The sequence below is a fragment of the Inquilinus sp. Marseille-Q2685 genome (genome assembly GCF_916619195.1).
Taxonomy (GTDB): domain Bacteria; phylum Pseudomonadota; class Alphaproteobacteria; order DSM-16000; family Inquilinaceae; genus Inquilinus.
In genome coordinates this window covers 1627050-1684720 of the sequence record NZ_CAKAKL010000002.1, presented here as the reverse complement: position 1 = coordinate 1684720, position 57671 = coordinate 1627050, and the positions used below count along the sequence as shown (strand labels likewise).

Annotated in this window: 41 protein-coding genes and 1 pseudogene (2 of these 42 cut by a window edge); 15 read left to right on the top strand and 27 right to left on the bottom strand. The window is 69.5% G+C overall.

What is annotated here, in order from left to right; all coding sequences use genetic code 11:
* The 12 genes and pseudogenes from LG391_RS16985 to LG391_RS16930 all read right to left on the bottom strand — a co-directional run.
* Positions 1–818, bottom strand: partial view of a peptidylprolyl isomerase gene (locus LG391_RS16985; RefSeq protein ID WP_225769185.1) — the 5' portion only. Its footprint begins 106 nt before the window's first position; the window shows 818 of its 924 coding nt (coding positions 1–818); it begins with the start codon at positions 816–818; the stop codon falls past the left edge of the window.
* The gene (locus tag LG391_RS16980) at positions 815–1459 is read right to left on the bottom strand and encodes a hypothetical protein (protein ID WP_225769184.1); all 645 of its coding nucleotides are present in this window, start codon (positions 1457–1459) and stop codon (positions 815–817) included. The genes LG391_RS16985 and LG391_RS16980 overlap by 4 nt, the downstream gene beginning before the upstream one ends.
* Before the next feature lie 11 nt (positions 1460–1470).
* Positions 1471–3078, bottom strand: coding sequence for a putative porin (locus LG391_RS16975; protein ID WP_225769183.1), 1608 nt, complete (start codon positions 3076–3078; stop codon positions 1471–1473).
* 8 nt (positions 3079–3086) lie between these two features.
* Complete coding sequence (locus LG391_RS16970) at positions 3087–3824, bottom strand: energy transducer TonB (protein WP_225769182.1); 738 nt, start codon at positions 3822–3824, stop codon at positions 3087–3089.
* A gap of 9 nt (positions 3825–3833) precedes the next feature.
* Entirely contained in the window at positions 3834–4241 is a 408-nt protein-coding gene (locus LG391_RS16965) for a biopolymer transporter ExbD (protein ID WP_225769181.1), read from the bottom strand.
* A gap of 9 nt (positions 4242–4250) precedes the next feature.
* Positions 4251–5081 (bottom strand): MotA/TolQ/ExbB proton channel family protein, encoded by an 831-nt coding sequence (locus tag LG391_RS16960; protein WP_225769180.1) that lies wholly within the window; start codon positions 5079–5081, stop codon positions 4251–4253.
* On the bottom strand, positions 5051–6208 hold the full coding sequence (locus LG391_RS16955; RefSeq protein ID WP_225769179.1) for a DUF2341 domain-containing protein: 1158 nt from the start codon (positions 6206–6208) through the stop codon (positions 5051–5053). Before LG391_RS16955 ends, LG391_RS16960 begins: the two co-directional genes overlap by 31 nt.
* Positions 6209–6226: 18 nt before the next feature.
* Positions 6227–7876, bottom strand: a complete 1650-nt coding sequence (locus LG391_RS16950; protein WP_225769178.1) for a ShlB/FhaC/HecB family hemolysin secretion/activation protein — start codon at positions 7874–7876, stop codon at positions 6227–6229.
* Positions 7877–8219: 343 nt separating this feature from the next.
* Positions 8220–9305, bottom strand: a pseudogene (locus tag LG391_RS16945) (substrate-binding domain-containing protein); the annotation flags it as partial.
* Between the two features lie 21 nt (positions 9306–9326).
* Entirely contained in the window at positions 9327–9710 is a 384-nt protein-coding gene (locus LG391_RS16940) for a hypothetical protein (protein WP_225769177.1), read from the bottom strand.
* A 447-nt stretch (positions 9711–10157) separates the two neighbouring features.
* Positions 10158–20852 carry a filamentous haemagglutinin family protein gene (locus LG391_RS16935; RefSeq protein ID WP_225769176.1) on the bottom strand — a complete coding sequence of 3565 codons (10695 nt, stop codon included), beginning with the start codon at positions 20850–20852 and terminating at the stop codon, positions 10158–10160.
* 147 nt (positions 20853–20999) lie between these two features.
* Positions 21000–22721, bottom strand: a complete 1722-nt coding sequence (locus LG391_RS16930) for a cytochrome c biogenesis protein DipZ (protein WP_225769175.1) — start codon at positions 22719–22721, stop codon at positions 21000–21002.
* 274 nt (positions 22722–22995) lie between these two features.
* Between LG391_RS16930 and LG391_RS16925 the strand changes: the two genes are divergently transcribed.
* Positions 22996–27300: an Ig-like domain-containing protein gene (locus LG391_RS16925; protein ID WP_225769174.1), complete on the top strand. Its 4305-nt coding sequence runs from the start codon at positions 22996–22998 to the stop codon at positions 27298–27300.
* Here LG391_RS16925 and LG391_RS16920 read toward each other — a convergent pair.
* Entirely contained in the window at positions 27191–28249 is a 1059-nt protein-coding gene (locus tag LG391_RS16920) for a LysR family transcriptional regulator (RefSeq protein ID WP_225769173.1), read from the bottom strand. The two genes, LG391_RS16925 and LG391_RS16920, sit on opposite strands and share 110 nt — an antisense overlap.
* A 106-nt stretch (positions 28250–28355) precedes the next feature.
* On the opposite strand from LG391_RS16920, the gene LG391_RS16915 reads away from it, so the two are divergent.
* On the top strand, positions 28356–29855 hold the full coding sequence (locus tag LG391_RS16915; RefSeq protein WP_225769172.1) for a CoA-acylating methylmalonate-semialdehyde dehydrogenase: 1500 nt from the start codon (positions 28356–28358) through the stop codon (positions 29853–29855).
* Positions 29856–30002: 147 nt separating this feature from the next.
* Here the strand turns inward: LG391_RS16915 and LG391_RS16910 are convergent, their stop codons facing one another.
* The 6 genes from LG391_RS16910 to LG391_RS16885 form a co-directional block, all read right to left on the bottom strand.
* Positions 30003–30836, bottom strand: a complete 834-nt coding sequence (locus LG391_RS16910; RefSeq protein ID WP_225769171.1) for a winged helix-turn-helix domain-containing protein — start codon at positions 30834–30836, stop codon at positions 30003–30005.
* A gap of 2 nt (positions 30837–30838) precedes the next feature.
* The gene (locus tag LG391_RS16905) at positions 30839–31612 is read right to left on the bottom strand and encodes a molybdopterin-binding protein (protein ID WP_225769170.1); all 774 of its coding nucleotides are present in this window, start codon (positions 31610–31612) and stop codon (positions 30839–30841) included.
* Complete coding sequence (locus LG391_RS16900; RefSeq protein ID WP_225769169.1) at positions 31609–32466, bottom strand: cytochrome b/b6 domain-containing protein; 858 nt, start codon at positions 32464–32466, stop codon at positions 31609–31611. Before LG391_RS16900 ends, LG391_RS16905 begins: the two co-directional genes overlap by 4 nt.
* Before the next feature lie 91 nt (positions 32467–32557).
* Positions 32558–33193: a hypothetical protein gene (locus LG391_RS16895; protein WP_225769168.1), complete on the bottom strand. Its 636-nt coding sequence runs from the start codon at positions 33191–33193 to the stop codon at positions 32558–32560.
* A 133-nt stretch (positions 33194–33326) separates the two neighbouring features.
* Entirely contained in the window at positions 33327–33923 is a 597-nt protein-coding gene (locus LG391_RS16890) for a TetR/AcrR family transcriptional regulator (RefSeq protein WP_225769167.1), read from the bottom strand.
* 41 nt (positions 33924–33964) lie between these two features.
* A complete protein-coding gene (locus LG391_RS16885; RefSeq protein WP_225769166.1) occupies positions 33965–34792 on the bottom strand; it encodes an oxidoreductase in 828 nt (275 codons plus the stop codon).
* A 104-nt stretch (positions 34793–34896) separates the two neighbouring features.
* Here LG391_RS16885 and LG391_RS16880 point away from each other — a divergent pair, with 104 nt between their 5' ends.
* The 12 genes from LG391_RS16880 to LG391_RS16825 all read left to right on the top strand — a co-directional run bounded on the left by LG391_RS16880 (position 34897) and on the right by LG391_RS16825 (position 48058).
* Positions 34897–35805 carry an AraC family transcriptional regulator gene (locus tag LG391_RS16880; RefSeq protein ID WP_225769165.1) on the top strand — a complete coding sequence of 303 codons (909 nt, stop codon included), beginning with the start codon at positions 34897–34899 and terminating at the stop codon, positions 35803–35805.
* Between the two features lie 249 nt (positions 35806–36054).
* Positions 36055–36453, top strand: coding sequence for a RidA family protein (locus LG391_RS16875; RefSeq protein WP_225769164.1), 399 nt, complete (start codon positions 36055–36057; stop codon positions 36451–36453).
* Positions 36454–36644: 191 nt separating this feature from the next.
* Positions 36645–37670: a substrate-binding domain-containing protein gene (locus LG391_RS16870; protein ID WP_225769163.1), complete on the top strand. Its 1026-nt coding sequence runs from the start codon at positions 36645–36647 to the stop codon at positions 37668–37670.
* Between the two features lie 65 nt (positions 37671–37735).
* On the top strand, positions 37736–39292 hold the full coding sequence (locus LG391_RS16865; RefSeq protein WP_225769162.1) for a sugar ABC transporter ATP-binding protein: 1557 nt from the start codon (positions 37736–37738) through the stop codon (positions 39290–39292).
* Positions 39289–40266 (top strand): ABC transporter permease, encoded by a 978-nt coding sequence (locus LG391_RS16860; RefSeq protein ID WP_225769161.1) that lies wholly within the window; start codon positions 39289–39291, stop codon positions 40264–40266. The genes LG391_RS16865 and LG391_RS16860 overlap by 4 nt, the downstream gene beginning before the upstream one ends.
* Before the next feature lie 7 nt (positions 40267–40273).
* Positions 40274–41254, top strand: a complete 981-nt coding sequence (locus LG391_RS16855) for a sugar-binding transcriptional regulator (protein ID WP_225769160.1) — start codon at positions 40274–40276, stop codon at positions 41252–41254.
* Positions 41238–42230 (top strand): aldo/keto reductase, encoded by a 993-nt coding sequence (locus LG391_RS16850; RefSeq protein WP_225769159.1) that lies wholly within the window; start codon positions 41238–41240, stop codon positions 42228–42230. Before LG391_RS16855 ends, LG391_RS16850 begins: the two co-directional genes overlap by 17 nt.
* A gap of 229 nt (positions 42231–42459) precedes the next feature.
* Complete coding sequence (locus LG391_RS16845) at positions 42460–44148, top strand: glycerol-3-phosphate dehydrogenase/oxidase (protein WP_225769158.1); 1689 nt, start codon at positions 42460–42462, stop codon at positions 44146–44148.
* Between the two features lie 10 nt (positions 44149–44158).
* The gene (locus LG391_RS16840) at positions 44159–45007 is read left to right on the top strand and encodes a class I fructose-bisphosphate aldolase (protein WP_225769157.1); all 849 of its coding nucleotides are present in this window, start codon (positions 44159–44161) and stop codon (positions 45005–45007) included.
* A complete protein-coding gene (locus tag LG391_RS16835; protein WP_225769156.1) occupies positions 45004–46509 on the top strand; it encodes an FGGY-family carbohydrate kinase in 1506 nt (501 codons plus the stop codon). The genes LG391_RS16840 and LG391_RS16835 overlap by 4 nt, the downstream gene beginning before the upstream one ends.
* Positions 46510–46518: 9 nt before the next feature.
* Entirely contained in the window at positions 46519–46854 is a 336-nt protein-coding gene (locus LG391_RS16830) for a helix-turn-helix transcriptional regulator (protein WP_225769155.1), read from the top strand.
* 46 nt (positions 46855–46900) lie between these two features.
* Positions 46901–48058 carry an iron-containing alcohol dehydrogenase gene (locus LG391_RS16825; protein ID WP_225769154.1) on the top strand — a complete coding sequence of 386 codons (1158 nt, stop codon included), beginning with the start codon at positions 46901–46903 and terminating at the stop codon, positions 48056–48058.
* 17 nt (positions 48059–48075) lie between these two features.
* Here the strand turns inward: LG391_RS16825 and LG391_RS16820 are convergent, their stop codons facing one another.
* The 8 genes from LG391_RS16820 to LG391_RS16785 form a co-directional block, all read right to left on the bottom strand.
* Positions 48076–48819, bottom strand: a complete 744-nt coding sequence (locus LG391_RS16820) for a ribonuclease activity regulator RraA (protein WP_225769153.1) — start codon at positions 48817–48819, stop codon at positions 48076–48078.
* Positions 48820–48968: 149 nt separating this feature from the next.
* Positions 48969–50141, bottom strand: a complete 1173-nt coding sequence (locus LG391_RS16815; RefSeq protein WP_225769152.1) for a mandelate racemase/muconate lactonizing enzyme family protein — start codon at positions 50139–50141, stop codon at positions 48969–48971.
* Positions 50142–50189: 48 nt separating this feature from the next.
* Positions 50190–51287: an ABC transporter ATP-binding protein gene (locus LG391_RS16810; protein WP_225769151.1), complete on the bottom strand. Its 1098-nt coding sequence runs from the start codon at positions 51285–51287 to the stop codon at positions 50190–50192.
* 15 nt (positions 51288–51302) lie between these two features.
* A complete protein-coding gene (locus LG391_RS16805) occupies positions 51303–52193 on the bottom strand; it encodes a carbohydrate ABC transporter permease (RefSeq protein ID WP_225769150.1) in 891 nt (296 codons plus the stop codon).
* Positions 52190–53146, bottom strand: coding sequence for a carbohydrate ABC transporter permease (locus LG391_RS16800; protein WP_225769149.1), 957 nt, complete (start codon positions 53144–53146; stop codon positions 52190–52192). Before LG391_RS16800 ends, LG391_RS16805 begins: the two co-directional genes overlap by 4 nt.
* Positions 53147–53217: 71 nt before the next feature.
* Positions 53218–54723 (bottom strand): sugar ABC transporter substrate-binding protein, encoded by a 1506-nt coding sequence (locus LG391_RS16795; protein ID WP_225769148.1) that lies wholly within the window; start codon positions 54721–54723, stop codon positions 53218–53220.
* 143 nt (positions 54724–54866) lie between these two features.
* Entirely contained in the window at positions 54867–56063 is a 1197-nt protein-coding gene (locus tag LG391_RS16790) for a mandelate racemase/muconate lactonizing enzyme family protein (protein ID WP_225769147.1), read from the bottom strand.
* Positions 56064–56272: 209 nt separating this feature from the next.
* Positions 56273–57310: a LacI family DNA-binding transcriptional regulator gene (locus LG391_RS16785; RefSeq protein ID WP_225769146.1), complete on the bottom strand. Its 1038-nt coding sequence runs from the start codon at positions 57308–57310 to the stop codon at positions 56273–56275.
* A 150-nt stretch (positions 57311–57460) separates the two neighbouring features.
* Here LG391_RS16785 and LG391_RS16780 point away from each other — a divergent pair, with 150 nt between their 5' ends.
* On the top strand, positions 57461–57671 hold the 5' portion of the coding sequence (locus LG391_RS16780) for a mandelate racemase/muconate lactonizing enzyme family protein (RefSeq protein ID WP_225769145.1). 1109 nt of this gene lie beyond the right edge of the window; the window shows 211 of its 1320 coding nt (coding positions 1–211); it begins with the start codon at positions 57461–57463; its stop codon lies beyond the right edge, outside the window.

Below are 57671 nucleotides of genomic sequence, written 5' to 3'. Positions count from 1 at the left end.
TACTGGCGCCGCAGATCCGCCGCCTGCTGCCGGCGCAGCGCCTGGACCAGCAGCGGCCGGACCTCGTCGAAGCCCTGCACCCGCGACGCCTTGCGGTCGACCAGCCGGATCAGGTGCCAGCCGGCCTGGCTGCGGATCGGCGTGCTGACGGCGCCCTTCTCCAGCCCGGCCACCGCCTCGCGGATCTCGGGGATCAGGGCGTCCTCCGACAGCCAGCCCATGTCGCCGCCCTTGTCGGCGCTGTCCTTGTGCTGCGAGGCCTGCCGTGCCAGCGCGGCGAAATCGGCGCCCCGGGCCCGGGCGCGACGGCGCAGCTCGCCGATCCGGTCCTCCGCCGCCTTGGCCTCGGCCTCCGAGGCGCCGGGGGGCACCGGCAGGAAGATCTGCGCCAGATGCATCTCCGCCGGCGCGACGAAGCGGGCGGTGTTGTCGTCGTAGATCCTGCGCAGATCGGCGTCCGGCGGGTCGCCGGCCGGCGGCTCGGATCTGGCGGCGAGCCAGGTGTCGACGATCACCTGCTGCCGCGCCTGTTCGATCCGGGCCGCGACCTCCGGCCGGTCGGCCCAGCCGGCCTTGGCCGCCTCGGCGACCACCGCCCGGCGCGTCAGCTCGGCCCGGATCAGCCCGTCCAGCGCCTCGCGGCTGGTCGCCGCCTGGGCCAGCACCTGCGGATCGAGGCCGCGCAGGAAGGCCTCGACCTCGGCCGGCGACAGGCCGATCGCGCCCATGCGGGCCACCGGCTCGGCCGGCGGCTGCTGCGCCGCCGCCGGCGCGGCGCCGAGCGCAAGCAGCGCGAGAAGCACCGGCACGCGCCTCATTTCGCCGGCTTCCGGTAGCGGGCGTCGGTCAGCTTGTCCTGGAGGTCCTGGATGATGTTTTCCATCTCGACGCTCTTGAGCTGTGTGAACGGCTCGTTCTGCGCCAGCACATCGCCGAGATCCTTGCCGTCATAGGCGGCCAGCACCTCGCGGCCGACCTTGTAGAGCTGGTCGTTGGCGGCTTCGCAGGCCTTGAGGAAGCCCGAGGTCTGCTCGAGCCCGGCCTGGGCCGTCGCCCGCCGGCCCTCGGTGTCGCGCAGCTGCCCCTGGGTCCGGCCGAGGCTGCGCCGGGTCTGGTCCAGCTCGCCGCGCGTCGTCTCCAGGGTCGCGGCAGCGGTGTCGAGCTCGGCCTGCAGGCCGTCCGCCTTCTCGGTCGCGGCGTCGAGCCGGCCCTGCAGCTGGCCGATCTGGGTGCGCAGCTGCTTGGCCTCGGCATCGCGGGTTGCGATGGTCTGCTGCGCCTGGCTCAGCTGCGACTGCAGCGCCGTGGCCTGGTTCTGGGCCGTGCGCAGATCGACCGTGGCCCGGCGCAGCGCCTCGCGCAGCCGGCCGACATCGCTCTCCTCCTGCGCCGCCGCCGGGGCGGCGAGCAGGAGGGCGAGGCAGAGAGCCGGGATCGTCCGATGGCGGATCGCGAGCATCGGTCCCTCCGTCAGAAGCGGGCGTTGATGTCGAGCATCAGCGTGTCGACCGAGAACTTCGGGCCGCTGATCGCGTCGCTGCTCAGCCAGCGCAGTCCCAGCCAGACGTCGTCGACGACGCCGTAATTGCCGGCCAGGATGAAGCCCTTGGCGTTGGTGCCGCCATTGTGGAAGTCGCTGTCGGTGAAGGCATCGACCACCGAATCCGACTCCAGGTACTTGTAGGTGAAGCTGGCGTTCCAGTCGTTGCCGTGCCGGATCTCGGGATGGCCGACCAGGATGCGGGCGAGGTAGCCCATGTTGCCGCTCCGGCGGCCCGCCTCGCCGACGCGGGCGTCCACCTTGTCCTTGTCGTAGCCCAGGTTGGCGACAAGGTCGCCGGTCAGCACGACATGGATCGGGTCGAACATCGAGAGGTCGAGCGAGGCAGTGACGTTCAGCTCCTGGAACTTCGAGGCCAGGCCGAAGGCGACGAGGTCGTCGCTGTCGACGGCGGGGTTGCCCTTGTCGCCGACGTCCCACAGGCTGTTGCCCTTCTGCATGAAGGACGGCAGCGAAAGATTGCGCCGATGGTCGTCGGCGTCGATCGCGCGCGGATCGCCGAGCACGTTCTGGAAATCGTAATAGGCGACGCCGAGCTTCAGCGAGGCGTCGTCATAGGGGCGCCAGTCGACGCCGAGCTGGCCGCCGTACAGCACCTGGTCGCGCGAGGAGAAGGCCATCTCCTTCAGCGGGAACAGGCCGACCGCGCCCCAGGCGTCCAGCTGGTCCAGCACCGGCTGGCGGTAGCCGACGGCAAGGCCGTCGAAATTGACGTCCTCGTCCCACACCAGGTCGGTCGAATAGAATGGGTTGCCGAAGCGGCCGGCATCGATCTTGAGGGCGCCGCCGGTGCCCAGCGCATCGCCTTCGTACTGGATATAGGCGCGGTCGAGATTGAAGTTCTTGTTGCCCAGCGCCATCGCCATGTCGGCATTGGTCGAGACCGGGTCGAGGTCGTTGCCGGTGGCGATGCGGACATTGGTGGAGAAGCCGTTGCCCAGATCGGCCTCGACGCCGAGCCGGGCGCGGACCTGGCCGCGATAGCGGTCCTCGCGGTTGTTCAGCAGCGGCGGATAGGGGATCGCGTCGCTCAGGAGCGTCCCATAGCCGTCGTTGTTGAGCTTCTGGAAGTCGAAGAACTCGGCATTGTTCGGGTCGTAATAGTCGGCCCGGCCGCGCACCCGGACGTCGCCGTACAGCTTCACCCGGTCGAGCCAGGCCGGCAGCGTGCCGGGGTCGCCCCAGCGCTCGGTCTTGGCCTGGGCCAGCACCTCCTTCTTGACGTCGTCGCGGATCTGGTTGCGCACCACCTCGGGCACATAGGGCACCCGCACCGTGCCCGGCGGGGTGCCGGGCGGCACCGCCTGGCCGCTGGCCGCGCGGTTCGCCTCCGCTGCCCGCGCCTCCTGTTCGGCCTGGGTCAGCAGCGACTGCGCCTTGTCGCGCGACAGGATGCCCTCCTGCACCAGCAGCCGGATCAGGGCCAGCGTCGTCGACTGCTCGGTCGGGGTCTGGCCGAAGGCTGTGCCGACAGCGAGAACGCTGATCGCGGCGGCGAGGCCGGTACGCTTGAACATCAGATCCCTCATGCCCTGGACTGCTGGATGTTGAGCTGGATGCGCAGCGTCACCGGCGTGCCGCTGGGTGGGGCCTGGCGGAACGAGCCGAGCCTGCGGACCGCCTCCACCACCGCGTTGTCGACCGACGGGTCGCCGCAGGATTGGGCCAGGCGGACCTGGCCGATCCGCCCGTCCGATCCGACCGAGATCGCCAGCACCACCGAGGCGCGGCGGCCGCGCACGGTGTCGCTGCCGTCGACCGCCCGGCGCAGGGTCGCGTCGCGCTGGGCCGCCCGCTGCGATTCCACGAGGGCGTACTGGCCGTAGCCGCCGCCTCCGCCGCCACCCCCGCCGGTGCCGAGGCCGGTGCCGCCCTTGCGCGCGGTCAGGCAGGCGGCGCCGGCGCAGGCCTCGCCCTCGGCGTCCAGCGCGTCGTCGCCCGGCGCCTTGTCCTTCGGCCCCGGATCCGGCTTCGCCTCCTCCTCGGGCTTGGGCTCCTCCGCCTTCGGTTCCGGCACCGGCTCGGGCTCCTTGACTTCGGGGGTCTCGACCGGCTCCGGCGGCTTGATCTCGGGCTCCGGCGGCGGGGGAGGGGGCGGCGGTGGCGGCGGCAGCTCGACCATCTGGATCGGCGGTGGCTGGCGCGGAGCCTGCACCGGCTTGCCGCGCAGGACGGCCGCGCCCAGCACGATCACGGCGGCGACCAGGGCCAGGGCCATGCCCGCCCAGGCGATCCGCCGGATCCAGTTGGGACGCTCCTCCATCGCCCGGGCTCAGCTCGTCGCCGGACGCTGCGAGACGAGGCCGACCTGCTGCACGCCGACGCGGCGCAGCAGGTCGAGCACGTCCATCACGCGGGCGTACTGCACCGCCTGGTCGGCCTTGATCACCACCGGGAAGTCGGGAACGGTCGCCTTGATCTGGGCGATCCGGCTCTCCAGCTCCGGCATCGTCACCGGGATGGTGTCGAGATAGACCTGCCCCCGGTTGTCGATCGAGATCGCCCGCATCTGCGGCTGCGACATGGCCGCGGCGGCGCTGGCCTTCGGCAGGTTCACCTCGATGCCCTGCACCGCCGCCGTGGTCATGATGATGAAGATCAGCAGCAGCACATAGGCGAGGTCGAGCATCGGCGTGACGTTGATGTCGTCATACGGCTTGTTTTCCGACTGGACCTGCATGGCGGATCCTCAGCGCGCATAGAATTCGGCCATCTTCGTCGTGAACTCATCGACGAAGACCTGCATGTCGGCGGTGATGTCGCGGATCCGGCTGGCCAGGTAGTTGTAGCCGAACAGGGCCGGGATCGCGACGGCGAGGCCGGCGACGGTGGCGACCAGCGCGCCGGCGATGCCGGGGGCGATCGAGTTGATGTTGACCTGGCCGGATTCGGCGATCGCGGCGAAGGTGATCATGACGCCCACCACGGTGCCGAGCAGCCCGAGGAACGGCCCGCCGGAGATGGCGATGGTCAGCACCACCATCAGCCGGTTGGCGCGCTGGATCTCGCGCGTCAGGGTGGCGTCGAGCGTGGCGCGGATCGCCGCGATCGATTCCGGCGACAGCACCAGCCGGCCCGGCTTGCCGCGCGCCGCCTTGGCCCGGTGGGTGATCTCCTCGGCCCCGACATGGTACAGCCGGTACAGCGAGGCGTTGCGATAGGTCTTCGCCTCGCTGCCGCCGGCGAGACGGGCGGGCGCGGTCGCGTCGTCCGGGTCGCCCTGGTCGAGCGCGGCGAGGTCGGCCACCAGCCGGCGGAACGGCACCAGGAAGCGCTTGTTGGCCTTGTCCACCCGGTTGACGTAGCCGACCTTGGACAGCATCACCGCCCAGCTCAGCAGCAGCATCACGCCCAGGAGACCGATCACCGCCCAGCCGTCGACCGTGACTGAGGCGAGGATCGCATTGAAGTGGCCGAGGTCGAAGCCCGAGCCCTCCTCGTCGACGCCGAAGGCCAGCAGCCGGCTGTCGGCCGCGGCGCTGCGGGCGGTCAGCAGGATCGCCGGGCCCGGCCGTGCCACATTGGCGATCTCCAGCTCGTCCAGCTCGCCGACATAATGGGCGAAGGCGGGGGGGGCGGGGCGGCAGGGGCCGTGGGTTCGGCCGGCGGCGTGCCGGGGGCGGGCGCGGCGCCCGGCACTGCCTCCGCCGGCGGCGTCGCCACCGGCTCGGGCGCCGGCGGGCGGGCGAAGGGGCCGCCCAGCACCGCGGCGCCGGCCAGCGCCGGCACGGCGACGGCCCCGGTCCCGGCCGGGCGGCCGTCGACATACAGCGTCACCTGGCCGGCGGCGACGGTGACGGCGAGATGGGTCCAGGTCCCGGCCGCCACCGGGGCCGCGGCCGCGATCCGCTGCGGCCCGGCGCCGGCATCGACGCTGACGAAGGGCGTGGCTTGGTCGAGGCCGATGGCCAGGCCGCCGGACTGGATCAGGCCGGCCGCCGCCTCCTTCTCGTAGATCACGGCGTTGGGCTGCAGCGTGCCGGGCTTGATCCAGGCCGACCAGGTGAAGGCGCCGCCCTGCGGCACGGCCAGGCTGGGCGTCGCCGGCAGCATCACCGTGCCGGTGCCGTTGAAGCCGATGCCGCCGGCGATGAAGGAGGCGTCGACCTTCGCCGCGGTCGACTGCGCCGCGTTGTTGGCGTAGCCGGTGGAGTCGAGCGGCAGGGCCCCGGGCTCGGTGAAGTGCCAGACCAGCGCCTGGGCGGCGTCGTAGCCGGCCTTGGCGTTGCCGGTCGCGGTCGCCTTCTCGTTGCCCCAGTACAGCCAGATGGTCTGCGGCTTGTCGGCCGCGGCATTGGGCAGGTCGACCCAGATCAGGCCCATCTCGAACAGGTTGTCGAACTTCTCGATGTGGAAGTTCAGCGGCGTCTTGTCGTCCTCGGCGATGACGCGGATGTCGGATCCGTCATCCTTGGCGGCGAGGAAGTTGAAGTTGGCGGCGGACAGGCGGACCAGCACCTGCGCCCGCCCGGCCATGCCGGGGACGGCGCCGGCATTGGGGCCGAGATCGACGGTGATCGGCTTGCGCAGCGTCCATTCGCTGTTCCACCAGGCCGAGGCGGCCTGGGGCGTCAGCAGCAGCGCCAGCAGGGCGCCGAGCAGCAGCCGGACGGTCGGGAGCGGTCGGGTCGGGAGGAAGCGTCTCATGCTCGCGTCGGTCCGGGGTCAGAGGCTGGCGCCGAGGGTGAACAGGATGCGGATGTCGTTCGCCTTGGTGTCGCTGGCGTCGATCAGCGGCACCGCGAGGTCGACCGACCCGGTGAGGTGGTTCAGCAGCTTGACCCGCGAGCCGAAGCCCAGGCTGGCGAGCTGGAATTCGTCGTCCTGGCCGGGATTGGCGTCCTGCAGCCACAGCTCGGCGAAGTCGCCATAGGCGTAGACCCGCCAGTCCTCGACCACCGACGGGTCGATCCACTGGCCGAGATTGGGCGTCGACAGGCGCAGCGCGGCGATCCAGCCATTGTCGCCGAGCTCCTCGGATTCGAGGTAGCCGGGCACGCTGGAGACGCCGCCGGCGCTGAACTGCTCGTTGCTGATCAGCGGCTGGCTGGCCAGCTGGCCGTCCAGCCGGGCCGTCAGCTCGAACTCGGCGGGCAGGATCTGCTGCCGCTCCAGCCCGGCGCGGAAATAGGCGAAGTCGGCCGAGGCGCCGGCGCGCTTCTGCTCGAACTTGTCGTCCGGGTCGCCCAGGCCGCGCAGCCCGAAGGTGGCGGACAGGCTGGCCGAGGTCGTGCCCTGGGTGTCCGGCCGGGTGGCGTTGTACTCGATCGTCGCCGTGGTGTAGGTGATCGGCGTCTCGGATTCGTCGGCGCCGAACAGCTGGCGCTCGCCAAAATCCTTCCAGTCCAGGCCCAGCATCAGCGTGTGGTAGAAATCCGTCAGGCCGGGCAGGGGCAGCACGCCGCGGCCGCCGACGATGGTGCCGTCGCCGATCACGTTCACCCCGCCCAGCGTCGCCACGTTGGAGGAGGAGGTGATGCCGTACAGCACCAGGCTCTCCTTCCACTCCGGGATGCGGAAGGTGTAGGTCGCGGCGATCGCCGAGGTCTGGTCCGGGTCCTCCGGCGCGGTGGTGTACTGCAGCGACACCGAATGGCCGAGCTGCCAGAGGTTGTCGTAGCCGACCGAGCCGGACAGCCGCAGCGGCTTGGTGTTGGCGCTGTACTGGTTGTTCAACTCGACCGAGGCCTGGAACGGCGATTCGTCCTCGACATTCAGGTCGGCGTCGACCGTCCCCGGCTCCACCCCCGCCTTCAGCTGCGGCGTCACGGTGCGGCCCGGCAGCCGGTTCAGCACCTCCGAATCGCGCTGGATCCCGGCCAGCTGCGGCACCGTGCCCTCGGCCAGCGACGGCGCCGCGCCCTTGATCCGGCCCAGCGAGTAGTAGCGCGAGTTGCGCACGCGGAGGCGGCCGACCCGCGCCTCCACCACCTCGAGCCGGACGACGCCCTCGCGCACCGTCTGCTCCGGGATGTTGACGGCGACGGTGATGTAGCCGGCATCGGCGTAGCGCTTCTCCAGCGCGGCGCGGGCGCCCTCGACGTCGTCGATCGTCCTGTCCGGCCCCAGGAACGGGTAGATCGCCTCCTCGATCTGGACCACCGGCAGCACGGTGTTGCCCTGGACCTGATACTCCAGGATGTCGAAGCGGTTGGCGGCGGCAGGGGGGGCGGCGGAGGGCGCGGACGCCGGCTCACCCGGCGCTTCGGCGGCGGCCGGCGCCTCGGGCGCCGCCGCCTGGGCGGCCGCGGCCAGCAGCGGCGCACACGCCGCCCAGCCGGCCACGACCAGCCTCGACCCCCTCCTCGGCCACATGAATTCCCCCTCCGCCGGCCTCGGCCCGATCCGGGCGAAAATGCAATAAAAACGCCACACATGCGCCGTTCTGAAAATCCAGAAAGGCGAATGTTTCGATCATTTGTCTAGAAATCTGACTAGCACATACATACAGACACGTTCAATCGTGCTTTGAGGTGGTAGGAAGCATTTCGTGTGGACAAGTATGCGGCTATTCACAGAAATGTAATAGCATATTATATGCATTTATATTGATAGAATTCCGCGTAGATCTGTCATTGTATTGTCATGATTCCGGAGGGGGCGCGATGCCCGGCGGGGTCGGCCCGCCGGGCATGCTTCGGGGCGGGCCTGCCGCCGGTCAGGTGCCGGAGCTGACGGTGCAGGTGCCGGAGATCGGGCCGGTCTTCAGGCCGAGGGTGGCGTCGTTGGCCCAGGCCCAGACTGCGTCCTTGAACGTCTGGTTCAGCGACACGAAGCCGTGCTTGCGCGCGATCTGGTCCGGCACGGCGGTGGACACCCGCGGATGGTGGCCGGTGTACCAGGAGATCAGGCCCTTCAGCGTGCTGGTCTCCGCCGCCGGGAAATAGCAGGAGTAGAGGTCGAGCATGGTGAAACCGACGATCGGATAGGCGGTGGCAAGTGCCGGGTTCGGATAGGCCGGTGGCCTGTATGTCGGGTTGCGCAGCGCCGCAGTGTCGAGTGCGGCGCTCCAGGCGGCGGCTATCTTGACGCTGGGCAACCTGAGGCCTGTGAGCACGGCCTCAGGGTTGGCGACCGACGGCGCGGTCGGCATGTGCTCCGCGGTTGTCGGCGTGGTGTCGCCGACGAGAGCGGCCCAGTTGGTGTGGTTCTGCAGGTTGGCAGCGACAGGGGCAGGAGAGATCTCCGGACGGGCGACCTGCCGGGTGTAATCCGGACTCACATAACCGATGGCGCCCGGCGTGCTGACGATCGTGCTGGCGATGCCGGCGTCGCCGCTGGCCGACAGGAAGCTGGCCGGCCAGGCCACGGTGGTGCCGGCGCCGAGGTTCCAGTCAGCGAGGTTGCCCGGCCGGTAAGGGTGATTGTTGCCGTCGGCCTGGACGTAATACCAATTGCTGCAGACCTGATTCAAATGGCGCGTGAACAGGAAGGTGGTGCCACTGGAATCGGAGCGGCGGACGACCCGGATCGGCAGGCTCGCGTGCAGCTGCGTGTTGTGGTTGTCGTAGGTGAGGATCGGGTCGTTCCAGTTGGTGATGATGCCGGTGAAAATGCCGCACAGGGCTCGGCGCGACAAGTATAGGCCGCTGGTGCCGCCGACCGGCGTCGCCCTCCAGATGTTGAGGCCGGTGGTGTTGACTGCGATCACGATCGGGAGGACGGCGGTCGGGACCTGGATCACCGGGCCGCGCGCGGCGCCGGCCGCGCTGTTATAGGCGCTGATCTGGGTGCCGGTCAGCGTCGCCTCGCTACCCGAGGCGTCCTAGAAGTTGGGGCCGGTGCCGTAGCCGTTGGTGCCTTCGTTGTAGACGATCCCGGCGGTCTCATACGGCGTGTCGCGCGGCTGCGCGTTCGGCGACTGCTGGCTGGTCAGCGCGGTGATGCCGCCGCCGCTGCCCACCGGGGCATAGGCGAACAGGGCGTTGCCGTCGACCGGATAGCCGGCCGCGGCGGTGCACAGTGCGTCGCGTGGATGCTGCGCCGAATCCAGCACGCGGCCGTAGCAGTCGAACCAGCTGCGGTAGAGGCCGAAGGCGGCGCTCGACCCGCCGCCGTAGATGGTTTCGGCCTGGGCTGGTGCCGCGGCGGAAATCAGGCCGCCGGCGGCCAGGGCGGCCAAGCACAAACGGTGTGACAATCGCTTCATCGAAATATCCCCTTCTCGGTGCAAAGGCTGATTTAGAACGGGATGAGTTTTGGTCAGATCGTCATTCCATTGAACGAAGGCGCTGATTATTTGCCTCTCCCGCTTGCGGGAGAGGTCGGAGACGCGGAGCGGCTCCGGGTGAGGGGATTTCGTCGAGGCCTGGGCCGGCCCTCACCCGGTCTCGCTGCGCGAGCCCGACCTCTCCCGCCACGCGGGAGAGGCAACGCGAGATAACGCTCGACGTCCTGCCAGCCCTGCTCGGATACCCTGAGATGATCCGACCTCAATTCATCCTGCTCTAGCTATCCAAGGAGGGAGGGCCGTGCCGCTCCGCCTCTTCGTTGTCATCCCCGCGAAAGCGGGATCCTCTCGCCGACGACAGCGTGACGAGATCCCGCTTTCGCGGGGATGACGGGTGTGGAGCGGGGGCGCCTTCCCCCGGCCCCGCTAACCCCCCTCGTAGCCGAGGAAGGCGCCGGTGATCAGCAGCGGCGGCGGCTCGTCGTTCGGCTTGGCGCTCTTCTCCGCCTGGTCGCGCACCGACTGCTCGATCGCCCGCGTGGCCTGGGCGGCGACGTCGCTGACGCCGGTGATCGAGGCCGGGTTCACCGGCGCGCTCGGCAGGCCCACCGTCTGGCCGCCGACCTGGATGTTGTCGGCGTTCAGCACCTGCAGCGCGAAGACGTTGAAGTTGCCGGCGACGCGGATGCCGCCTTCGCCGGCATCGACCACGCCGTTCGGGGCGTAGAGGTCGACATCGCCCGGCGGCTGCAGCGCGCCGATGCCGCTGCCGCTGATCACGCCGCCCGGTTCGACCCGCAGCGTGCCGTTCAGGCTGAGCCGCACGATCGCGGGGGCGGTGGCCACCGCGCTGCGCGATCCGACGCCGGCGTCGATGTCGCCGAAGGAGGACCACATCAGGATGTCGCCGCCGCTGGCGGTGAGGGCGCGGGAGGCGCGGATCAGGATGTCGTCCTGCGCGAACACCCGGATGTCGCCGCCCAGAACCGTCCACAGGCCGGAGTCGCTGGGTTCCTTGGGATGCAGGCCAGGCGTGCCCGGGGGGATGTTCGTCCCCAGCTGGATGCCGCCGCCCGGGACCAGGATCGAGATGTCGCCGCCGCGCGCGGTCTTGATCTGGCTGTCCTGCATGACGATGCCGCCGGCATAGCCGTCGCCCGGGAACATCAGATCGGCGGCGGCATAGCCGCGGTCGGTGGCGCCGAAGCGCGGGCTGGACGGGTCGTTGGCCTCGCGGCCGGAGGCGCGCAGCTCGGCGTAGAAGATGTCCCGGATCAGCGGATCCTGCTGCCGCGGCGCCAGCCCCTTGAACAGGGCGAAGGCGGCGGCGGCGTCCAGGCCGGTGCGGCCGGTCAGCGCCTCGACAGTGGCGATCATCTGCGCGGTGTAGATCGACCCACCGTCGCCCAGCAGATAGGGCTCCAGCGCGGCGTAGTGCGCCGGGTCCAGGTAACGGGTCAGGAAGCCGGCGCGGTCCGGCTGCTGGTTGCCGCCCAGCCCGGCGAGGACGGTGATGTCCGCGCCCCGGTCCGGCAGGGCCTGGCTGCGCAGATTGCCGTCGGTGACGATGCCGCGGCCGGTGCCGAGATAGATACTGCCGCCGGCCGAGACGACCAGGCTGCCGGGGCCGCCGAGTGTGATACCCGCACCTGTGCTACCCGTTTCCAAGCCACCGCCATTGGGGCTCGCGAAGTCGATGTCGCCGCCGGCCTGGATCAGGGTGACGTCATCCACGTTGGTGTTGGTCAGCGCGAGCGCGAGATCCCGGATGTCGCCGCCGGCCCGCATCTCCAGGCTCTTCGGCAGCGTGATGCTGGCCGTTCCTGGCGAGCCCCCGGCAAACGTCGGTTCGGTGCGGACGTCGCCCTCCGCCGCATAGATCCGCACCGGATCGCGGTCGCCGATATGACGGCCGAAACGCCGTTCGGTCTGTCCAGCGATAGTGTCGAAGAAGTACTGGTGCTTGAAGGCATCGTTGCTGCCATACCAGAGGGTGAGATCGATCGGATGTGTCGGCGTCGGCTCCACGCCGGACTCGGCGTCGGCCATGGTCAATCCACCCGCCATCAGAATGTCCTGACCGGCTAGCAGTTCCAGGACCCCGCGATCGGTGGCCGCCAGGGTCGTGCCGCCGATCTGGATATCTCCGCTGAACGTTGTGGCGCGAAGCGTTCCGGGATACACGGTCAGCAGCACCGTTGGGGGCGGGGGACCTGCATAAGGAGTGTAGCCTATCTCCGCGTGATCCAGGAGAAAGGCCAGCGTCTCTTCGCTGGAGGAGAGCGACAGATCTCCGCCAACGGAATCGAGGCGGACCGAGCTTTCAGCTTTATAGGACATAAACCCTATAGACGATGCGCTGAAACAATCATACGGCATTGAGCAAATCTGCTCGGGTCCCAGAAGGACCAGCATCGGGTCGAGCGTGGTCTCGATCGCCAGATCGCCCCGGCTGCGCACGTTGAATTGTGCGTCGCCGGCTGCAAGAATTGTGTGCAGCGGGAATGTTGAAAATGGATTGTAGACATCGAAGGTGCTGGTCCCGCTCGCGATCGCCCCGCCCGCCTCGATCACCGCGTCACCGCGGCCCACGTAATAGACGCCGCTGAGGATGTCGCCGAGCGCCTCGACCCTCAGGCTGCCGCCGTTGCGGATTTCGGTCTGGCCGGAGGAGACCCAGCCGACCGTCGGGATCACCGCCGAGAGGTTGGAGATGTCGCCGCCGGCCCGCAGCGTGACGTTCCCGCCGCCCAGCGCTCCGACGCCCTGCTGGAAGCTGTTGACATCGATCCACCAGCTCATCGGCTGCGCGGGATCGGTTTGCCGCCAGACATACTCAGTGACGATCTGACGCGCCGGCACGCCGTAGAGGCTGCCGCGGGCCGTGAGGGTGATATCGCCGCCGCCGGTCGGAAAGGCGGCGGCCGCGTTCGGCGGGGTGAAGCCGCCAGGGCTGAATGCGATCGGATGGCCGGCGGTGTAGACCGCTGATTGCGGCACGGGCGTCCAAAAGTCGGAGCCGCGCGGCGAAGACCATTTCGGGCCGAGCACGAAATCCTCGGCCGCCGCGATGTCGATATCCCCGGTGCCGGTGCGGAGATGGACCTGGATCGCGGACTCGGGCAGATCGCCGGGATTCAGGGTGCCCCCGATGGTCAGCGTGCCGCCGGCCAGGAGATCCGCATCCGTCTGCAGTGCCAGCGGGTCGGCCCCGGTCGCATCGGCTCCGGCGACCAGGCGATAGGACCAGCTCTCACCGCGCTGCGGCGTGTATTTCGTTTCGCCGGTCAGGTGGTCCACGATCGGATTGCCGAATTCATCCGTGGCGATGGCAAACCCGTCGCTGAGGTTGGACAGCAGCTTCAGGTCGCCGCCGGCGCGCAGCGTCAGCACGCCCACCAGCCCGTCCTGGCTCAGGCCCCGCAGGTCCCAGCCCGTCGCCGGGTCCGCATCGTTGATATCGGTGTCCGCGGGCAGCAGCATGTCGCCGCCGCTGCGCAGCTCCACCCCCGCCTGGACGGTCGCGCCGCCGCCGAGGCGGCCGGCAATGGCGCCGGCGTGGGCGGCGAAGGCCCTGACATCCGCCTCCACCTGGTCGATCACATGCGGATCGTCCGGCGTGCCGCGGTCGATCACGGCGACGCCGTTGTTCTCCGGAACCTCGAACACCTTGTACGCCTCGACCGTCACCTGCCGCGCGCCGTCGATCCGGCTGCCGATCCCGGTGATCGCGACATCGGTATCGCCGTCGGTCCGCGGCGCGCGCAGATGCACCGCGCCGGTGGCGCCGCCGGCGCCGACCGCGATCACCGACCCGGACTGCAGGTCGATCCGGCCGCCATCCCCGGCCGCCAGCAGCACAGAGCCGCCCTTGCCGGCGGCGTCGGCCGCGGCGCCGGAGGCGTCCAGCACCGCCCCGCCCTGCAGGGTCAGGGTGCCGCCCGCCGCCAGGCGGATGTCGCCGCCGGTGGCGCCGCCGGCGTCGATGCGGCCGCCGATGGTGAGGTTGCCGCCGTCGACCGCCAGCGCGAATTCGCGGGCGCGGATCGCGGTGCCGATGGTGACGTCGCCGCTGCGGATGCGCAGCCGCTGCGCCTCGGCAAAGCCCGCCGCGGCCAGCTTGCCGGCCAGCGCGTCGAAGCTGCGGTCGAGCGCCCGGACGTCGAGGCCGACAGTACCCTGGCGGCTGCCGTCCACCGCGGCGGCCTCGATCGCGCCATTGGCCAGGAACCGCCCCTTGGCCGCGTCGACGATCAGGCGCCCGGCGTCGCCGCCCTGCTCCTGCCCGCCGATCGTGGCCCGGGCGCCGCCCAGGGCGATGCGCGACCCGGCCCGCAGGTCGACATCGCCGGTCGTGGAGGACAGCTTGACCACGCCGCCGGGGGCGAAGCGGGTCTGGTCGAAGAAGCTGCGCGCCACGCCGGAGGCGTCGATCACGGTGCCGCCGGCGATGACCAGGTCGCCGCCCGTGGCCGCCGCCTCCAGGATGCCGGCGCGGGCCTCGATCTGCCCGGCCAGGGTGACGGTCCCGCCCGACAGGCGCAGGCGGCCGCCGATCTCGTCGAAGCCCGGCAGGCCAGGCGCGGCCCGGCCCTGGAAGGACAGGGCCTTGCCCGCCTCGACCGCGTTGTCCGATCCGGCGCCGGCTGACAGCGCGGCGGCGGTCAAGGTCAGCGCGCCGTCCACCCGCAGCCGGTTCGGCCGGTCCTCGGTGCCGCCGCCATTAGCGAGATCGGTCGCGGTGCCGAGGCCGCTGGTGCCGACGATCCGCTCCTGCGCCGCCAGGGTCACCGCGTTGAAGCCGGCGATCCGCACCGGCCCGTCGGCCAGGTCGATGCGGCCGGTGCCGGCGACCGGCTTGCCGTCGGCGCCGAGGCGGGTGGCGGCGTTGATCGTCAGGCTGCCGCCGGCCAGGGCGGCATCGCCCTCGTAGGCGCTGCCGGTGTTGCGCAGCCGCACCGCGCCGGCGTTGATCGTGACGTCGGCGCCGTCATGGCCGATCAGGGCCGGGCTGTCGAGCGACAGCGTCCTCAGCGCCGCGCCCTGGCCGCCGCCGATGGCGACGTCGCCGTGGAAATCGATGCTGCCATAGCCGCGCAGGGTCAGGGCCTCGGTCTGCGCCAGCACGCCCAGCGTGCCGTCGCGGAACACCAGGCCGGGCGTGCCTTTCGGCGCATCGCCGAAGCTGATCTGCCGGGCGGCCGCGTCGATCGCCCGGCCGCCGGAGATCCGGTCGGTGGCCAGGATGGTGTCGCCGCTGGAATCCAGCGCCAGGCTGCCCGAGGCCAGCAGGGCCGCGCCCTCCTGGACCGTCAGCGTGCCGCCGGTGTTGATGAGGTTCTCGCGCACCACGTCCACCCGGTCGCCGGTCGACAGGCGCAGCAGCGCGCCGTCACCCGGCACGAAGGTGCCGTCCGGCAGCGGCAGGCCGAGGCGCAGCGTGTCGCCCTGGCCTGCGTCGGCGCCGGTGGTGCGGATCACGCTGCCGGATTCGACCGTCACCGAATTCTTGGCGGCCAGCACGATCTCCGCCCCCTGCAGCGGCGTGCCGTCGTTGCGCACCACCACGTCGCTGGCCGAGACCGTGACCTGGGTGCCGCCGCGCGGATCGGCCGTGGTGACCGCGGCGGGGCTGCGCTCGCCGCCGATCAGCAGGCTGCCGACGCCGAAGCCGTTGATCTGGCCGGCCTGCAGCAGCAGGTAGCCCTGGTCCGCCAGGTCCTGCGTGTCCACGCCGGCGGACACCACCGCGACCTTGGCCGCGGCGACGTCGAACCGGCCCAGCCGTCCGCCCTCGGCCGGGGCGAACAGGCCGGTGCCGTCCAGCCGCAGCGTTTCGGTGGCGTTGGCGACCAGCGTGCCGCCATCGATCGGCAGGGTCGGCGGCACGATCGTCCCGCCGTCGTTCTGCTGGCGCTGCCGGAAGGCGTCGGAGACGAAGAAGCTGTTGGCCCGGTATTCGTCGTATTGCGCCCGCTGGCGCAGCACCTCGCCCGATTCGATGTGAAAGCCCGCCCAGCGTGCGTCGCGGATGCCGGTGTTGAGGACGGAGCGGCGGCCGGCGACATAGGCGCTGCCGTCCGGCGCCCGGCCGTTCATCGCCGGCAGCATGTCGAGGATGCCGTCGAAGGCGCGCACGCGATAGGCGCCGGGCATCAGCGCATAGCGCGCCGGCAGCAGCACATAGGTGCCGGCCGGCAGGCCGCCGCCGCCCGAGAGATAGATCCGGTCGCCGACCCGCAGCCCGGTCTTGGATCCCTGCTGCAGATACTGGCCGGCCGTCGTGGCGGTGTCGGTCACCACCGGCACGTCCGACCGGAAGTCGGGGGTCGTGACGCCGCCGGGCCGGGTCCCGCTCAGATACTGGTCCCAGGGCGCATAGCCGTCATAGCCCGGGATCACGGCGAAGCTGTTCGGGTCGTTCAGCACGTCGGCCGGCCCGCCCGAGCCGGGGACGAATTCGCTGGCCAGCATCTCGCCGCCGCCGCGCACGTCGATCGTGGCTCCGTCCGCCACCGCCACGTCGTCGCCGCGCAGCCGCACCTCCTTGACCGGCGGGGTGGAGATAGACTCGCCGTTCGGATCGAGCCAGTTCGAGCCGTCCTGGACATAGCCATAGGGCACCGTCAGCCCGTCGGCCGACACCGAGGTCACGCTGCCGCGGCCGAGCGCGACGCGGGTGTCGAGGTCGGGGTCGTCATATCCCAGGATGATCCTGCCCAGGGGCGCCCGGATCGTGCCGTTCTGCACGATCTCCGGCGCCTCGATCGTCAGCTGGCCGCCGACCGACCAGGGCGCGTCGGCCTTGCCGTTCGGCAGCACCGTGACCCGGCCCAGCGCGCCGATCGTGAAGGTCTGGCCACTGGCCGGATACAGCTGCGCCGCCTTGAACACCAGGTCGCCGGCGCTGCGCAGGGTGCCCGTCAGGTTGGCGTCGGAACCCGTGAAGCGGATGTCGCCGCGGCTTTCGAACCGGGCCGTGGTGAAGCCGCCGAAGCGACGGTCCTTGTAGATCGGCTGGAAGTCGGGACCGAGCTTGCCCGTGTCGAACCGGTACAGGCCGCCGAGCCGGAAATCGCCGCCGCGGATGTCGATCAGGTCGGCGAGGATGGAGAGCTGGGTCGCCGGGCTGAGCATCCGATCGCCCAGCGCCGAGATCGGGTTCAAGGATCCGAGCCGGTCCTGCTCGTTCCCGAGATTGGTGAACGCCACCCGCGGTGCCTGCAGCACCACGTTGGAGCCGGGCGTCGCGCTGATCGTATAGGCCGAGATCTGGATCTCGCGACCCAGCTTCACGGTGACGTCGCCGTCGAAATTGACGACATTGGCGGAGCCCATCACCCAGCTGCCGAAGCCGCCGCCCATCACCGTGTCGGCGGCGACGAAGCCCTGGCCGGCCAAGCGGTCCAGCGTGCCGGCGCTGTAGCCGTCGGCCGCCCCCGCCGACAGGCCCGACTGCCGGATGTTGAGCACCCGCAGGAACTCCAGCGGCAGCCCGGGACGCTTGCTGCTTTCGCGGCCCGGCTTGGCGAGCACTTCGGTGATCAGCGTGCCGCCCTCGGCGCCCGGGCCGCCGCCGCGGCCCAGCAGGGTGCCGTCGACGAACAGCCCTTCGCTGCCCGCCAGCCGGATCGTGCCGCCGTTGCCGGCGATGGTCTGCGACCGCAGCTTCAGCCCGTACATGGTCATGCTGCGCAAGTCGATCTCGGTCGAGACGCCGGAGACGTCCAGCAGGGCGCCGCGTTCGACGATCACGGCGCCATTGTAGGAGGCGAGGGTGATGGTGCCGCCGTCCAGCACCGTGCCGCGCCGCGTCCCGTCCGTCGTCGGGTCCAGCCTGACCGCGCCGCGCGCCAGCAGCCGGCCGGTCGCGCCGATCCTGACTCCGGCCTCGGGATCGTACTCCGCCATGGTGTCGTCCAGGGTCACGCCGCCGGTCAGCGTGATCTGCCCGGCCGGGGTCTCGATCGTGCCGTCGACGCGCACCATGCGCGCCGCCACGGCGGTGACCGAGCCGCCCATGCCCATCCGCACCACCGAGCCCCGGCCGAAGACGACGCTGCCGCCGTCCCCGGCGTGATCCGACCCCGGTCCGGTATCTGCCGGATCGCTGGCGCGGGCGATCAGGGTCAGCGACCCGGCCGGGCGCAGCGCCTCGGGCAGCAGCTCCAGGCCGGCGAAGCCGAACACGTCGCCGCCGCCGGCGCGCCAGAGATAGTCCGGGTTCAGCCGCAGCGTCTGGGCCGCCGGGGTCACCACCGCGCCCGGCGCCACGGTGACGCCGCGATAGCCCTGCAGCGTCACGTCGCTGAAGCCGCCGCGGCTCAGGAAATCGGGGGCCAGCACCAGCGCCCCCTTCGGCGCCATCCCGCCGCCGATCCAGATCCGGTCGGTGCGGATGGTCAGCGATCCGCCGCGGTCCAGCCCGTAGCCCCGGATGTCGCCGGCGAGGATCAACTTGCCGCCGCTCTTGCCGTCACGGTAGGCCGGGTCGACATAGCGGCCGGAGGTCAGCAGCACGTCACCGCCATTGCCCTTGGTCAGCGATCCGTCGGTCGCGACCCAGCCGCCGGCGGAGACGTCGATCAGGCTGCCGTGCCGGATCGTCGGGTTCTCGATCGCGCCCAGGCTGATCGAGCCGCCACCCGGCAGCGCCGCGCCGGCCGGGCCGGACCCGCCGGAATAGGGGGCGCCCTGCGCGTCGATCCGGTCGTTCACCCATTGCCCGCGGGCCGCCAGCCGCGCTCCGGATGCCAGGGTGATGTCTCGGCCGCCCAGGGTGATGGTGCCCGACGGCGTCTCGATCGCGCCGGCGACCGTGATGTCGCCGTAGTCAGCGGCATCCCCGAGGGTAGGGCTGAGACGATGCGACTGAAGATCGACCGACCCGCCCGGCGCGGTGCGCAGGACGACGCCGCGCGGCACCTCGATGTCGCCGCCCCTGGTCACGACCGAGATGCTGTCCACCCCCGTCGCCCCGACCAGCGATGGGGCAAGCCGCAGCCGGTCGCGCAGATTCTCCGGCAGCGCGTCGCCTGCTCCGAACCCGTTCGGCAGCCGCGTGCCGCCGGCGCCGAAGGTGACATCGATCGGGCCGGTCAGGTTGAGGGAAAGCCGGCCCAGCGCCGGCAGCTGGTCGCGCGCCCGCTGCCTCGCCCCGGCCGTGGTCCGGCCGGCGATGCTGCCGTCGATCACGGCGGCGCCGGTGGTGATGCTGACCGATCCGGCATCCATGCCGTCGACATAGCCGGCCTCCCAGCGCGGGCCGTAGATCTTCTGCTGGCCGAAGCGCTGCTCGGCGAAGGCGACATACTGGATGTCCGGCGTCGCCTCGCCGATGTCGTAGACCCGCCCGTCGGCGCCCACCAGCTGGGTGGTGTCGAGCCAGCCGCCGCGATAGCGCACCTGGCCGCCGGAGACGTCGATGACGGCGCCGTCGCGGATCACCACCTCGCCGGTTCGGGTCACGGCGGTGGACCCGATCGACACGGTGCCGCCGGCCGCGCTGCGCTCCGCCGCCGTGCGGCCCACGCTCTTGAGATAGCCGTCGATGCTGCCGATCGGCGATCCGTCGCGGATATCGACATTGACCGTCTTGCCGAACAGGAAGCCGTTGCGCTGCAGCGGCGAGTTCAGCTCGTTGTTGCGCAGCGTGATCGAGACCTGGTTGCGCTCCATCGCCACCTCGGTCGAGGTGGTGCCGGACACGTCGATCCGGCTGCCCCGCTCCATGGTGAAGCGGTTCGGCGAGCCGTCGAAGGTGGATTCCGTGATCTCGACCCCGACATCGCCCGCCGGCGCCCGGATCTCCGCCCCCCGCTCCATGGTCGCGGCGCCCGCGATCACCTGGACCTTGGAATGCTCGAACGTTTCGGCGTCGGTGATGGTGTCGGCGCTGTCCTCCGGCAGGATCGTCGTCTCGCTGCCGCGGCCGAAGGTGATCTTGCCGGAAGCCCTCCGCCGCACCTGCGTCGGCGGCGTATTTTCATAGCCCGGGTCGGTGGCGGCCTTGAGCTGGATCGAGCCGCCGGCCCGCACCGTGGTGGTCGCGGACAGCCGGCCGTTCTGGTCGATTAGCAGGCTGGCGATCGAGATGTTGCCGCCGCGGGGCGTGTCGATCGTTCCGGTGTTCACCACCCGGTTGGCCGTTCCGGAGTCGCGGCCGGGCAGGGAATCGACTTCGATCGTGACGCCGCGCGGATACCGCTCATCCGGCTGCGTGATGTTCGATCCCGCGGGATAGAGGTAGATATTGCGGCCGGCGCCGATCACGACCTGCCCGGCGGGGGCGCGGATCGTGCCTTCATTGACCACCGACCCGCCCAGCAGCATGACGCTGCCGTTGTCCGGCCCCTCGATGAGCGCGCCGCGCTCGACCCGGATCATGCCGGGCTCGCCGTCACCCTCATGTGTGAACACGGGTCGTACCGTGGTGTCAGTCGAGTTGTCCGCCAGGATGCCGCGCGTGAACTGGTCGGTGCTGATGTTCAGCGACGACGCCACCAGGTTGCGGACATTGACCCTCGAGCCCTTGCCGAAGATCACGCCGTTCTGGTTGATCAGGTAGACGTGGCCGTCGGCCTTCAGCGCGCCGTCGATGCGCGACGGGTCGGCCTGGCCGATCCGGTTCAGCACCGCCCAGTCCCGGTTGCCCTTCTGGTCGAACTTCACCGTCTCGCCGCCGGCGATGTTGAACCTGTCCCAGTTGATGATGGCCTTCGGCTTCAGCTGCTCGATGGTCATCAGCTTGTTGGTGGCGTCGATCACCGGGTTCCTGGCGCCGGCATCCTCGATCCGGTTCAGCCGCATGCCGTTGAACAGCGCGCGCGGCTGGCCGGCCGAGGCTGCCCGCGCCAGCGCGCCGGCCACGATGCTGTTGCCGCCGCCGCCGTTGCCGCCCCCGCCGCCGGTCGCGGCGGTGCCGGAGCCGTCGCCGCGGACCAGCCGCATGCCGACGATCTTGGCGCCGTCGGCCCGGGCAGGGGGCGCCGCCACCGCCAGCGCCGCCAGCCCGGCGAGAAGGGCCAGGGCGCTGCAGCCAAGGCGCAGCCGCCCCGGCAGGATGCCGGATACGGCGGACCCGAATCGGGTGGCGGGAATCGGGGCGCCAATGCCGGCCATATGGGCAGCTCCAGGCTCGAAAAAGGACTATCCGCGCTCTCTTCCCAGCGCGCCTATCCTTGCTGTCCTATCGAACCGGCCGGCTTCGCCACCACCATGCGGCTGTGAAATTTTCGTGACGCGGCGTCGGAGCCGCCGCGCGCCGGCTCATCCGAAGGTGAAGGCATAGGCCTGGACGTCGGGATCCAGGAACCGGATCTCGAAGCTGCGGTCGGCGACCGGGCCATCCTGCCGCACCAGCTGGTACAGGCGGTGCTCCGTCACCGTGCCCCGGCCGTCGGCATCGGCGTCGCTGCCGTGGCTGCCGCCCGGCGCCGCGCCGTCGATGGTGACGCGGAACCGCACCGGCCTGCCGTCCGGCCCCGGCCCCAGCACCAGGTGCAGGTCGCGGGCGTGAAAGCGGTAGACGATGCCGCCGCCCGCCTGGTTCAGCGAGGCCCGCTCGCCGCCGACCGTCCAGTCGCCCGCCAGGCCCCACTGGTTCAGCCGCGGCGTGCCCGGCTCGTAGGCGTGGCCGGCGTTCGGCACCGCGCCGCCGGGCGAGGCGAAGCCGCGCGCCTGCCGGAAGCCGACATAGGTCTCGGGCGACCCGACGTCGGTCGGGTCCGAGGCCGCCTCGACGCCGGCGGGGCTGACCGCCACCAACCCGGCGCCGGGATCGGCGTGGCCGGCCTCGGCCAGCAGCTGCTGGATCACCCGTTCCGACTCGTCGTAGCCCTCCTCGCCGAAATGCTCGTGCCGGATCCGGCCCTTGGCGTCGATGATGTATTGCGCCGGCCAGTACTGGTTGTCGAAGGCCTGCCAGACGGCATAGCTGTTGTCGATCGCCACCGGGTAGCCGATGTCGAGGTCGGCCACGGCCTTGCGGACGTTGTCGACATTGCGCTCGAAGGCGAATTCGGGCGAATGCACGCCGATCACGACCAGCCCCTGGTCCTTGTATTTCTCGGCCCAGGCGCGGAGATAGGGGAGGGTGCGCAGGCAGTTGATGCAGGAATAGGTCCAGAACTGCACCAGCACGACCTTGCCTTGCAGCCCCTCCCGGGTCAGCGGCGGCGAGTTCAGCCAGTCGGTCGCGCCGGTCAGGGGCGGGAAGAAGCCCACGACCGGCAGCGGGGCCGGCTGGGCGGCGGTCTTGGTCATGGGGCGCAGGCGGTCGATCAGCCCGTGCTCGATCGACGTGGTGCCCGCCAGCGACACCCGCGTCAGCAGGCCGGTGTCGAGCCCCAGGACGATCGCCGCGACGGCGGCCAGGACCGCCGCCCCCAGGCCGCGGCGGATCCATTCGCCGGCGCCGAGCGACCGCTTCAGCGCCGCGAAGGCCCGGCCGAAGGCGCGCAGCGCCAGGGCCAGCGAGGTGGCCGCCCCCAGCGCATAGGCCAGCAGCAGCAGCGAGGTCTGGGCATTGGCGCCGTTCAGGGCGGCGCCGGTCAGGATCAGCCCCAGCACCGGCCCGGCGCAGGGCGCCCACAGCAGCCCGGTGGCGATGCCGAGCAGCAGGGAGGCCGGCACCGCAGAGCGCCGCGTGCCGACATCCCCGGCGGCGTCCGTCAGCCGGCCGCCGAGCGCGACCAGGGGCCGCGTCAGCCGGCCGGCCAGGCGGGGCACCAGCAGCGCCGCCCCGAACAGCGCCAGCAGCGCGATCGCGGCGAAGCGGCCCCATTCATTGGCGGCGACGGCCCAGCCGCCGGCCACCGCGGCCAGGGTGGCGACGGCGGCGAAGGTCGCGGCCATGCCGGCCAGCATCGGCAGGCCGTTGGTCAGGAACGGCCGGTCCGCCCGGGCGAAGACGAAAGGCAGGACGGGCAGGATGCAGGGGCTGACGATGGTCAGCACACCGCCGAGATAGGCCAGCAGGAACAGCAGCATCTTGGTCTCCGCGGCTCGCGCCGCAAGGCGTGGAAGGTCCTGACGGGGCATGTGGGCCGCGGCGCGGACATCCGCCCGTTAGCCGTTGTTAGACGCTGTTGGCTCTTTGCCCGGGGCTGTGGAAGCGAAAAATTTGAAAGATATTTCAATACTTGAGATTTATTGACACAGCATTCGGGACGCTTCATCGTCGCCGGGACTGGACGCGTATACCGCTCGCCAGAGAGGCCGCTGCTTCGACGGTAGAGCCGGAATAAGGAAGAAGGGGGAGAAAATGAACGCCTGTCGACTGGCCCTCCTGGCCGGCCTGGTCTCCGTGTCTCTGGCCCCTGGCCTGCCGGCCTCCGCCCAGGATCCTCTTCCCCTCGAAGGGCCGGGCCTGGGGAATCTCACCTACACCGATGCCGAGCTGTTCCGCGAGGTCTCGACGATCAAGTGGAACACCGCCACCAACACCAACGGCATCCCGGTGATCCAGTACACGATCCCCGGCAACACCAGCCCGCAGAAGCCCTACGGCACCAATGTCGGGGTCATGCACAACGGCTATTTCCTGACCATGTTCGCGCCGGACAGCGGCGAGGCGACGGGCGGGTTCCTGCTCTACGACGTCAGCAACCCGCGCGACATCAAGCTGGTCAAGACCATCTACGAGCCGGACGGCCGCACCAAGGAATTCCGCGAGCCGCACGCCTTCGGCCAGGCCACGATCGGCGGCCGGGACTACATCGCCGTCCCCAGCATTTACGGCGTCGAGTTCTGGGACTTCACCGACATCAACGACATCCGGCAGGTCAAGAAGCTGGTCCTGCCGGGCGTCAATGCCGGCGACTACGAGAACGTGAACTGGCAGATGTGGTGGCAAGCGCCCTACCTCTATGTGGCGTCGGCCAGCCGCGGCATGTTCATCGTCGACGCGCGCGACCCGGCCAACGCCAGGCTCGCCGACCGCGGCAACGGCCGGCCCAATCCGGTGCCTTTGGGCGAGCTCGGCGGCTTCCGGGTCGGCCCGGTCTTTGCCATGGGCAACGAGATGGTGCTGACCTCGATGGAGACCACGGCGGGCTTCGCCAGCCTGGACATCTCCGACCCGCTCAACCCGACTCTGATCGGCGGCAAGACCACCCTGCCGAACTACTACGCCACCTGCTTCAACGGCCGGAAGCTCTACACCTCGGGGCGGAACGGCGACGGCAAGATGGCCGGCTACGACCTCTCCAACCTGCGGGAGGTCAAGATCGAGAACGAGACCACCGCGATCGAGGAGGGGCTCTACTGTGCCGCCCAGGACGACCATCTGATCGTCGGGGCACAGCGCTACATCTTCAAGCTGGACGTCACCAACCCCGCGACCTACCCGGAGATCGGGCGGTCCGAGCGGGTGCCGGACAACGCCACCGTCCCGCCGCGCGGCAACCGCGATCCCGATCTCGGCCAGGTCGCGATGTTCGGCAACCTGGTCTTCGTCGGCAGCGACCACGGCACCAACACCGCGTTCCGGCCGCATCAGAAGGCGCCGGACACGACGCCGCCCGCGGTGCTGACGGTCTCGCCCGGCAACGGCCTGCTGCGCCAGGCCACCACGTCGCGCATCGGCCTGGCTCTGTCCGACAGCATCCTGCCGGAGACGGTCAACGCCGGCACCTTCATCGTCCGGCCCAAGGGCGGGACGGCGCTGGCCGGTACCTACAGCGTGCAACTGGGCATCATCAACTTCTCCCCGGCCCAGCCGCTGCAGCTCAACACCGAATACGAGGTCGTGCTGACCGCCGGCGGGGTGAAGGACTATGCCGGCAACGGCCTGGCCACAGAGTTCACCTCGAGCTTCACCACCGGCAGCCAGGCGGTCCCGACCTCCTATGTCAACCGCTGGCCGCTGGCCAGCACCCTGACCGACGTGGCCGGCGGCAACGACGGCAAGGCCAGCAGCCAGGACAGCTACGCCGAGGGCGGGCTGGACTTCACCCCGCGCACCACCGGCGTCGAGCTGGAGAGCAACAGCATCGCCGAGGTGCTGGGCGGCACGGCGACCGTCAGCTTCCGGATCAAAACCAGCCAGATCGGCAACAGCAATCCGTGGCAGGCGCCGGGCATCTTCGGGCGCGACCAGGTCGGCGGTGCCAACGACGTGTTCTGGGGCTGGATCGACAATGCCGGCCATCTGAACCTGTCGGTGGGCGACAGGAGCACGACCAATCCCGTCACCCGGTCCAGCGCGCCGATCAATGACGGGCAGTGGCACCAGGTCGCCATGACCCGCGACGCCGTGACCGGCGCGCAGGCGATGTATGTCGACGGCGCCAAGGTCACCTCGACCGGTATCGCCGGGGTGCTGGGTCTGTTCGACAAGCTGCAGATGCTGGGGCAGATCCAGGGCAACCCAGTCGCCTTCAAGGGCATCCTGTCGGATGTCCGTGTCTACAAGCGGGTGCTGACCGACGCCGAGGTCGACGGCATCTTCAACCCCCGCCCGGCGGTGCTGCCGCAGCAGCAGGTGGCCAAGGCGGTCGCGCTCGACCCGGCCGCGCTGGGCCTCAGCGGGGCGAAGTACATCTGGAACTTCGGCGACGGCAGCGCGCCGCTCACCACCACCGCGGCCAGCCCGATCGCGCGCTACACCTACAGCACGCCGGGCAACTACACCGTCTCGGTGATGGTGGTGACCGAGGACGGGACGGAGACCTCCTTCTCCTTCCTGCAGAGCGTGATCCATCCGGTCACGGCCTCCGCCCCCACGCACACCAGCAACATCGTCGGCAACGGAACGGCGGTCTACGCCCTCGACCCGGATGCCGGGACGATTGCTGCGATCGACGCCGCGGCCCTGACCAAGAGCTGGCAGATGTCGGTCGGCAAGGAGCCGAAGACCCTGGCCCTCGGGCCCGGCGGCAAGCTCTGGGTCGCGGTGCAGGGCGACGACAAGCTGCTGCGCATCGATCCGCTGACCAAGGCCGTCAGCACCTTCACCCTGGATTACGGCAGCGCGCCCTACGGCGTGGTGTTCACGCCGGACGGCACCAAGGGCCTGCTGACCCTGGCCGGCAAGTCGGCGCTGGCGGTGTTCAACCCGTCCACCGGCGCGATCACCGGCCGGGTGGCGCTGCCGGGCGGCGGCGACGTCCGCGGCATCGCCGTCAGCGCGGATTCGAAGACAGCCTATGTCACCCGCTTCCGCTCGAAGATGACGCAGGGCGAGGTCTACAAGGTCAATCTTACGACCCTGGCCGCCCCAGCCGTGATCGCGCTGCCGGTCGACACCACGACGCCGGCCACCGAGGCCGCGGCGCCCGGCGTCGCCAACTACGTCAACCAGGTTGTGATCTCCCCGGACGGGCGGCGCGCCGTCCTGCCGTCGAAGAAGGACAACATCGTCCAGGGGCGGTACCGCAAGCAGATCGACCTGAAGGCCGACACCACCGTCCGCTCGATCCTGTCCCAGATCGACCTGGCACAGGGGAGGGAGGTCTTCGCCGAGCAGATCGACTTCAACAACCGGGCGCCGGCGCGCGCCGCGCTGTTCGCGCCTTCCGGCAACTACCTGTTCGTCGCCGAAATGGAATCGAACAGCGTCGAGATCGTCGATCCCTACCGCCGCGCCGTGGTCGGCTCGGTCGCCGGCATCGGCCGCACGCCGCACGGCCTCTATCTCGACGCCACCCGGAAGCGCCTGTTCGTCAACGCCTTCCTCGATCGTCGCGTCACCGTGCATGACGTGAGCAAGGTGCTGACCGGCGAGGACTTCATCACGCCGGCCCCGACGGTGATCGCCACCGTGGCGACCGAGCCGCTGCCGGCCGCGGTCCTGGCCGGCAAGCGGATCTTCTACAATGCCGCCGATCCGCGGATGAGCAGCGAGAGCTATATCTCCTGCGCCAGCTGCCATGTCGACGGCGACAGCGACGCCATGGTCTGGGACTTCACCCAGCGCGGCGAAGGTCTGCGCCGCACCATCTCGTTGCAGGGGCGGCAGGGCGTCGGGCCGGCCATGGGCAAGCTGCACTGGACCGCCAATTTCGACGAGCTGCAGGACTTCGAGAAGGACATCCGAGACGAGTTCGAGGGCGCCGGCTTCATGAGCGACGCCGACTACGCGGCCACCATCAACCCACTGGGCCCGAAGAAGGCCGGCAGGAGCGCCGATCTCGACAACCTCGCCGCCTATGTCACATCGCTCAGCACCTTCCAGCGCAGCCCGTACCGGACCGCGCAGGGGTGCCTGACCGCCGACGCCAAGCGGGGCGAGCAGGTGTTCCAGACGGCGAGCTGCACGACCTGCCACGGCACCGCGGTCAGCCAGGACAATCAGCGGCACGACGTGGGGACGGTCCAGCCGTCCTCCGGCACCGGGTCGGGCCAGCCGCTGGCCGGGGTCGGCTTCGACACCCCGACGCTCACCGGCATCTGGCAGTCCTCCTCGTACTTCCACAACGGTCAGGCGGCGACGCTGGAGGACGTGTTCCGCCCCAACCTCAGCGCGGTGCATGGCGGCAAGATCGGTGCCGGCAATATCGCGGCCGTGACCGCCTATCTGCGGTCGCTGGACGGGCAGAACGTCTGCACCGGGGTGGCCAGCCGCTAGACGGCCCCTCCCGGTCCTCCGGACAGGCTGCGGTGGGGCAGCCTGTCCGGATCCCTTTCGATCCCGCCGGCAGGAAGCGCCGGCGCCCCTCCTCGAGGCGGCGGGCGATGAACTGCCGGCACAGCCCCCCCCGCCGCAGCCCGGTGCTGTCCGGATGCGACAGCATGAAGTAGCTGCGGCGGAAGGCGACCTCCGGCAGGATCCGCACCAGCCCGGGCACGCCTGCGGCGGCGAAGTCGTGCAGCACGCCGATGCCGACCCCGGCCCGCACCGCCTCCATCTGGCCGGTGACGCTGGCGCAGCGGAAGCGCCGGGCCGACCGGTCCTCCAGCGCCCAGGCATAGTCCAGCGCCGGGGCGTAGGCGTAGTCCTCGACCCCCGTCACCACGACATGGTCGGCCAGCGCCTCGGCATCCCGCGGCGTGCCGGCCGCGGCGAGATAGTCGGCCGCCGCGTAGACCCCGAGGCTGTAGTCGGTCAGGCGCGACACGATCAGCCGCCCCTCCACCGGCCGGTCCAGCCCGATCGCCAGGTCGGCCTCGCGCCGGGACAGGGAGAAGCTGCGGGGCAGGGGCACCAGCTCGACCGTCAGGCTGGGGTACTGCCGGGCGAACCGGCCCAGCTCCCGCGCCAGGAAGTGGTTGCCCAGGCCGTCCGGCGCGCCGATGCGCACCGTCCCCGCCACTTCCGCCTCGTCGCTGCGCAGCCCTTCCGCCGCGCCCAGCAGCGCCGACTCGATGCCCTCGGCCACCGGCAGCAGCCGCTCGCCGGCCTGGGTCAGCACCGACCCGGCCGGCCGCCGGTCGAACAGCACCGTGCCCAGATCGGCCTCCAGCGCGTCCAGCCGGCGCGCGACGGTGGCGTGGTTCAGACCCAGCTTGCGCGACGCGGCCAGCAGCTGGCCATACCGGGCGACTGCCAGGAAGACGCGCAGATGATCCCAGTCCATCGATCCTTGCCCGCGGCTCGATTTCCCGCACAACGGTTGCTCGATCCTGTGCGTTGATGCGCGTCGGGTAAAGCGGGAAGGTGCGGCAGCAGAGGAGGAGACGATCATGCCCACCGAGATCCAGCATTTCATCGGCGGCCGCCGGGTTCCGGGCGCCAGCGGGCGCAGCGCCCCGGTCTTCAACCCGGCCACCGGCCAGCAGAGCGGCAGCGTCGCCATGGCCTCGGTCGACGATGTCCGCGCCGCCGTCGCTTCGGCGAAGCAGGCATTCCCGGACTGGGCCGGCACCACGCCGCTGCGCCGCGCCCGCATCCTCAACCGCTTCCTGCGCATCGTCGAGGAGCGGACGGACGAGCTGGCCGCCGCCATCACCGCCGAGCATGGCAAGGTGCTGAGCGACGCCCGCGGCGAGGTCCAGCGCGGCATTGAGGTGGTCGAGTTCGCGACCGCGGCGCCTCAGCTCTTGAAGGGCGAGGTGACGGAGAATGTCGGCACCCGCGTCGACAGCCATTCGCTGCGCCAGCCGCTCGGCATCGTCGCCGGCATCACCCCGTTCAACTTCCCGGCCATGGTGCCGATGCGGATGTTCCCGGTGGCGCTGGCCTGCGGCAACTGCTTCATCCTGAAGCCGTCGGAGCGCGACCCCTCGGCCTCGCTGCTGCTGGCCGAATGGCTGAAGGAGGCCGGGCTGCCCGACGGCGTGTTCAACGTCGTGCACGGCGACAAGCAGGCGGTGGACGCGCTGCTGTTCGACCCCGACATCTCGGCCATCAGCTTCGTCGGCTCCACCCCGATCGCGCGCTACATCTACGAGACCGCGGCGCGCACCGGGAAGCGCTGCCAGGCGCTGGGCGGCGCCAAGAACCACATGATCGTGATGCCGGACGCCGATCTCGACCAGGCGGTCGACGCGCTGATGGGCGCCGCCTACGGCTCGGCGGGCGAGCGCTGCATGGCGATCTCGGTCGCGGTGCCGGTCGGCGAGAAGACCGCCGAGGCGCTGATGGCGCGGCTGGAGCCGCGGGTCCGCGCCCTGGCGATCGGCCCGGGCACCGACCCGGAGGCCGAGATGGGGCCGCTGGTCACCCGCCAGCACCTCGACAAGGTGCGCGGCTACATCGATTCCGGCGTGGCCGAGGGCGCCAAGCTGGTGGTCGACGGGCGCGACTTCCGCCGCCAGGGCTACGAGGACGGCTATTTCATCGGCGGCTCGCTGTTCGATCATGTCACCACCGACATGAAGATCTACCGCGAGGAGATCTTCGGGCCGGTGTTGTCGGTCGTCCGCGCGCCGGACTACGAGACCGCGGCCGGCTGGATCAACCGGCACGAATTCGCCAACGGCACGGCGATCTTCACCCGCGACGGCGACGCCGCGCGCGAATTCGCGCACCAGATCCAGGTCGGCATGATCGGCATCAACGTGCCGATCCCGGTGCCGATGGCCTTCCATTCCTTCGGCGGGTGGAAGTCGTCGCTGTTCGGCGACCACCACATGCACGGGCCGGAGGGGGTGCGCTTCTACACCCGGCTAAAGACCATCACCACGCGCTGGCCCACCGGCATCCGCGCCGGCGCCGAATTCGTGATGCCGACGATGAAGTAGGCGCAATTCCTGCCTGAATTCCGCGGCTGAGCGAATCGAGGGGCGTGCCATCAGTGCGCCCCTCGTTCCTGTCCGGGCCTCGGCAAGCCGCCTGATGGGCCGGGCTGGTGGCTGGGTTCAGTCGGTCGATCGCAGCGGTCCGGGCGGTCACAGCACCTCGACCGCCGCGGTGAAGACGTAGCCGACACCGCGCTCGGTCCGTAGGAGCTTCGGGTTGCCGGGATCGATCTCGAGCTTTCGGCGCAGCCGCAGCACCTGCACGTCGATGCTTCGATCGAACACGTCCTCATGGACGCGTGTCGCCTGCAGCAGCTGCTCGCGCGAGAGCACCCGTTGCGGAGCCTCGACGAAGGCGACCAGCAGCGCGTATTCGCACTTCGACAGCGCCACGACGGCCCCCAGGGGATTGGTCAGCCGCCGCAGGCGGCGATCCAGCCGCCAGCCGGCAAAGCGATAGCTGCCTCGCCCGGTCCCGCGCGGTTGCGATGCCCGCCGGCCATATCGCCCGCGCAGGATCGCCCGGATCCGCGCCAGCAGCTCCCGCAGACCGAACGGCTTGGCCAGATAGTCGTCGGCCCCCAGTTCCAGCCCGAGGACACGATCGATCTCATCCTTGCCGCGCCCCGTGCCGATGATCGCCAGGCCCTCGTATTTCGACCGGATCTCGGGCAGCAGCGTGAGGTCGTTCTTCTTCCCGAATTGCAGATCCAGGATCACCAGGTCATGGCTGCACTCGGCCAGGCGGCGGGTCAGGTCCTGCCGACCTGCGACCGTGATCGCCCGCACGCCATGGCGCGCCAGGAAATCGACGATCGTCGCCCGCATCTCGGGGTCGTCGTCGGCGACAAGGACGCGGATCAACCGGTTGTTCACGGAGCCCATGTCCGTCCCTGCCGACGGCATGTCGAACTCCGCCTGCGCCCACGAGGCTGCGGCGAGGCGAGCGGCCGGACTTAAAACCGCGGGACTGCTGTCGATCATGCTCAGATTCCGGCGTACCATTCGTATCCCCGGTCTTCCCAATAGCCGCCGTTGCCGCCCCATAAGCCGGCGAAACTGTCGACAATTTCGATGCGCATGACGTATTTGGCGTGCTTGTAGCCAAGCTGCCGTTCCACCCTGAGACGCAGCGGCGCGCCATGACCCATCGAGAGGTCCTGACCGTTCATGGCGTAAGCCAGGATCGTCTGCGGGTGGAAGGCGTCGATGAGATCGATGCTTTCATAGTATCGGCCACTTCCGTCGAACGTCCTCTCCAGCTCGTCGGCACAGTGGAAGACCGCAAATCGCGCCGAGGGCTTGAGCCCGACGGAGGTCAGCAGCATCCCCAGCGGAACGCCCGTCCACTTGCCGATGGCGCTCCACCCCTCGACGCAGTCATGGCGGGTGATCTGGGTGCGGGCCGGGAGCGCTTTGAGGTCAGCCAGCGAGAGCTCCCGCGGCCGGTCGACGAGGCCGTCGATCTTCAACCGCCAGCTTGCGAACTTGCCATCGAGGAGTTGCGCATACTCGTCGCCCTCCGGCGCGCTCGTCCCGTTCACGCGAAACGATGGCGAGATGTCCGTCTCGGCAAATTCACGCGCGAGTGCGTCGCGCCCCTGAAGCAGCCTTTGGGCTCTCATCGTCAGCGCCTCGGCTGAGCGGATGACCGCTCCCAATCCGGCGTTCTGCTCCAGCGCGTCGCAGCCGGTCAGCGTGAGCGCGCTCGCGCCAGAAATCGTGCCGGTCAGGAAGCGACGGCGTGTCAGGCCGATCATGCTTCGGGCCCTTCTCGCCGGATGGCATAGCGGCCCGTGACCATCGAGCGCATGTTGTTCCAGGGACCCGAGAGGATGACCATGGCGACGTGGACGGCGACGAACGCGACGAGCAGCGTTGCGGTGATGAAGTGGAGCGTCCGGGCGGACTGACGCCCGCCGAAGATGTCGAGAAGCACCGGGAACGCCGCGTCGACGCCCGGCGACATGGTCAGGCCGGTCAGCACCATCAGAGGCAGCAGGGCCGCGATGACGACGATATAGGCGAGCTTCTGAAGAGCATTGTAACGCCGGGCCTGCTCCCCCGAAGGGAAGCGCAGGCGGGCATGATCGATGATTTCCCGCCAGAGGTGGCGTGGCGCGAGTTCGTGGCGGTCCGGAACCAGATCACGCCGGAAATGGCGGCTCAGGAGCCCGTAGCCGAAATACACGAGGCCGTTGACGACGAAGACCCAGGCAAAGAAGAAGTGCCAGCGCCGGCCGGCGGCAAGGTCCTGATAGGAAGGGAGCGTCAGCCAGGCCGGAAACGCCCGCGGCGTCCACTCGCCTTCCGTCTTCGACAGGCCCAGGACACCCGTCGTGGGAACGGTGACGCTGCCGATTTTCATGAAGCCGTGCGGCTGGCCGTTGCCTTCGCTTGCACCGATCTCGAGGAAGGCAGGATCGGCATCGGCGCCGTACTGGCCCCAGTGGAGCTGCGGATAGGCATTGAAGATCTGGAGCCCGCTCAAGAGCAGGAAGCTGAGGCACAGCACGTTCAGCCAGTGCGTCAGGCGGGTAACGGCGGAGTGGCGCCGGATAAGGATGGTCCTTCGGCGAGGTGCTGGCTGCGGGTCTCGCAACGTCTTGGTCATGGACCGTCCTGATGGGTGGCTGAATTGATCGGAGTTGCCAGGGAATACCACCGGCCGGGCGGGGGAGGTGCCCGGCCGGTGGTGCCGCGGCTCACATGGGCGGGACGACGCCGTTGGTGCCGACGACAACTCGATGCGCCGTGATCGCGCCGCTCGCGTCCTTCTCGGCCGGGATGAAGACTGCGGCCCCTGGCTTCAGATCGGCCTGGCTCGCCGGAGCGAAGGTGACGACGGGCGTCCCCTCTGGGATGGCGATCGTCTTCTCCTGCCCGTGATAGGTGACCGTCACCGTACGCCCCTCCACGCTCTTCACGGCATCGGCCACCGTCGCGTTGGTCATGGTGCTATTGGGCTTGAGGTCCCAGCCGAAGCTTCCTTCTCCGGCCCCTTTGAGGGCAGGCGGGAAGATCAGCACCTCGAGGGCGCCATCGCCGCCGCCCACCTTGGGCAGCGAAGCGATGCCGACATAGTCGCCGGGCTTGATGTCGGTCACCGAGGCGTTGGTCACGCCGGAGACATCGAAGCCTTGTGCGAGCGTGACATCGACGGTCTGCCCTTCACGGGTCTTGACCTTGAGCATCGCGGTGCTGGATTCGACGATACTGCCCCGCACTCGAACCTGTGGGGCATTCTGGTTCTGAGCGGATGCCGGAGACGCCACACCTGTCATCAGCAATGTGCCGAGTGACGCGGCGATGATGGCGGATCGAAAGGTTTCGAGACGCATTCTATCCTCACTTACCTACTAGTTGGTAGCCATAAAGCGCAAGTTTCGCGGCCAATCGCCTGTCCGCGCCAGGACTGCTCGGCGCCGCCGAAGCTGGCCTGGTGATGCTAAGCAGCCGGCCGGCTGCCGGCGTTCAGACGGGCTTTCCCCCCCGGCTGCAAAGCCGATCGATCAGTCGAGCGGCGACAGCGCCGAAGATCTCGGGATCGTCATAGGCACGCGCCGACAGCATTGCCCCGTGAACGGTCGCCATAAAGGCTTCTGCTTCGATGCGAGGCGCATCCGTCAGCGCCAGCCTTCCCTCTCGCTGGCCACGTTCCAGGATTGAGGCCAGCCAGGCAGAGATCATGCGGAAATGGGCTCTCACCTCAAGGGCTACTTCCGCGGGGAGCGCCGGCAGCTCGCTCGCCAGGAGAGCGCACATACAGATTGGCTGGCTGGCGTCCTTGATGCAGGCCGCCCAATAGCCCGTATAGCTCTGAAGCTGTTCGAGCGGGTCGGAAGTCTGTTCTTCCAGGTGTGCGATACTGGCCCCTGCTTCCTCGCGATGCCGGACGACCAGCGTGCGCACCAGATCCGCTTTGGTCGGGAAATGGTGATGGATGCTTGGCTTGCGGATACCGACAACCTCCGCGATGTCGGCATAGCTGAAGCCGTTATAGCCACCGGCTATGATCAGGGTGCGCGCGCAGGCCAGGATGTCGTCTGCGGTGGTCGATAGGTTGCTCATGATCCATGTCTACCTTCCAGTCGGTAGGTAGTCAATCGCCGTCAGCCGTCGGTCGAGAGGGTAACGGATTTCCATGCTTCGATCTCCCGCGCCAGACGTTCGATCCTGTCAGACACAAGTCGGAGGGCATCGCTGCCGAGCAGGAGCTGTGGCGGAGGGTTGCCGGACTCGATCAGGCCCAGAACGGCTGCCGCGAGCTTGTCGGGATCGCCGAGCTGCTTGCCGCTTTTGGCCAGCCTCGCCTGACGGATGGGGTCGAACTGCGCATCGTAGTCCGCGATCGAGCGCTCGGTCCTGATCATCGAGCGTCCGGCCCAATCCGTCCGGAAAGAGCCGGGGCAAAGGGCCGTGACATGGACGCCGAATGGCGCCATCTCCGCGCGCATGACCTCCGAGATGCCCTGGAGGGCGAACTTGCTTCCGCAGTAATAGGCGATGCCGGGCATGGTGATCATGCCGCCCATCGAGGTCACGTTGACGATGAATCCGCTGCGCCTCTCGCGGAACCGCGGCAGGAAGGCTTTGGCCACTGCAACAGCACCGAAGACATTCACGTCGAACTGGCGTCGCATCTCCTCGAGAGGCGACTCCTCGAGGATCCCCTCGTGACCGTAGCCGGCATTGTTGATCAACACGTCGACCGGTCCATGGTCTTCCTCAGCCTGCCGGACGACATCGGCGATCCGGTCGAACTCCGTCACATCGCACAGGACGGATCGCACCGCCGGCAAGCGTTCCGCCACAGCCGCCCGCGACTGTTCCGAGCGGACGGTGCCGATGACTTTATGGCCCTGGCGGCTCGCGGCCGCGGCGATCGCGAAGCCGAAGCCGGAGTTCGCGCCGGTGATGAAGAAGGTCTTCTGCGACATGGTTGGCGCTCTCGTCTCGATTGGTCAGTGCCCTTGACTGATAGTCTCGGAAGCTGCGACGATCGATCGCGAAACCTATGATAGTCTTGCCAAATCCTATGAATATGGAGAGCGAGAGGCCGAGGCGCCGCGACCTGGCGGAGCTGGCGGGGCTTCTTGCCCCCCGCCACGGCTATAATCCGACAGGGCTCGACGGTGTCCGCATTCTCAGGACCGAGGCGGTCCTTCACGACGTCCCGGTGCTCTACAAGCCGGGCGCGGTGTTCGTGTTGCAAGGCCGCAAGCAGGGCATGCTTGATGGCGAGGTCTTCCTCTACGACGAGGAGCACTATCTGGCCGTGTCGGTGCCCGTTCCATTCCGGATGGAATCCGTGGCCAGCGCGGAACGCCCCCTGCTTGCGGTCTATGTCGAGTTCGACATGCGTCTGGCTGCCGAGATCGCCTCGAAGGTCGGGGGAAGGCGGTCCGAACCGACCGCCGGCAAAACGAGAAGTCTGGTATCGAGCAGGATGGAGCCGAGTATCGAAGATGTCGTGCTGCGTCTGCTGCGAGCGTTGCGCGATCCCGTCGAGCTTGCGGTTCTGGGGGCAGGCATCCTGCGCGAGCTGCACTATCGGGTGCTCGTCGGCCCGCAAGGCGGCGCGATGATCTCGGCGCTGCAGCAACGGGGCAGTTCCGGGAGGATCGTGCAAAGCCTCAACCGGTTGCGCGAAACCTACAGATCCGAGATCTCGGTTGCCGCGCTGGCAAGCGAAGCGGGCATGAGCGTTCCTTCCTACCACGTCCATTTCAAGGCCCTCACGGGCAGCACCCCGATGCAGTACGTGAAGGCGATGCGGCTCCACGAGGCGCGGCTGATGATCGCGCGCCAGGACAAGACGATCGCGGAGGTCGCGGCATCGGTCGGCTACGCCAGCCCCGCTCAGTTCAGTCGGGACTTCAAGCGACATTTCCGGCGTACGGCATCGGAAGAGGCCAAATGGGTCCGCCGGCATCTCGGCGAGCTTGCCTGAACGTCTTGATCGGAAATGGCCGCTTGTCGCCCTCCCAGCCGGAGGATGCCAAAGGCGGCCGTCTCGCTGACCCGACCTTGATTCACTCCACTCTGCAGGGACATACGTCGCGTATGCGTATTGACATACGCGGCGTATGTTCCGATATGGCGGCATACGGGACGTATGTGAATGCTCGTCCCGGTCAGCGAACCGAACCCTGAAGCCGGGCGAACGTCGCGACGGCAGGGTGATGCACAGGAGTGAACGATGGCCAGACGCGATGCGGTTTTCCCTGCCGGGCGGCAGGCTCTGTACGAGATCAACCGCTATTCAGCGGCGATCCGCTCGGGCGATCTGCTGTTCGTCTCGGGCCAGGTCGGCAGCCGCGAGGACGGGTCGCCCGAGCCGGACTTCGCCAAGCAGGTCCAACTCGCCTTCGACAATCTCGCGGCGGTGCTGAAGGCCGCCGGCTGCAGCTTCGAGGACGTCGTCGACGTCACCACCTTCCACACCGACCCGGCCGCGCAGTGGGACACGATCGGGCCGATCCGGCTGAAGGCGATCGGCGAGCCGCCGTATCCGAACTGGACCGCGGTGGGCGTGAACTGGCTGGCGGGCTTCGATTTCGAGATCAAGGTCATCGCGCGCATTCCCCAGCCTGCCTGATCGCCCGTTCTCCATCGACCTCGAGGGCGCGCCGGTTCCTGCCGGCGTGCCCTTTTTTGTTTCTGCCTTCCGACAAAGCGCTTGACGCCGCCGGCAAACCCCGGTTTCTTGAATGGAATAAATTTCAGTCATTGAAAGATACATCAACAACCGGCCGCGGATGCCGCCGCCGGAGCTAGGGAGGACGAGAGATGAAGACCTTGCGTACCCGGATTCTGGCGAGCGCCGCCCTCGCGGCCGTCCTGTCCGCCGCCCCGGCCGGCGCGGCCGAGCCGTTCCGCTGCGCGCCGGGCGAGCTCTACGCCATGAACGTGATGGTCTCGGGCGTCGAGTACTGGTTCCCGGTCTACGAGATGTTCAAGCAGGCCGGCAAACAGATGGGCTGCGAGACCATCTACACCGGCACGCCCGACTACGACGTGACCAAGCAGATCGCCAGCTTCGATCAGATCCTGGCCCGCCAGCCCAAGGGCATCCTGGTGCATCCGATGAACTCCGACCCGTTCATCGAGCCGATCAACCGCGCGATCGAGCAGGGCACGGCGATCGTCACCTTCGCGGCGGACTCGCCGAACTCGAACCGCACCGCCTTCATCACCTCGAACAACGACCTTGAGGGCAAGGGCGCGGCCGACGCGGTGGCCGAGGCGATAAGCGGCAAGGGCGAATACGCCGTGCTGGAGAATCCCGGCCAGGACAACCACGACCGCCGCGTCGCCGCCTTCATCAAGAGGATGGAGGAGAAGTGGCCGGACATGAAGCTGGTGGCCCGCGCCGCTTCGAACCAGGACCCGAACAAGGCCTACCAGGCCGTGCTGTCGATGGCTCAGGCCAACCCGAACCTCGGCGCGATCTTCATGCCGGAGGCGAACTCCGCCCTCGGCGCCGCCCAGGCCAGCGTCGAGCTCGGCGGCAAGATCAAGGTCATGACCGCCGACGTGAACGCCAAGATCCTCGACATGATCAAGGCCGGCCAGGTCTTCGGCTCGGTCAACCCGAACCAGGGCATGCAGGGCTATATGGGCTTCATGGCGCTCTACATGGCCGCGCATCCCGAGCTGATCGATCCGATGAACGACGCCAAGCGCAACGGCAAGAACCCGATGACCATCCCCTATATCGACAACGGCTACGCCGTGGTCACGGCCGCCAATGCCGACGACTTCTATTGGGACAAGTACCTGAAGCGCCGCGGCACCAAGGGAATCGAGGAGTAACCGCCGATCCGCCCGCCGGCCGGGACCGCCCCGGCCGGCCTTCGCGATCCAGGAAGGCCGTCGAATTGTCCGCACCGCTTCTCGCCGTCCATGACATCGCCAAGAGCTTCGGTCCGGTCCGCGCGCTGGCCGGCGTGCGGTTCGAGCTGCGCGCCGGCGAGGTGCACGCCCTGATGGGCGAGAACGGCGCCGGCAAGTCGACGCTGATGAACATCCTGGGCGGCGTGCACCAGCCGGACCGCGGTACGGTCAGCCTGGACGGCAAGCCGGTGCGGATCCCCAGCCCCGCGGCCGCCCAGGCGCTGGGCATCGGGCTGGTGCATCAGGAGATCGCGCTCTGCCCCGACGCCACGGTGGCCGAGAACATCTTCATGGCCGAGACCAACCGCCGCCGCGGCCTCAGGCGCGGCCTGTGGATGGACACGCGGGACCTGAAGCGGCGGGCCGAGGCGGGGCTGGCCAGCCTGCCCCCTGTGCCGGCCGACATGCGGGCCGGCGAGCTGCCGATCGCCAGCCAGCAGATCGTCGAGATCGCCAAGGCCCTGACCCTGAACTGCCGGATGCTGATCCTCGACGAGCCGACGGCGGCGCTGACCGAGGCGGAGGCCGATGCGCTGTTCGCCATCATCCGCGGCCTGCAGGCGCGCGGCATCGGCATCATCTATATCAGCCACCGCATGGCCGAGATCTTCGCCATCGCGGACCGCATCACCGTGTTCCGCGATGGCGCCTATGTCGACACGCTGCCGCCCGCGGCGACGACGCCGGAGCAGGTGGCGGCGAAGATGGTCGGCCGGCCGCTGCTCGACCTGTACCCGCCGCGCCGCGGCCCAGCCGCCGGATCCCCGCTGCTCAGGGTCGAGGGCCTGTCCGACGGCGGCATCGTCCGCGACATCGGCTTCGAGGTCCGGCCGGGCGAGATCGTCGGCCTCGGCGGGCTGATCGGCTCCGGCCGCACCGAGACGGTGCAGGCGATCTGCGGCTTGGCCCGCCGCGCCGCCGGACGGGTCGTCTGCGACGGGGCCGAGGTGCCGCCGGACGACTATCCCGCCGCGGTCCGGCGGGGGCTGGCCTATCTCAGCGAGGACCGCAAGGGCAACGGCGTCTTCCTCGACCTGCCGATCGCCCAGACCATCTCGTCGCTGGACCTGCGGCTGGTGTCGGGCCGGGTCATGGTCAGCCGCCGGCGCGAGGCGGCGCTGGCCGAGGCGATGCGCCAGCGCCTGGGCATCCGCTGCGCCAGCGTCCAGCAGCCGGTGGCGACACTGAGCGGGGGCAACCAGCAGAAGGTGGCGCTGGCCCGGCTGCTGGCGGTCAACCCCCGCGTGCTGTTCGTCGACGAGCCGACGCGCGGCGTCGACATCGGCGCCAAGGCGCAGATCTACGCCATCCTCCGCGAGCTCGCCGACCAGGGCGCCGGCATCGTCGCCATCTCCTCCGAGCTGCCGGAGCTGATCGGCATCAGCGACCGCATCCTGGTCCTGCACGAGGGCCGCCTGGCCGGCGAGCTCGGGCCCGGCGAGATGTCGGAGGAGGCGATCATGCACCTGGCCTCGGGCCTCGGATACCAGCGGTCCGGCGAAGGCGCGATGCGCCGCACCGGCACGGGAGACATCAGATGAGCATGAGCATGGCCGCCGCGACGCCGATGATGCGCGTCGTCCGGGTCCGCGAATTCGGCCTCCTGGCCATCATCGCCCTGCTGTTCGTGGCGATGAGCTTCGCCTCGCCCTATTTCCTGACCTGGTCGAACATGCGGGCGATCCTCTTGTCCTTCTCGATCGAGGGGATCGTGGTCATCGGCATGACCATCCTCCTGATCGTCGGCGGCATCGACCTCTCTGTCGGGTCGGTGGTGTGCCTGTCGATGGTGATCGGCGGCACGCTGTTCCTGGCCGGGCTGGACCCCTGGTCCGCCAGCCTGATCGCGATCGCGGCCTGCGGCGCCATCGGCTTCCTGATGGGGCTGTGCGTCACCCGCATCGGGCTGCACTTCTTCATCGTGTCGCTGGCCTTCATGGTGGTCACCCGGGGCCTTAGCCTGCTGCTGACCCAGGGCACGCCGCAGTCGCTGTTCTCGCTGCCGAAGGCGTTCAAGTTCGTCGGCCAGGGCAGCCTGGGCGGACTGCCCTTCGTGATCCTGATCTTCCTGGCGCTGATCGCCCTGTTCGACGTGCTGCTGCGCAAATCGGTGCTGTTCCGGCGGGTCTACTACACCGGCAGCAACGAAAAGGCGGCCCGCTTCTCCGGCATCGACACCAGGCGCACCAAGATCATCTGCGCCACGCTGTGCAGCACGTTGGCCGGGATCGCGGGCGTCATCTACATGGCCCGGTTCGGCGCGGCCACCCCGCAATTCGGCGTGGGCATGGAGCTCAGCGTCATCGCCGCCGCGGTGATCGGCGGGGCCAGCCTGAACGGCGGGTCCGGCACCATCGCCGGCGCGGTGCTGGGGGCGGCCCTGCTGTCGCTGGTCACCTCCTCGCTGATCCTGCTGAACGTGCCTGTGTACTGGCAGGACATCATCCGCGGCGCGATCCTGCTGGTGGCGGTGACGATCGATCACCTCCTCAACACGCACAAGGCCAGAGGCTGAGACACCGATGCCGCGCCCGCTCTACAGCGAATCCGAAAGACTGCGAAACATCCATCGCGTCCTGGTCATGTTCTACCTGGAGCAGCGTTCCCAGGCGGACATCGCGACGGAGATCGGCATCTCGCCCGCCAGCGTCAACCGCATGATCCGCGAAGGGCACGAGCGCGGCCTGGTCGACATCCGCATCCGCTCGCCCTTCGATGCGGAGGAGGGGCTGTCGGCGGCGTTGAAGCGCCTCGGCGGCCTCGACTCGGCCGTGGCTGTGCCCGCGGCCTCGACCGACCCGGCGATCGTGCTGAGGGCGGCGGCCGAGGCGGCGGCGACCACGCTGCTGGAAGGCCTGGCCGACGGCATGACCATCGCCGTTTCCGGCGGCGTCGCCCTCTGCGCCACGATCGAGGCGCTGGCCCCGCCGCGGGCCTACGACGTGCGCGTGGTGCCGGCCACCGGCGGCGTCCAGGGCAAGTTCCGCACCGACGTCAACCACGTCGCCGTCGCCCTGGCTGAGAAGCTGGGCGGCAAGGCCTACCAGCTGCACGCGCCGATCTTTGCGGCAAACGAGGCGGAGCGGGCGGCGCTGCTATCGGTGTCGACCATCCGCGACGTGCTCGACATGGCGCGCTCGGCCGATGTCGCCCTGTTCGGCATCGGCTCGGTGCGCGACGAGAGCGCCACCTACCTGACCCTGTCGGACACGGCCGACCGCGGCGCGATCGAGCGCGTCGGGGCCGAGGCGGAGCTGCTGGCCCATCTGCTCGACCGCGGCGGCCGGCCCTGCGACCACCCGTCGAACCGTCGGCTGGTGGCGCTGACGCTGGACGAGCTGGCGGGGATCCCGCGGCGGATCGCGGTCGCTTCGGGCGCGCGCAAGGTCGAGGCCATCGCCGCGGTGCTGCGCGGCGGCGCGCTGGGCCATTTGATCACGGACGACCGCACCGCGCGTGCGGTCGTCGAGAAGCTGGAGGGCAAGGATGCAGATGCAGCGTGAGATCGGGGCCAGCGGGATCCCCGCCAGCGCGGTGGGGCTCGGCACCTGGGCCATGGGCGGCTGGATGTGGGGCGGCGGCGATGACGACGCCTCGGTCGCGGCGATCCGCGCGGCGCTCGACGCCGGCGTCACCCTGATCGACACCGCCCCGGCCTACGGCCTCGGCCGGGCCGAGGAACTGGTCGGCCGGGCGATCGAGGGGCGGCGCGACGAGGTCGTGCTGGTCACCAAATGCGGCCTGGTCTGGGATACCGACAAGGGCCGTCCCTTCGTCGGCCAGGACGACAAGACCATCCACCGCTATCTCGGCGCGGAGTCGGTGCGGCAGGAGCTGGAGGCCAGCCTGCGCCGCCTGCGCACCGACCATGTCGACGTGCTGATCACCCATTGGCAGGACCCGACCACGCCGATCGCCGAGACCATGGAGGCCCTCCTGGCGCTGAAGGCCGAGGGCAAGACGCGCGCGATCGGCATCAGCAACGCCAGCGTCGAGGACCTCGTCGCCTACCAGGCGGCCGGTCCGGTCGACTGCGTGCAGGAGGCGTACAACATGCTCGACCGCGGGCTCGAGCAGACGCTGATTCCGCCCTGCCACCAAGCCGGCATCGCCGTGATCAGCTACTCCAGCCTGGCGCTCGGGCTGCTCACCGGCCGGATCGGGCCGGAGCGGGCCTTCGACGGCGACGACCTGCGCCGCACCAATCCGCGCTTCTCGGTGGAGAACCGCCGCCTGGTGGCCGCCTTCGCCGCCGACATCTCCGGCATCGCCCGCGACCATGGGGTTGCGGTCGCCGATGTGGTGATCGCCTGGACCCTGGCGCAGCCCGGCATCACCTTCGCCCTGTGCGGCGCGCGCAACGCCGAGCAGGCCCGGGCGAATGCGCGGGCGGGAGAGCTGCGCCTGACGTCGGACGAGCTCGCGGCCATCGACCGCGCCATTGCCGCCCATCTCGGCCCGGTCGCGGCGGCGGCGTAGGTCCGGCTCCAGTAATGTCTGACGCACAGATCCTCGACGATGCTCCGATTGCCTCTCCCGCTTGCGGGAGAGGTCGGAGGCGCGAAGCGGCTCCGGGTGAGGGGGTTTTGTCGAGGCCGGGACCAGCCCTCACCCGGACATCCTGGCGGATGTCCGACCTCTCCCGCGTCCGGCGGGAGAGGCAAAACAAAACCGGCCGCGTCGGCCATGCGTCGCAGGGCACGAGACAATGACCGGCAATGGCTCGTCCATCCCCGAGCGGGCCGATGTCCTGGTGATCGGCGGCGGCATCAACGGCATCAGCACCTTCCGCGAGCTGGCGCTGCAGGGCATCGACGTGGTGCTGGTCGAGCGCGACGATTTCTGTTCCGGCGCCAGTGCCGCCCTGTCCCGGATGGTGCATGGCGGGCTGCGCTATCTGGAGAACGGGGAGTTCCGGCTGGTCCGCCAGTCGCTGCAGGAGCGCGACCGGCTGCTGCGCAACGCCCCGCACTACGTCTCGCCGCTGCCGACCCTGGTGCCGGTGACGGCCCGGCTGCGCGGCACTCTGGCGACGATCGGCGCCTTCCTCGGCATCGCCGAACGGCCGCAGGCACGGCCTGGCCTGATGATCCGCACCGGCCTCGCCCTCTACGACCTCCTGTCCTGGCGCAGCCGCACCATGCCGCGGCACCGCGGCATCGGACGGGCGAAGCTGCAGCGTCTGGCCAAGGGCATCACCCGGCGGGCGGTGGCCGGGGTTCTGTACTACGACGCCCGCGTCACCCATCCGGAGCGGCTGGGCATCGAGCTGGTGCTGGACACCGAGGCCGAGACCGGCGCCCGCGCCTTCTCCTACACCGAGATCACCGGCCGCGACGGCGACGGCCTGGCCTGGCGCGACCGGATCACCGGCGCCAGCGGGCGGATCGCGCCGCGCGTCGTCGTCAACGCCACCGGCGCCTGGGTGGACCTCGTCGGCGGGACGATCGGACCGGCCACCAACCGGCGCCGCGTCCAGGGCACCAAGGGGTCGCATCTGATGATCCGCAACCGGGCGCTGCAGGAAGCGCTGGACGGCCGGATGATCTATTTCGAGAACGACGACGGCCGCATCTGCATCGCCTTTAACCATGCCGGCGCTGCCCTGGTCGGGTCCACCGACATCCGGATCGACGACCCCGACGACGCGGTGTGCCTGGACGACGAGAAGCGCTACATGCTCGCCGCGCTGGCCGGGATCTTTCCGGATCTCGAGGTCCGGGACGACGAGATCGTTCATGTCTTCACCGGCGTCCGGCCGCTGCCGGTCAGCGAGGACGAGGCGACCGGGCGGATCAGCCGCGACCATGCCGTCGAGGTCGACCCGCCAGGCGCGCTGCCCTTCGCCGTCCTGACCCTGATCGGCGGCAAATGGACCACCTTCCGCGCTTTCGGCGAGGAGGTCGCCGACTTGGCCCTGGCCCAGCTCGGCCGGTCGCGCAAGGTCGACACCCGCGACCTGGCGATCGGGGGCGGCCGCGGCTTTCCGCGCGACGCCGAGGCCCGGCAGCGCTGGCTGCAGGAGCAGGCGCAGGCCACGGGAATGCCGCTACAGCACTTCCGGGTCCTGGCCGAGCGCTACGGCAGCCGCGCCGTTGCCGTCGCCCGCTTCCTGGGCGAGGGGCCGGACGCGCCAGTCGCCGCCGCGCCCGACTATTCGCGGCGCGAGCTGCAGTATCTGATCGAGACCGAACGGGTGCGCGACATCGGCGACCTGCTGCTGCGCCGCACCCTGCTGGGCATGGAAGGGCGGATCTCGCCGGCCCTGGTGGCGGAGGCCGGCGACCTGGTTGCCGCCGCCCTGGGCTGGAGCAAGGCCGAGACCGCGGCCGCCGCCGCCCGCTTCGACGACATCATGGCCCGCCGCCACCGCGTGCTGCAGGCCGGGCAACACTGAGGGGTTTCCGATGTATCTGACCAAGAAGGTCCGCCTGAACCGGCTGATGCGCAACGGCCGCTGCCTGGACGTCGCCATCGACCACGGCGTCTGCAACGAGCCGTCCTTCATGGCCGGGCTGGAGGACATGGCGGGCGTGGTCCGCATGCTGGCCGCGGCCGGGCCGGACGCGATCCAGATGAATTACGGCCAGGCCGACCTGCTGCCGTCGATGCCGGGGCAGAACCGGCCGGCGCTGGGGATGCGGGGCGACATGGGCAATCCCTACAACCGCCAGCGCCATCGCGAGATGTGGGCGGGGCTGCAGAACGAGGCCGACCCGATCCTGCCGGCCCTGCGGCTTGACGCGGCCTGCGTCGTCGTGAACCTGTTCATGCTGCCGGACGAGCCGGGACTGTTCCGGCAATGTGTGCAGAACATCAGCCGGCTCGGCAACGACTGCGAGAAATACGGCATGCCGCTGATGATCGAGCCGCTGGTGATGCAGCCGAGCGAGCGCGGCGGCTACCTGGTCGACGGCGATACCGAGAAGATCGTCACCCTGGTGCGGCTGGCGCGCGAGCTCGGCGCCGACATCGTCAAGGCCGACCCGACCGACGACCCGGCGGATTTCCGCCATGTGGTCCAGGCGGCGCGCTGCCCGGTGCTGGTGCGCGGCGGCGGCAAGGCCGACCTGCGGCGGGTCTTCGACACCTCCGCCGCGCTGATGGCCCAGGGCGCGCACGGCATGGTCTATGGCCGCAACATCTACCAGCACGACAATCCGGGCGCCGTGGTGGCGGCGCTGATGGCGATGATCCATGACGGCGCCGATGCCGACGCCGCCTGGGCGATCTACCGTAACGGTGGCGGCCGATGAGCGCCTGGCTGGGCATCGATGCCGGCAACACCGGGGTCAAGGCGCTGCTGTTCGACGATGCGGGGCGGGAGCTGGCCTGCGCCCATCGCGACACCGGCGGCCACAGCCCGGAGCCGGGCATGGTCGAGCGCGACATCGGCCGGCTGCGCGTCGACCTCGCCGATCTCGTCCGCGAGCTCCTGGACAAGAGCGGCCTGCACGGCCGCGACATCGCCGGCATCGGCACCTCGGGGCACGGCAACGGCCTCTACCTGCTCGATGCCGAAGGCGGGCCGCTGGCGGCGATCCAGTCGCTCGATTCCCGCACTGCCGGGCTGGTCGAGGAGTGGACGGCCAACGGGGTGGGGGAGGCCGCGGCGGTGATCTGCCTGCAGCGGCCCTGGCCGTCGCAGACACCGGCGCTCTTGGCCTGGATGGCGCGGCACCGGCCGCAGGTGCTGGTCCGCGCCGCCCATGTGCTGATGTGCAAGGACCTGGTGGTCCATGCCCTGACCGGGCGGGTGGCGACCGATGTCACCGACATGGGCGGGGCCGGGCTGCTGCGCCTGCCCGAGAACCGCTACGACGACGGGCTGCTCGACATCTACGGCCTCGGCGGCGTCGCCACGAGGCTGCCGCCGCTGCACTGGCCCACCGACCGGGTCGGCACGGTGTCGGCGGAGGCCGCGGCCCGCACCGGGCTGGCCGAGGGCACGCCGGTGGTGGCCGGCTTCTTCGACGTGGTGGCCAGCGCCGTCGGCGCCGGCGTCACCCGGCCGGGCCAGGCCTCGATCATCCTCGGCACCTGGAGCATCAACCAGGTGGTGGTCGACGCGCCGCTGGACGGGGTGTTCATGTCGACCGGCATGGCGCCCGGCCGCTTCCTGTCGATGGAGAACTCGGCGACCTCCGCGACCAATCTCGAATGGCTCGCCCATCACCTCTTGGCGCAGGACGCCCGGCGGACGGGTGGCAGTGTCTTCGCTTTGGCCGATTCCCTGGCCGCCGCCGCGCCGCCCAAGGCCGACGGCCCGATGTACCATCCCTATCTCTACGGCGCGGCGGGCGATCCCGCTGCGCGGGCCGGCTTCTTCGGCCTGGCCGGCTGGCACGACGGTGGCGACATGGTGCGGGCGGTGTTCGAGGGCGTGGCCTTCGCCCATCTCGCCCATGTCGACAAGCTGCTGGCCGCCGGGGCCAAGCTGCGCGGTATCACCATCTCCGGCGGCGGCGCCCGCAGCCCGGTCTGGCCGCAGATGATCGCCGACGTGCTGCGCATGCCGGTCAGGGTCGCGGCCCAGGCGGAGACGGGGGCGCTGGGCGCCGCCATGGCCGCCGCGGTGGGCGCCGGCCGCTTTGCCGACCTGGACGAGGCCGCGGCTGCGATGGTGGCGCCGCCGCGCGAGGTGGTGCCGGATCCCTGCCTGGCCGGCTTCTACCGCCGCCGCTTCGCCCTGTGGCAGGCGGTCGGCCGCAGCCTGGCGCCGCACTGGGCGGCGCTGCGGGAGATCGGTCATGCGTGAGGTGAGGGCATGATCGCACCTGAGGAAATCCGCACCGCGCGGCGGATGCTGAACTGGACCCAGGCGGAGCTGGCGCGCCGGGCCCGGCTGTCGGTCACCGGCCTGCACAACATCGAGGCCGGCGTCGCCAACCCGCGGGCCTCGACCCTGGCCCGGATCAGCCACGCGCTGGAGAACGGCCAGGCGCCGGACGCCGACGGAGACGAGGAAGCCGGGGACGGCGCCGAGAGGCTGCTGCGCTCCCTGCGCTCGGACGTGGCCCTGCTCTACACCGTGCTCAACGCCCGGCTCGACCAGATCGAGCGGCGCCTCCGCGACACGCGGGCGGACTTCCACGACGCCTGACCGGCCCCTCCGGCCGACCTTTGCAACCCGCTGACAGGAGACTCCCATGTCCGCGATCGCCTTGCCGCGCCTGATGCGGATCGGCGCCGGCGCCCTCGACGATCTCCCCTCGGCCCTGGCCCAGCTCGGGCTGAGGCGGCCGGCGATCGTCACCGATCGTTTCCTGGCCGGCAACGGCGCCCTCGATCGCCTCCAGGCCGTGCTGGCCGAAGCCGGCATCCCGGCGCGCGCCTTCACCGGCACCATCCCCGACCCCACCTCGGCCGTGGTCGACGCCGCCGTGGCCTTTATCCGCGAGGACGACCACGACTGCGTCATCGGCTTCGGCGGCGGCAGCCCGATCGACACCGCCAAGGCGGCGGCGGTGCTCAGCGTCCGGGGCGGCACCATGCGGGCGCTGAAGGCCCCGCACCAGGAGGATTCGCCGGGCCTGCCGGTCGTCGCCATCCCGACCACCGCCGGCACGGGGTCGGAGGCGACGCGCTTCACCATCGTCACCGACGAGGCGACGGAGGAGAAGATGCTCTGCGCCGGCCTCGCCTACCTGCCCAGCATCGCCATCGTCGATTACGAGCTGACCCTCGGCAAGCCGCGCCGCCTGACAGCCGACACCGGCATCGACGCCCTGACCCATGCGATCGAAGCCTATGTCTCGCGCCGCGCCTCGCCCTTCACCGACGCGATGGCGCTGGCCGCCATGAAGTCGATCTGGGCGCATCTGCGCACCGCCTGCGACGATCCCGGCAACCGCGCCGCGCGCGAAGGGATGATGCTGGGCTCGCTGCAGGCCGGCATCGCCTTCTCCAACGCCTCGGTGGCGCTGGTGCACGGCATGAGCCGGCCGATCGGGGCGCATTTCCATGTCGCCCACGGCCTGTCCAACGCCATGCTGCTGCCGGCGGTGACGGAATGGTCGGCCCCGGCGGCCCTGCCGCGCTACGCCGCCTGCGCCGTCGCGATGGGGCTGGCGGAGGCGGGGGAGGGCGACGAGGCCGCGGTCGGGCGTCTGGTCGAGGCGCTGCACCGGATCAATGCCGAGCTCGACGTGCCGACGCCGCGGGCCTACGGCCTGGATGCGCGGCGATGGGACGATCTGCTGCCGCTGATGGCCGAACAGGCCCTGGCCTCGGGCTCGCCTGCGAACAACCCGCGGGTCCCCGACGCTGCCACGATCCAGGACCTGTATCGCCGGGCCTGGGGGTGATCTCCGGGCCGGCCCGCCTATGGCGCCCGGCCCTTGCTCCGCAGCCACTCCTCGTATTCCGGCCGCGCCGCGTCGCTCAGCGGGTAGTAGCGCCGCAGGTCGCCGCCCTGGGACAGGCGCTCGCGCGAGAACTCCTCCCATTCGTGATGCTGCGTGGCCTTCTCGATCACCTGCGGCGCCAGGGCGACCGGCACCACCACGGCGCCGTCGTCGTCGGCGACGATGATGTCGCCCGGCATCACCAGCACGCCGCCGCAGGCGATCGGGATGTTGACGCCGAAGGGCATCAGGTCGGTCTGGGTGTGGAAGTTCGGGGTCACGCCGCGCAGCCAGAAGCCGAGGTCCAGCCGCCCGGTGTTCGGATAGTCGCGGATGCAGCCGTCGATCACCACCCCCAGCCCGCCGCGGCCCTTGAAATAGGTCAGCATCATGTCGCCGAAGACGCCGCTCTTCATGTCGCCGCGGGCGTCGACCACGACGATGTCGCCCTTCTGGGCGTGGTACAGCACATGCCGGTGCAGCTGCTTTTCCGGCTCGGCGTATTCGTCCTCGCCGTACAGATCCTCGCGCTTCGGCATGAACTGCAGCGTCAGCGCCGGGCCGGCGATCGCCTTGCCCTTGGTCCAGGCCACCGGGCCGCAGATATGGGTGTTGCGGATGCCCATATGCGCCAGGGTGCTGCTGGCCGTGGCGGCGCCGATCGCCTGCAGCGCCGCCGACCAATCCGCCGGCGGCCGCTTGATGTCGCTGGTTTCGATCATCGTGGGTTCGCTTTCGTCTTGAAGATCAAAGGCTTCTGTCTTGATTTCCTCCCTTTTGTCATGCCCGGGCTTGACCCGGGCATCCAGAGAGCGTCGACACCCTCTGGATTGCCGGGTCAAGCCCGGCAATGACGGGGAGGGGATGGCGGCTAAGGCTCGTCGCCGAAATACTTGGTGCCCGGCTGCAGATGCGCCCGCGCCACGTCCTCGTTCAGCGTCAGGCCGTGGCCCGGCCGGTCGTTCAGGTGGATGTAGCCGTCGACGATCGGCGGGCCGCCATCGACCATGTCGCTCCACCACTCCACGTCATGGGCGTGGAACTCCATCACCAGGAAGTTGTTCATGGCGGCGCAGACATGGGCGCCGGCCACGGTGCCGATCGGGCTGGCCACGTTGTGCGGCGCGATCGGGATGTAATAGAGGTCGGCATGGTCGGCGACCTTCTTGGCCTCGGCCAGCCCGCCCATCTTCGGGATGTCCGGGGCGATGATCCGGGCCGCCTGCTTCTCGATCAGCTCGCGATAGCCGTGCTTGCGGTACAGGTTCTCGCCGGTGCAGATCGGCGTCTTGGTGGAGTGGGTGACGTGGCGCTGCGCCTCGATGTTCTCGGGCGGCACCGGGTCCTCCAGCCACAGCAGGTCGAAGGGCTCCAGCGCCTGGGCCAGCTTGATGGCGTCGTTCACCCCGAACTTCCAGTGCGCGTCCATCGCCACCATGATCTCGGGTCCCACCGCCTCGCGCACGGCGCGGACGACGTCGACCATCCAGGCCATCTCGCGCGACCCGATGGTCCGGTTGAACGGCTCGAACCACTGCCGCCGCGGATTCGGATCGTCGGAGATGTCGATGGTGTAGGGGTTGCGGGTGTCGAGGTCGAACTTGATGGCGCTGAAGCCGTCCGCCACCACCTCGCGCGCCTTGGCGGCGTAGGAGGCGGGCTCCGGCGTGTCGCCGGCATGGCAGTCGGCATAGATCCGGATCCTGTCGCGGAAGCGGCCGCCGAAGAAGGTCGAGATCGGGGTCTGCAGGGCCTTGCCCATCAGGTCCCACAGCGCGATCTCGATGCCGCTGATCGCGGTCACGGTGGCGCCGGCCTGCGACCCCTCGCCGGACAGGCAGCGGATCAGGATCTCGACGATCTTGCCGATGTTGACCGGGTCCTCGCCGATGATGACCGGCTTGGCCTTGTGCACCAGCTCGGCCACCCCGGCGCCCCAATAGGCCTCGCCCAGGCCGGTGATGCCGGCATCGGTCTCCACCTTCACCAGCACCCAGGGGAAATTCCCCGCGATGACGGCGGTGCGCAGATTGGTGATCTTCACGTGCTTCCCTCCGAGAGCCGGCCCGCTTGATCGGGGCCGGTGATGGGTTCAGGCGGCCGGCAGCGCCTGGCCGGTCCTGCCGTCGAACAGGTGCAGCTTCTGCTGGTCGAATTCGAGCCAGACCGGCTGGTCGATCCCCAGCTTGACGTCGGGGGTGACGCTGACCACCAGCGTCGCCGAGCCCAGATGCACATGGGCGTAGGTGATGTCGCCGGTCGGCTCGACCGTGTAGACCCGGCCGGCCACGGCGCCCGGCGTTTCCTCGCGGTGCAGCCGGATGGTGCTGTGCCGGGCGCCCAGCACGATCTCGCCGTCGGGCGCGGCCCGGGCCTTGCGGGCGTTGGCATCGGACAGGGCGCAGCGCCAGCCGTCCGGGCTCTCGATCGCAACACCGGTGCCGTTCTCGGCCACCCGGGCGCGCACCAGGTTCATCGCCGGGCTGCCGACGAAGCCGGCGACGAAGGTGTTGACCGGGTTCTCGAACACCCGCTCCGGCGTGTCGTATTGCTGCAGCACGCCGCCGCTCATCACCGCCATCTTGTCGGCCATGGTGACGGCTTCCATCTGGTCGTGGGTGACGTAGATCACCGTCGCGTTCAGGTCCTGGTGGAAGCGCTTCAGCTCCGACCGCATCTGGGTGCGCAGCTTGGCGTCCAGGTTCGACAGCGGCTCGTCCATCAGGAACACGCGCGGGTCGCGCACCAGGGCCCGACCCAGCGCCACGCGCTGCTGCTGCCCGCCCGACAGCTCGCGCGGCCGCCGCTCCAGCAGATGCTCGATATCCAAGAGCTTCGCCGCTGCCCGGACCTTGGTCTCGATCTCGGCGGCCGGCAGCTTCCGCATCTTCAGCGGGAAGGCCAGGTTCTTGTAGATCGTCTTGTTCGGGTACAGGGCGTAGTTCTGGAACACCATGGCGATGTCCCGGTCCTTGGGGTCCAGGTCGTTGACCAGCCGGTCGCCGATCTGGATGTCGCCGTCGCTCAGCTCGATCAGCCCGGCCACCAGGTTCAGCGTCGTCGTCTTGCCGCAGCCGGACGGGCCGACCAGGGCCACGAACTCGCCGTCCTCGACCGTCAGCGACACGTGGTCGACGGCGTAGATGTCGCCGTACCGCTTGACCACGTCCCGCAGCACCACCTGCGCCATGGGCTCCCCTTCTCGTCAGGACTTGACCGCGCCCTCGGTCAGGGCGCGGACGAAGTATTTCTGCAGGACCAGGAACAGCACGACGACCGGCACGCTCATGATGAACGACGCCGCCATCAGCCCGGGCCAGTTGGTCGCGTATTCGGTGAAGAAGCGTTCCAGCCCGACCGGCAGGGTCAGCTTGCTCTTGTCGTTGATGAAGGTCAGGGCATAGACGTATTCGTTCCACGCCAGGACGAAGGAATAGATCGCGGTGGCGATGATGCCGGGCGAGGACAGCGGCATGACCACGAGCAGGAAGGCCTGGAACCGCGTGGCGCCGTCGATCCGCGCCGCCTGCTCGAGCTGCGGCGGGATGTTGTCGTAGAAGCCCTTCAGCAGCCAGATCGACAGCGGCAGGCCGAAGGTCAGGTAGGTCAGGATCAGCGACCAGGCCGTGTTCACCAGTCCCATCCACTTCATCATGATGAACAGCGGCATCAGGAAGACCACGGCCGGGAACATGTTCCGGACCAGCACGGCGTAGAACAGCAGCTTGCGGCCGGGGAAGCGGAAGCGCGAGAAGGCGTAGGCCGCCGGCACCGCGATGGCGACGCCGAGGATCGTGGTCGCGGTCGAGACCAGGATGCTGTTCAGCAGGTAGTGCAGGAACTCCTGCCCGACCTCGTTGGCGGGAGAGAGGAGGCGCGTGTACTGCTCCAGCGTCGGCTCCGACGGAATCCATTCCGGCGGGTACTGCAGCGCCGCGAACTGGGTCTTCACCGAGGTCAGCAGCATCCAGGCCATCGGCAGCACCGTGAAGATGCCGAGCAGGACCAGATAGACGATGCGGGCCAGGCCCCAGGGGCCGAGGCCGCCGCGGCGGCGCTTGGCGGCGGGTCGCTGTTCCAGCGTCACGGCGCTCATTGCCTTTCGCCCTGGGTCAGCGCCCGGACGTAGAACCAGCCCAGCGCCATCATCACCACGAACAGGATCACGGAGTAGGCCGAGGCGATGCCGAAGCGGATGCGGCCGAAGGCCAACTGGTAGATCTGGGTGATCCAGATGTCGGACGACCCGGCCGGGCCGCCGCCGGTCATGATCCAGGGGATAGTGAAGCCGTTCAGGTTGGTGACCAGCAGCAGCAGCACGGTCACCAGCGTCACCCCCTTCAGATGCGGCATGGTGATGTGCCAGAAGCGCTGCCAGGTGCCGGCGCCGTCGACCTTGGCGGCGCGGTGCAGCTCGTCCGGCACGGTCTGCAGCCCGGCCAGCAGCATGATCATGGCGAAGGGAAACTCCTTCCAGATGTTGACCACGATCAGCGACGGCAGCGAGGTGTGGACGTTGTCCAGGAAGTTGATCGGCGTCTCGGTGATGCCGAAAGCCACCGACAGCGCGCCGATCACGCCGAAATCGCTGTGGTACAGCCAGCGCCAGACATAGGAGGCGGCGACCGCGCTGATCACATAGGGGATCAGGAACAGCCCGCGCAGCATGCCGCGGCCGGTGAAATAGGTGTTCAAGGACAGCGCCGCGCCAAGGCCCAGGACGAAGGCGAAGAAAGTCGAGAACACCGTCCAGATCAGGGTGTTGACCGTGACTTCGCGGAAGCTGTCGCTGCCCAGGATGCGGCTGTAGTTGTCGAGGCCGACATAGGTCTTGTCGGCCATCGCCAGGCTGGGCGGGGTGTTGAAGAAGGACAGGTAGACCGTGTCGTAGATCGGATAGCCGATCACCAGCAGCATCACCGCGAAGGCCGGCAGGATGTAGAGATAGTCGGCCCAGTGGCGGGCGATGCGCCGGGCGAGGCCCTGGCGGCGCCGGCGGGGCACCGCCCGGGCCCTGGGCACATCGTCCTGCGCGGCAGCCGTGGTCACGCCCGAACCTCCTTCGTGGGGGGAGAGGGGCCGGCCGGCGCCTCAGGCACCGGCCGGGTGCGGGACGGGGCCTAGAGGCCCGACAGCAGGTCCTTGATCTTGCTGGCGGCGTCGTCGGCCGCCTCGGCCACGGTCATCTTCCCGGTCAGCGCGTTCTGCATCATGTTCGGGACGATGATGTTCATGATCTCCGCCGATTCCGGGATCACCGGGAACGGGATCCCGCTCGGCAGCATCGAGGTGGTGACGTTCAGGAACTTGATCTCGTCCAGCCGCTGCTTCATCCATTTGGTGCGGAAGCCGCGGGTGTTGCCGGGGTTGGAGCCGACCCAGGACACCTTGGTCGACCATTCCGGCCCGGTGGCGAAGGCGACGAAGGCGCGGGCGGCGTCCATGTCCAGCCCGCCATCGACCACGTCGGGATTGAAGATGTGGGCGTTGGAGCCGCCGAACACCACGGCGCGCCGCGCCGGCCCCTTCGGGATCAGCCCGTAGCGCATGTTCGCCACCACCGCCTCGGCCACCGCCTTGTCGGCGCCGGTCGCCTTCTTGGCCCGGTCCAGCATGGTGGCGTATTCCAGCGGATGGCTGATCATCATCGCCAGCTGGCCGGAGATGAACGGGTCCTGGTTCTCGGTCTGGGTGTTGGTCAGGGCCGAGGTCGGCACCGACTTGTCCCGGACATACATGTCGTAGGAGGCCTGCAGCGCGGCCTTGGAGCCGTCGTTGTTGATGTAGACCTCCTGGTAGGTCGGGCTCGCCTCCGCCTCGTCCAGCGCGCCGCCGCCATAGGCCCAGCATTGCGGCATGAAGCGGAACGGCGTGTTGCCGGCGTTCGGCCGGGCCACCAGCCCGTAGCCGTTCTTGCCGGTCTTGTCCTTGATCTGCTTGGAATAGGCGACCAGGTCGTCCCAGGTCGCCGGCGGGCTTTCGGGGTCGAGGCCGGCCTCCTTGAAGATCCCGGCATTCCAGATCAGTGCCATGGTCTCGTTGTTGGTCGGCACCCCGTAGGTCTTGCCCTTCCAGGTCACCGACTTCATCGCGCCGGGCCAGTAGTCGGCGGTGCGGTAGCCGACCGCCTCCGGCGACAGCTCGCTCAGCTGGCCCTTGGCCGCGAACTCCACGCCCCACAGGATCGGCAGCTTCGCCGCCATCGGCGCGGCGTTGCCGAGCGCGGCGGCGCGCAGCTTGTTCAGCATCTGGTTGTAGTCGAGGTTCTGCTTCTCGACGGTGATGTTCGGGTAGGTCTTGGCGAAGGCGGCCCAGAACTGGGCGTCGATCTCATGGTCGATCCGGGGCGACGCCTCGTTCGGCCCGACATACCAGTAGGTCAGCCGGCCCTTGTGGTCGAGCGGCACCACCTTGGCGCATTCCGCCGCGGTATCGACCTCGAGCGTGCCGGCGATGCTGTTGATGTAGTCGGGCGTCCAGTTGGCGACGTCGATGCCCGTGTCCTGCGCCAGGGCGTCGAGCGGGCCGAGGCCTGCGGCCAGCGCCCCGGCCCCGGCGGCATAGCCGAGAAAACGACGGCGATCGACGGCATGGGGAAAGAGGTCACCTGCATGAGGCTTGGTCATGAGCGGTCCTCCCAATGGCCTCGCTTGTCGTCTGCGAGTTCCGGTCAGCCTAGGCTTCGAGGGTAAAACGCGTCAAGGATCGGTGCGCAACAACTTGCGGTTTTTGTTATGTTGTTAGCTGAAAGCATTTCTCGACCGGGCGTTCAATCAAAAAACGCCCTGTCCTCCTCGGTCAGATACTGGCGGGCCCGTTCGGGATCGATGTCGACGCCCATGCCGGGCCGGTCCCAGACCTCGATCAGCCCGTTGCGGACGATCGGGTTCGGCAGGCCGTCGACGATGTCGTACCACCAGGCCGGGTTGCCGCTGGGATATTCGAAAGCGATGAAGTTGTTCGGCAGCGTCGCCGAGACCTGGACCAGCGCGGCCAGGCCCAGCAGGCCGTTGCCGGTGCCGTGCGGCGCCATCAGGATGCCGTGCAGGTTGGCGTATTCGGCGATCCATTTCAGCTCGGCGATGCCGCCGACGTCGCAGGGGTCGGGGCCGACCACGTTCACCGCATGGCCTTCGATCAGCGCCTTGAAGTTCTGGCGCAGATAGATCTGCTCGCCGGTGTGGATCGGCGTCGAGGTGGCACGGGTCACCTCGCGATACACGTCGGCGTTGACGTAAGGCACGTAGTCGCCGGTGATCAGGTCCTCGAGCCACAGCAGGTTGTACGGCTCGACCGCGCGGGCGAAGCGGATCGCGTCCGGCACGGTCCAGCCCGGCCCGCAGTCCAGCGCCAGCGCGACCCTGTCGCCCAGCACCTCCTTCATCGCCGCGACGCAGTCGACCATGTGCTTCAGGCCGCGCTCGGTGATCAGCCCGGAATCCATCGCGCCGTGGAACACGCTCTGCCCTGGGCTGCCGTAATAGAAGCCAGGGATCTCACGCTTCATCGGGCTGTGGAAGCCGATGCCCTGCTTGATCATGGTGAAGCCTTCGGGCAGGGCCATCTGCCGTTTGGCGTCCTCGGCATAATGCCCCGGCGCGTAGCCGCCCATCGGCACGCGCGGCGAGCCGTTGTAGACCCGCACATGGTCCCGCACCTTGCCGCCCAGCAGCTTGTGTACCGGCAGCCCCGCCGCCTTGCCGGCGACGTCCCACAGCGCCATCTCGATGGCGCTGACCGCGGCCCCCCAGGGCTTGAAGGCGCCGCGCTGGCGGATCCGCAGCATGGTCCGCTCGACCAGGGTCGGGTCCTCGCCGATCAGGGGGTCGCGGAAATGCAGGATGTGCGGCTTCAGATACGGCTTGTAGGATTCGACCTCGCCATAGCCGCTGAGGCCCTCATCGGTGACGATGCGCACGATCGGGTTCTTGCCGATCACGGCGCATTTCAGATCGACGATCTTCATGGCGCCCCGCTTGGTCGGGGACGGTCGCTGCCGCCCACCCGGTGTTTCCTCTCCGCTGCCCTTTTATGTCCGATCTAGGCAGTCGCGGATCGAGCCTAACACAAGCAAGGGGCATTGCAACTTGTTAGGTGAAGAAAAGCCGAGGCGGCCTTTTTGTGCCTCTCCCGCCAGGCGGGAGAGGCAATCGGAGGGGGCCGGTCCACTGGAAGCTACTTCTCCGCCTTTGCCCGCTTCAGCACCGGCGCCAGCCAAGCCGTCGGCGCGGCCGGCCCGGTCGAGCCACGGGTGACGATCTCGGCCACCAGCGCCAGTCGCACCGGCGGCCGCGACGCGGCCTCGGCGTCGCCCAGCCGGTCGGCGATGCAGCGCACCATGGCGGCGCCGATCTCGACCTGCGGCGTCCGCACCGTGGTCAGCCGCGGCGACACCTGCGAGGCCGCGGCAAAGTCGTTGAAGCCAACGACCGAGATGTCCTCCGGCACACGGAGGCCCAGGCGCAGCAAGTCGGAGATCACGTTCACGGCGATGCCGTCATGGGCGCAGAACAGCGCCGTCGGCGCGCCGCCGCGGCGGAGATGGGCCAGGAAGGCGTCGCGGAAGCCCTCGGCCTCGTCGAAGACGATGTCCTCGGCCGTGGTGCCCGGCGCCTCCAGCATGCCGTCGCGGAAACCGCGGAAGCGCTCGGCCCGGCCGAGCGGCAGGGTGCTGCCATGGACGAAGGCCGTGGCCCGGTGGCCGAGGCCGAGCAGCAGCCGGGCCACGCCGACCCCGGCCTCCCAATCGGCGCCGACCACCTGGTCGATCCGCTCCATCGCTCCGACATAGGTGGCGCAGACCACTGGCAGGCCGGTGCGGGCGGCGAGGGCGGAGATCTCCTGCGGCCGCGGCACGGCCAGGATCAGCCCGGCCACGGCGCTGTCGAGAGGGCCGCCTTCGGCCAGGTGCCGGGCCTGGCGCGGCACGATCGAGAAGCCCAGCCGCTCGCCCTCGCGTTCGGCCCCGTGCAGCATGTTCAGCCACAGCTCGCTCGACACCGGGTCGATCTCCTGCCGGATGAACAGGATCTGGCCGTTGGCCGCAGGCAGTTCCTGGCTGCGGCGGTATCCGAGAGCGTGCGCGGCGCGCAGCACCCGGTTGCGGGTAGCCTCGCCGACGCCGGACTTGCCGGACAGGGCGCGGGACACCGAGAACTTCGAGATCCCCAGCCGGTCGGCGATGTCCTGGATAGTGACGCGGCCTGAACTCATGCGGTGTTGCGCTCCTGTTTGGGCCGCACCTTCTGCCGCAGCGGTCGTTCTGCCGTCAATATCGTCCCATGCGGCCGGCCTGTCTTGCGCAACTTGTTTGGCAATGATAGCAAATTACCTAACGAACAGCAAACTGCAGGGGCGGACGCCATGACCACAGGACGCCTGGACGACGCCGCCATGGGCAGGGTCGAGGATGCCGTGTCGACCCATTCCCGGCCGAGCGAGCTGAGGATCACCGACCTGCGGGTCGCGGTGGTGGTCGGCAGCGGCTATCACCCGATCATCCGCATCGACACCAACCAGGGCATCTCGGGCCTCGGCGAGGTGCGCGACGGCGGCCATGCCGAATACGCTTTGC

Coding starts and splice junctions, on each gene's coding strand:
- LG391_RS16980 (WP_225769184.1), bottom strand. CDS start 1,459: ATGCTCGCGATCCGCCATCGGACGATCCCGGCTCTCTGCCTCGCCCTC.
- LG391_RS16975 (WP_225769183.1), bottom strand. CDS start 3,078: ATGTTCAAGCGTACCGGCCTCGCCGCCGCGATCAGCGTTCTCGCTGTC.
- LG391_RS16970 (WP_225769182.1), bottom strand. CDS start 3,824: ATGGAGGAGCGTCCCAACTGGATCCGGCGGATCGCCTGGGCGGGCATG.
- LG391_RS16965 (WP_225769181.1), bottom strand. CDS start 4,241: ATGCAGGTCCAGTCGGAAAACAAGCCGTATGACGACATCAACGTCACG.
- LG391_RS16955 (WP_225769179.1), bottom strand. CDS start 6,208: ATGAGACGCTTCCTCCCGACCCGACCGCTCCCGACCGTCCGGCTGCTG.
- LG391_RS16950 (WP_225769178.1), bottom strand. CDS start 7,876: ATGTGGCCGAGGAGGGGGTCGAGGCTGGTCGTGGCCGGCTGGGCGGCG.
- LG391_RS16940 (WP_225769177.1), bottom strand. CDS start 9,710: ATGAAGCGATTGTCACACCGTTTGTGCTTGGCCGCCCTGGCCGCCGGC.
- LG391_RS16935 (WP_225769176.1), bottom strand. CDS start 20,852: ATGGCCGGCATTGGCGCCCCGATTCCCGCCACCCGATTCGGGTCCGCC.
- LG391_RS16930 (WP_225769175.1), bottom strand. CDS start 22,721: ATGCTGCTGTTCCTGCTGGCCTATCTCGGCGGTGTGCTGACCATCGTC.
- LG391_RS16925 (WP_225769174.1), top strand. CDS start 22,996: ATGAACGCCTGTCGACTGGCCCTCCTGGCCGGCCTGGTCTCCGTGTCT.
- LG391_RS16920 (WP_225769173.1), bottom strand. CDS start 28,249: ATGGACTGGGATCATCTGCGCGTCTTCCTGGCAGTCGCCCGGTATGGC.
- LG391_RS16915 (WP_225769172.1), top strand. CDS start 28,356: ATGCCCACCGAGATCCAGCATTTCATCGGCGGCCGCCGGGTTCCGGGC.
- LG391_RS16910 (WP_225769171.1), bottom strand. CDS start 30,836: ATGATCGACAGCAGTCCCGCGGTTTTAAGTCCGGCCGCTCGCCTCGCC.
- LG391_RS16905 (WP_225769170.1), bottom strand. CDS start 31,612: ATGATCGGCCTGACACGCCGTCGCTTCCTGACCGGCACGATTTCTGGC.
- LG391_RS16900 (WP_225769169.1), bottom strand. CDS start 32,466: ATGACCAAGACGTTGCGAGACCCGCAGCCAGCACCTCGCCGAAGGACC.
- LG391_RS16895 (WP_225769168.1), bottom strand. CDS start 33,193: ATGCGTCTCGAAACCTTTCGATCCGCCATCATCGCCGCGTCACTCGGC.
- LG391_RS16890 (WP_225769167.1), bottom strand. CDS start 33,923: ATGAGCAACCTATCGACCACCGCAGACGACATCCTGGCCTGCGCGCGC.
- LG391_RS16885 (WP_225769166.1), bottom strand. CDS start 34,792: ATGTCGCAGAAGACCTTCTTCATCACCGGCGCGAACTCCGGCTTCGGC.
- LG391_RS16880 (WP_225769165.1), top strand. CDS start 34,897: ATGGAGAGCGAGAGGCCGAGGCGCCGCGACCTGGCGGAGCTGGCGGGG.
- LG391_RS16875 (WP_225769164.1), top strand. CDS start 36,055: ATGGCCAGACGCGATGCGGTTTTCCCTGCCGGGCGGCAGGCTCTGTAC.
- LG391_RS16870 (WP_225769163.1), top strand. CDS start 36,645: ATGAAGACCTTGCGTACCCGGATTCTGGCGAGCGCCGCCCTCGCGGCC.
- LG391_RS16860 (WP_225769161.1), top strand. CDS start 39,289: ATGAGCATGAGCATGGCCGCCGCGACGCCGATGATGCGCGTCGTCCGG.
- LG391_RS16855 (WP_225769160.1), top strand. CDS start 40,274: ATGCCGCGCCCGCTCTACAGCGAATCCGAAAGACTGCGAAACATCCAT.
- LG391_RS16850 (WP_225769159.1), top strand. CDS start 41,238: ATGCAGATGCAGCGTGAGATCGGGGCCAGCGGGATCCCCGCCAGCGCG.
- LG391_RS16845 (WP_225769158.1), top strand. CDS start 42,460: ATGACCGGCAATGGCTCGTCCATCCCCGAGCGGGCCGATGTCCTGGTG.
- LG391_RS16840 (WP_225769157.1), top strand. CDS start 44,159: ATGTATCTGACCAAGAAGGTCCGCCTGAACCGGCTGATGCGCAACGGC.
- LG391_RS16835 (WP_225769156.1), top strand. CDS start 45,004: ATGAGCGCCTGGCTGGGCATCGATGCCGGCAACACCGGGGTCAAGGCG.
- LG391_RS16830 (WP_225769155.1), top strand. CDS start 46,519: ATGATCGCACCTGAGGAAATCCGCACCGCGCGGCGGATGCTGAACTGG.
- LG391_RS16825 (WP_225769154.1), top strand. CDS start 46,901: ATGTCCGCGATCGCCTTGCCGCGCCTGATGCGGATCGGCGCCGGCGCC.
- LG391_RS16820 (WP_225769153.1), bottom strand. CDS start 48,819: ATGATCGAAACCAGCGACATCAAGCGGCCGCCGGCGGATTGGTCGGCG.
- LG391_RS16810 (WP_225769151.1), bottom strand. CDS start 51,287: ATGGCGCAGGTGGTGCTGCGGGACGTGGTCAAGCGGTACGGCGACATC.
- LG391_RS16805 (WP_225769150.1), bottom strand. CDS start 52,193: ATGAGCGCCGTGACGCTGGAACAGCGACCCGCCGCCAAGCGCCGCCGC.
- LG391_RS16795 (WP_225769148.1), bottom strand. CDS start 54,723: ATGACCAAGCCTCATGCAGGTGACCTCTTTCCCCATGCCGTCGATCGC.
- LG391_RS16790 (WP_225769147.1), bottom strand. CDS start 56,063: ATGAAGATCGTCGATCTGAAATGCGCCGTGATCGGCAAGAACCCGATC.
- LG391_RS16785 (WP_225769146.1), bottom strand. CDS start 57,310: ATGAGTTCAGGCCGCGTCACTATCCAGGACATCGCCGACCGGCTGGGG.